This window comes from Paenibacillus sp. JJ-223 (genome assembly GCF_927798175.1).
GTDB classification, from domain to species: domain Bacteria; phylum Bacillota; class Bacilli; order Paenibacillales; family Paenibacillaceae; genus Paenibacillus; species Paenibacillus hubeiensis.
Map to the genome: position 1 here is coordinate 288,358 of NZ_CAKMMP010000006.1, position 57,671 is coordinate 346,028.

The following is a 57,671-nucleotide window of genomic DNA, read 5'->3' on the forward strand; positions in this document are numbered from 1 at the left end:
TGGGCAATGTCCAGTATATGTTCGCGGGTCTGTTCGCTTACACCCGGTTTATTGTTAAAGGCAAGAGACACAGCTGCTTTGGAAACGCCAGCAAGCCTCGCGATATCATCGATTTTCAACGTACAACCTCCTACCATGAAATGCATATGTTCAGTATACCACGATTTCATCTAAACTTTCAGTCCTTCAACTAAACTAAACTTAACTAAAATATATAAAAACAAAACTGAAAAAAACATTGACTGTTTATAAATTGAGTGCTAATATGCAATTGTAAAACGTATTCATTTTGCATTCGGAACTGAAATTATATTAATTTAAGTTAAATTACAATTAATAGTTTAGTTTATTAATCTAATGTTTTTTTGTTTGTTTAGTTCTGATCCATATTCATTTAGCTGATCTTCAATCGAAAGGAGCAGAAGAAATGACGATAACGGTTGCTGCAAACGGAAGAACGCTGGAGAAGCATGGCAAACCGATGTTTTACCTGGCGGATACGGTCTGGAGCGCGTTTACGAACGCTACGCTGGAAGAGTGGGAGGAATACCTGGATTATCGCAAAATGCAGGGATTCAACGTGCTGCAGATGAACGTGCTTCGTCAATGGGACGCCAGCGGATCGGATCTCAATTGGGAACCCTTTCATTTACAAGAAGATGGATCTTACGACTATGCGGCACTGAACGAGGCGTATTTCGCCCGTGCCGAACAAATGGTGCGCATGGCCGCGGAGAGAGGATTCACGCCTGCGCTTGTCCTGTTGTGGTGCAACTATGTGCCGGATACATGGGCTACGCCGCTGCAGAAAAATGCCAAGATGCCGATCGCAGCGGTTGAACCGTATGTCACCCATGTCGTGCAGCGTTTCTCGAAGTATGACCCGATCTATCTGGTGAGCGGCGACACGGATTTTCCTTCCGATGAGGCGAACGCGTATTATCTGGCCGCATTGGAAATCGTGAAACGCATTAGCCCGGCAAGCGTGACGACGCTCCACATTCAGGGAAGGCTGCGGGAGATTCCCGAATTGTTCACGGAGCATGAGGGACTTGACTTTTATATGTACCAATCGGGTCATAACTCGGAGTTCCAATACATGGCTCACGAAATTGCAGAGCATTTCTATAATAAAACTCCTGTTCGTCCTGTCATTAACGGCGAGCCGTGCTACGAGCAAATCAGTTACAGCCGCAACGTGTACGGACGTTATTCTGCCGCGGATGCACGCAAAGCTGCATGGCAAAGCTTGCTGGCTGGCGGAGGAGCCGGAGTGACGTACGGAGCGCATGGCATCTGGAGCTGGCACAAAAAAGGAAAATCGTTCGGCATCGTGGAGGGAGAAGGCTTCGACAGCCCTTACGATTGGAGATCGGCTCTGCGTTTTGAGGGAGCATGGGATTATTCCTTCATTAAGTACCTGTTCGAAAACTATGGCCTGGTAGGCTTGCAACCGCTGGACATCGTGCAGAACAAGACGCGCGAAATTCGTGCTGCTGGCAACGAAAATACCGTGGTGCTGTACGTGCCGGTGAACACGAAAGTAAAGCTCGACTTCCCGGTGGAAGAGTACGACTTCACGACGATCGATTTGGTGAACCGTCGTTTCGCCCAAACGGATGCCGTGCGCGAGAACGGATACGGCGTATTGCCGATGCATGCTTTCGAGCATGACGTCGTCATTGTGGGTACACGGAAGTAAGATGAGAAGTCCGAATCGAAGGACTTAAGCCCTGACAGGGATTGATTTTGTAAAAGAGGTGGAACGTATGTGGAAAATCGGTATCGTAGGTACGGGATACTGGTCGGAAAAACACATTAAGGCTTGGCAGTTCATTGCCGATGCCGAAATTGCGGGGATTTGCGACAGAAATGAAGCGACCTTGAATGACAAGGCGGATCGTTTCGATCTCTCCGCAAACATCCGTTATACGGATGTGGAAGCGATGCTGGAGCAGGCCGACATCGACGTGCTTGATATTATTACGCCGCCGGAAACACATCTGGAGCTGGTGAAGCTGGCAGCGGCGGCAGGCAAACATATCATGTGCCAGAAGCCGTTTGCCCGTTCAATCGAGGAAGCGCAGGAGATGGTACGCATTGCCGAGGAAGCTGGCGTGCGCCTGATGGTTACCGAGAACTGGCGCTGGCTGCAACCATTCCAGCTGATCAAACAATTGCTGGTGGATGGAGCGGCAGGGCAGTTGAATACGATCCGCTATATTCATACCGATTATTACTCGCCGCGCTTTGCGCCCGAGAACGAACTGCCTCAGCCATTCTTCAGGGATATGCCTCGTCTGCTGTTCTACGAGATGGGCGTTCACTGGTTCGATACTTGGCGGTTCCTGTTCGGCGAGCCGGAGCGCTTGTATGCCGAAACGAGAAAGGTCAGCAGCCACACGGTCGGCGAGGACAGCGGCATGGTGATGCTTGGATATTCCGATTATGTCGGCTTGATGGATATGAGCTGGGCGACGCGCCGCGAACTGAGCGAACCTCTGCCGGATCGGGTCCTGCCGGATCATAAAGAGCAGCTGATCATCGAAGGCGACATAGCAACGATCAAATTGTACAATACCGGTCGCTTGACCTTGATCGACAATGCCGGCGTGGAAACGGTGGTCGCCGAGCATACGGAATTGAACTATGAGGACAGCCATCGCAAACTTCAGTCCCATTTCATTGATTGCCTGAACACGGGCGAGGAATTCCAGACCAGCGGGGTGGATAATCTCCGGACCCTGCAGCTGGTGTTCGATACGTATGACAGTGCAGCCACCCATCAGGTGAAGCTGTATGAAGAGGCTTAAGCATGTCCATCAATGATCTAGTCATGATTGTCATTGCCTTTTTTCTGGTACTGGGAGCTGCGGACAAAGCGTTCGGGAACCGATGGGGACTCGGAAACGCGTTCACGGAAGGCATCATGGCGATGGGCACGTTGGCACTGGTTATGGTAGGGATCGTTTCATTGGCTCCCTTCCTGGCCAGCCTGCTGGTTCCGTTGATTTCTCCCCTGTATGAAGCCATCGGTGCCGACCCTGCCTCCTTTGCCAATACGATTTTGGCCGTCGATATGGGCGGTTATGCGCTGGCAGGACAGATGGCCCAGAGTGAGCAGGCGGCCCTGTTTTCGTGGGTGCTGCTGGGTACGATGTTTGGCCCGACACTGGTATTTACGATTCCGGTTGCGCTGGGCATTGTGGAGAAAAAGGACCATCCGTACTTTGCCAAAGGCATTCTGATTGGCATCAGCACCATTCCCATCGGCTGTTTGGCCGGCGGATTGACGGCCGGCATCGACATCATGATCATTTTGAAAAACCTGATCATTCCGGTGATGTTGTCCATATTCATTATGCTGGGTCTGCGCTTTTTCACCAATCAGACGGTAAGGTTGTTTAAAATATTTGGAAGCGGTATCACCTTGTTGTCCCTGATCGGGCTGGTGGCGATCGCCGTCAAAACGCTGACCGGTTGGGAGCTGGTTCCCGACATGGCGCCTTTTTCCGAAGGCATTATGACCGTAGGCACGATCGCGATCGTGCTCGCAGGCGCATTTCCGATGGTGGAGGTCATCAACCGGACCTGTAAAGCTCCATTGGAGCGGGCAGGCAAATGGTTTAATCTGGATGCTTCAACGACGGCCGGGCTTGTCGCCGCGCTTGCGCATAACATCCCGACGTTCCGCCTGGTCAAGGACATGAACCCGCGCGGCAAAGTCGTCAGCATCGCTTTTGCGGTCAGCGGCTCATTCGTTCTGGGGGGACACCTTGGATTTGTGGCGGGGATGAACAAAGAGATGGTCACCGCCATGATCGTTGGCAAGCTGGCCGGAGGCATCAGCGCCGCGATGGCTGCATCGTTTTCCATGAAAGCGAATCAAAAAATGGGAGTAAAAATCAGGTAACAACGTAAAATACACACCCGTTATTTGGTTGAATTGATATGAATTAACACATTATATGAAGGCACCTGCGCAAAAGGAGGATTTACCATGAACCATGGCAAAACGGCCAAGGAAATTCTGGACGCCGTCGGAGGCAATGATAACATCAATAACGTCGTTCACTGCGTGACCCGGCTCCGGTTTAACCTGAAAGATATGAAAAGCCCGAACAAGGAAGAGATCAAAAACATCGACGGCGTACTTACGGTGGTGGAGAGCGGCGGTCAGTTCCAGGTAGTCATCGGCAATGAAGTGCCGAAAGTGTATGAAGCACTCGTACAGCAAATGGGTGGCACCAATTCGATGGCGGCAAATGCCGATTCGGAAGCAGCGGGTGAGAAAAAAGGGTTATTCAGCCGTTTCGTGGACGTCATCTCCGGCGTATTTATGCCTGTCGTAGGGGTGTTGTCCGCAGCAGGTATTTTAAAAGGATTGCTGGCTCTGTTCGTTACGCTCGGTTGGTTGACGGAAGAGATGAGCACGTACAAAATCCTGTTTGCGACGGCGGACGCGTTGTTCTACTTCTTCCCGATTTTGCTCGGCTTCTCTGCAGGTAAAAAATTCGGAGGTAATCCGTTCATTTCGGCAACGATCGGTGCGGCTCTCGTTTATCCAACGATGACCGCTGCGTTTACGGACGGAACGGCCATGACGTTCCTGACGATCCCGGTTGTTCTGATCAACTATACGTCATCCGTCATTCCGATTATTATCGCCGCATACATTGCAGCTGTTTTCGAGAAATGGGTAACGAAAATTTCGCCCTCTTCCATTAAAATGTTCTTTGTCCCGCTGGCCACGCTGGCGATTGTTACGCCGGTGGTATTCCTGGCCGTAGGACCTGTAGCTACCTTGATTAGTGATTTCTTGGCCAAAGGGGCCATGTGGGTTTACGAAGTGAGCCCGGTTGTTGCAGGTCTGGTTCTTGCGGGGATCTGGCAAACGGTCATCATTTTTGGCTTGCACTGGGCATTCATTCCGATTCTGATCAACAACATCGTGACCAATGGATTTGACCCGATTAACGGCATGCTGTTCTGTACGACATTTGCACAAACGGGCGCGGCATTTGCGGTTGCGCTCAAAACCCGTGACAAACGCTTGAAACCGATCGCGATGTCTTCCACGATTGCCGGACTGATGGGGGTTACCGAACCGGCGATCTATGGGGTTACCCTCCCGACCAAAAAACCTTTCATCATGGCTTCCATCGCCAGTGCAATCGCGGGAGCCGTTGCGGGTGTCTTGGGCTCGACGGCTTATGGATTTGCGAGCGGCGGAGTGTTCGGTATTCCGTTGTTTATCAATCCAAAAGGCGTGGATAGCGGTTTTGTCGGCTTCCTGCTGTCGCTGGTCGTAGCATTTGTGGCCGCTTTCATTCTGACTTACCTCTTTGGTTACAAAAATGCTCCAGCAGCGGCATCCGCATCTGCATCGAGTGCATCGGCTGAAGGCTCCGACGGCAAATCGGAATCCACGACCGTTGCGCCTAGCAACACGGCTTCTGCAGTAAAAACGACGACAGGTACCAACGAAGTTAAAATCGTATACAGCCCGCTCGAAGGCAAACTCATTCCTTTGACTGAAGTCGGGGACGAGGCCTTCTCCAGCGGAGCCATGGGACTAGGTGCTGCAATTGTGCCTGCCAAAGGTGTCGCATACGCTCCGTTCGACGGCGTCATCGTGACCATGTTCAAAACAAAACATGCCATCGGCATTCTGTCCGAAGACGGCGTGGAGATTCTGATTCACGTGGGCATTAACACCGTCAGCCTGAAAGGTCAACATTTCACCTCGTTCGTGAAAGACGGCGACACGGTGCGCCGGGGCGACAAACTGGTCGAATTCGACCTGGATGCCATCGCCGCAGCCGGATTGGATACCACCACTTCCGTCATCGTCTCCAATACGGCGATGTTCACCGATATTCAGGCTCAATCTCAGGGCGACATTAAACCTGGCGATGCATTGATGACGGTGAAGTAACTTTGAGTTGAAAAGGGCACTGAGGTGCTCTAGCCAAGTCATTGAGTTTCTACATTATAATAGAATATCCAGCGATGAATTGAGCGAATGAAATCAGAGCGAATGATACCGGACGAGAATTGCCGGATGATTCGCTCTTTTGTTATGCGATGGTGAGAAATGCTGCTGCTGCCAATGCCGGTTGCTTGATGCTCATATTGGTGCTCAAATCTCACTTCGGTGTTCTATACGAATGCTGATGATGCCGGATGCTCATACCAGAGCTCAATGTTGCAGGTGCTCGATGTTCATGCCGCAGTGCCAACGATAATCCTGAGCTTCACCCGCTCGAGCGCTAACGAATCTTAAACACCTTATTATTTTGGAGGCTTAGGAATGCTAACGAACATTAGAAACCCTTAGGAACGTGAAAAGAGGAATGATGCCCCGAATCATTGAAATAACGTGCGTGAGATTCGTTAGAATTTGGTCAAGCGTAGATAGGGGGCAATAAGGCGTCTCAGGTTCGTTACAGACTTTATAAGTATGCACGGGGCATTACATACATGTGCCAGAGGGTCGCGAAAGAACGAGAAGTATTCGGTGCAGTGGAGGTTTTCGGCAGATTGTTCTTCCTCCGTGTCACTCGAGTCATCGCACGTGCGGTTATGCACACAAAAAGGAGTATCCCATGCCATTTTCATGACAATAAGGGATACTCCTCTTGTATGATCAGAGGGAGTTACCAGAGCCGGTCGGTTAAGGGCCGCCACTTAATGGACCCAGGCCGCAAAGACGGCTTATGCTGTAAATGAACCCGGTACACCCCGTTGTCAGGTCCGGATTACACGATACCTTGAGCGATCATGGCGTCAGCGACTTTGAGGAAGCCAGCGATGTTGGCACCGGCTACAAGGTTGCCTGGACAGCCGTAACGATCCGCAGCGTCTACGCAGCTTGCATAGATGTTGCGCATGATGTCATGCAGCTTTGCATCCACTTCTTCAAAGGACCAGGAGAGACGCATGCTGTTCTGCGACATTTCCAGCGCGGATACGGCAACGCCGCCTGCGTTGGCTGCTTTTGCAGGTCCGAACAGAACGCCTTCTTTCAGGAATACGTCGATGGCTGCCAGCGTGGAAGGCATGTTTGCGCCCTCGCCGATCGCTTTTACGCCACCTTTGACGAGCTGTTCTGCCGCTTGCTCATCAATCTCGTTTTGCGTTGCGCAAGGCAGTGCGATGTCGCAAGCAATGGACCAGATGCCTTCGCATCCTGGCGTATACGTTGCATGTGGATGAGCTTTGACGTATTCGCTGATCCGCAGGCGATCCACTTCTTTGAGCTGTTTAACCGTATCGAGGTTAATGCCTTCCGGATCATAGATGTAACCGCCCGAGTCGCTGCATGCCACAACTTTGGCGCCCAGCTCTTGCGCTTTTTCGATCGCATAGATCGATACGTTACCGGAACCGGAAACGACCACGGTGCTGTCTTTGAAGCTAAGGCCTTTGGATTGCAGCATTTCGTTGACGAAGTATACGCATCCGTATCCCGTTGCTTCTTTGCGTGCAAGGCTTCCGCCGTACAACAGGCCTTTGCCTGTCAGAACGCCGGCTTCATGAGCGCTGCGGATACGTTTGTATTGTCCGAACATGTATCCGATTTCTCTCGCGCCTACGCCGATATCGCCTGCAGGAACGTCGGCATCGGAGCCGATGTATTTGTACAGCTCGGTCATGAAGCTTTGGGTGAAGCGCATGACTTCCTGATCCGATTTTCCTTTTGGATCGAAGTCGGAGCCGCCTTTACCGCCGCCGATCGGCAGGCCGGTCAGTGCATTTTTGAAAATTTGCTCAAAGCCGAGGAACTTTACGATGCCGGCATATACCGACGGATGGAAGCGAAGGCCGCCTTTGTAAGGTCCGATAGCGCTGTTGAATTGCACGCGGAAACCGCGGTTAACCTGTACCTTGCCTTGGTCATCGACCCAAGGTACGCGGAAAGTGATGACGCGTTCCGGCTCAACGAGCTGCTCGAGCAGCGCCTGGTTCATATATTTTGGATGAGCTTCAATGACAGGAATAAGGGAGTCCAGAATCTCCTTGACGGCCTGGTGGAATTCCGGTTCATTCGGGTTACGGGCAATGACCGATTCATATACGGATTGAACATACTGGGCGGCAGTGGACTGGTTTGAAGCAGTAGTAATCGTAGACACTTTTTCGAAGCACTCCTTTGTGGTGTTAAAGTATACGAATCCCTCTTTGCATAAATCGCATAAAAGTTTGTAGTTAAATATACAGTAAAGATCATAAAAATACGAGATGAAAACCCATAAAATGTTTTTTATGACGCAATTAAAAACTTCTATGAAACTGTCATGCGATGTCAAGGATACATGTAAGGTATCTCATGATTGCAAATGACTTTATGTTGATAACTTGAAGTTAGACGAAATAGGCTGGATTAAAATATTCAATTTGGTAAGATGGTATTACGACCACGGATTCCGGGGTCATTAATGCTAAAAAGGAGGAAAAGCAGCATGAAAAATCAACACTCGGGCAGCAACGTGGAGAGAAAGGCGTGGATTGGAGGTGAGATCTATTATGAACCGTAGGTCTCAAGTGCAAAATTGCAGAGAGAAGCTGGTTGCGCAGCTGATTACGCTGGGGGAAGAGAAACGAGCGTTTCTTGACGCCTATTTTGACGTGCGCGAACCGGAACGTACCCACATGGAGCGGCTGTTGAAGGCGTATACGCAGTGCGTTGAGAAATTGTTGCAGGAGCCGGATGGCGAGCTGGATTCGATGGTTCTCATCGGCAGCAGCGTGGGCTTTGAGTACATCGATTTTCACACTTCGGACTCTTTCATGATTACGATGCCGGATGAAGCCGATCCGGACCAAGGGCGCATCTCCTTCTTGTCCCCGGTAGGCCACCAATTGCTGCTGGGGCGGAAAGGAGAAGTGAGGGCCGTCAGCACGCCATCGGGCTCCATGCGCATACGGATCACGCAGATCAGCATGTCTGACCCAGTGCCGGATACACCGGCGGCTGGAGGTGTCGACCATGCACTTTAAGGAAACGGACCTGCCGGGCATCGGCAGGAAATATTGGCTTCATACCCGCAGCGGCGAACATTTGGTCATCGTCGTGCATAACGACGAGCGGCGGGATCTCTTTCATATGGAAGCAGGGGACCATCCGGAGGAGCTGGGCGACATGCTTTCGCTCGTAACGTTGGATGATGATGAAGCACGCGCCGTCGCGGCCATTATTGGCGGCATGACCTACAAACCCCAGTTCCAGAACGAACGTGAAGTCATGCTTGAGGGGCTGCTCATCGAATGGCTGCGAATCGAGCCGCACTCGGCAAGCATAGGCAGAACGATCGGAGAACTGAATATCCGGCAGGCGACGGGTGCCGTCGTGCTCGCCGTAGTAGAGCGGAGCCGCACCAAACAATTTAATCCGGGGCCAGAGTATGTATTTGCGGCCGGAGCAACCGTCGTTGTTGCAGGAGAGAGGGATCAGATCAGGCAACTGAAGCAATTGCTCGCTACCGGAGGGCTGTAGCCCATGGATAAGCTCATATTCGAAGTGGGAATTGCCGTTGCGCTGATTACACTTACGGGGCTTATATCCGCACGATTGCGTTTTTCGGTCATTCCGTTCTATATTCTGATCGGCATGGCTGTCGGTCCGCATGCCCCCCAGTGGGGCATCGTGGATTTGCGTTTTATTGAAAGCTCAACCTTTATCGAATTTATGGGCAGGTTGGGCATACTGTTTTTGCTGTTTTATCTTGGGCTGGAATTTTCGGTGTCCCGGCTCATGAAGTCGGGCAAAGCCATTCTGACCGGGGGCATGTTCTATGTGGGCTTGAATTTTGCTTCAGGTCTGCTCCTGGGCTGGCTGGCGGATCTGCCGCTGAAAGAAACGCTGGTGGTATGCGGCATCATGACCAGTTCCTCTACCGCCATCGTGGCCAAGGTACTGGTCGATCTGAAGCGCACCGCAAATCCGGAAACGGAAATCATCATGGGCATGATCATGTTCGATGATCTGTTCATTGCCATTCATATTTCCATTTTGACAGGTCTTGTGCTTAGCGGAGCGACTTCGTTCTTAAGCGTGCTGCTGGTGTGTTTGTCGGCACTGCTGTTTATCGTGGTGTTCCTCGTCGTTGGACGGAAATGCATCAAGTACATCGACAAAGCGCTGAACATCAAATCATCGGAGCTGTTTCTGTTAACGGTCATGACCTTGCTGTTTCTCGTGGCTGGATTCTCCGAAACGCTGCATGTTGCCGAAGCCATCGGTGCGCTGATGATGGGGCTTGTGCTGGGTGAGTCCAGGCATGCTTCCCGGATCGAGCATCAGGTGATGCCGTTCAAAGATTTTTTCGGCGCGATTTTTTTCTTCGGGTTTGGCTTGACGATCGAACCTGCCTCGCTTGGGGGAGCGGTGGGCATGACGGTGCTCGCCGTTGTGCTGACCATCGTATGCAACTACGGTGCCGGCATGATTGCGGGCAGGCTGTCCGGCATGTCGCCCAAAGCTTCGCTGAACGTAGGATTTACGCTGGTGTCGCGGGGAGAGTTCTCGATCATCATGGCCAACATCGGCAAAGCGGGAGGCCTAATGGCCTCCATTCAGTCGTTTGCCGTGCTGTACGTGTTGATTCTCGCCGTGCTTGGCCCAATTCTGACGAAGGAGTCGCCAAGGGTTTACAAGCAATACGAGCGTTTTCGGAAAAGGGGCAGCAAGAAGCAAAGTGAGGAAGCTCGTGAGAAATCTCAGTAAAGAAGCAAAGTAAAGAAGCGTAGAAGGAAGCGTATTAGAAATAAGGTGGCAGATGAAATACCCTGAGTCTTGCTTGGATACGGGGAAGATGTGTACAGACCCCAAAGACAACGGAAAGACATCATATTGTTGGGAAAGTCGTGTCCTAGGCACGGCTTTTTCGCTTGTGGGGACATTATGACCGAACATTATTGGAATTTTTTATTTCATATATTCCACATGGGGATACTCCACAAATCCGAGGGGATGGGATATAATAGGAGAAATTTATTCCAATATACGCATGAGGTGATTTCAAATGTCGAACGAACTTTTGCAAGCCTTGCAGCTATTGAAACAGAAAAAATGGGTTGACCTGACCCATACCTTCGGTCCGGAATCACCGCATTTCTCCGCCTTTGATGCTGCGCGATTTGATACGTTGTTCAATCATGACCAGGGCTTTTTCGCGCAAAGCTTCACATTTCCTGGGCAATACGGCACACATCTGGACGCGCCAATCCATTTCGTTCGGGATACTCGATATCTGGAAGAGCTGGATTTGAAGGAGCTTGTGCTGCCGCTCGTTGTTATTGACCAATCCGAAGCGGTTGCGGCGAACCCCGATTTTACGCTGAATGTGGAGCACATTCTCGCATTCGAGGAGGAGCACGGGACGATCGAGCCGGGCAGTTTCGTGGCGCTGCGCACCGATTGGAGCAAACGCTGGCCAAGCCATGAGCAGTTCGACAACAAGGATGCCGAAGGCAACAGCCATGCACCGGGCTGGTCTGTCGGGGCATTGGAGTTTTTGTTCCAGGAGCGCCGCATTCAGGCGATCGGCCACGAAACGTTTGATACGGATGCGGCGGTCGATTACCAGAAAAACGGATCGCTGCTGGCAGAGTATTACGTGCTTGCTCAAGATACATACCAGGTGGAGCTGCTGAAGAATTTGGACCAAGTGCCTGCCAAGGGAGCCGTCATCTTTAATATCGTGCCCAAGGCCGAAAAGGCATCCGGCTTCCCGGTTCGCTCCTTCGCAATCTTGCCATAACTCCATTACATTAACACGGAATGAAGAACAGGAGGCCGCCCCCGGCCTCCTGTTTTGAATTTAACCTATGGAATGGTACCCGTTTTTGGCAAAGTTAAAGTTGAACAAGGCTATGACCGCAAAAGAAAAATTGCGAATCGTTGTTTTTCTTATTGAACAAATGTCGAAACGTTCTTTGGCATGGAATGCCTTACATATCGTTCGCGCTAATGTGCTTGCCTTTTCGATTATTTGGAATCGGTAAAATGGGAGTCGTTGAATCGTCGCAGTATTCTCTTCTCCGCTCTCTTGAATCCAAGCCATCGCTTTAAACGCCCTTGTTCCTTCCTGACCTTTAACGTTTCTTTCATGCCCAAAATAATCAGTTCGGACCTTCTTCTGTCCTCGCGGCTCGTTTCCCGCAGTTCCTTGATAAAATTTTCGTCCATGTTATGCCTCGCGTATGTACAGGATAGTATTTATATTATAGCGAACATATGTTCCGTTATCAAGTTTTTCCATGTTAATCTTTCTGCCCGGGGAAGTTTTCGTGAAATAGAGCACAGGAGGAGCGGGGTGCTTATGACACAATATTTTCGGGAAGTGCCGATATGTAATGAAGACCGATTGGATCAAACCATGTAAATGTGAAAAACAGCCTCTCCTGCGAGCCGACATGGCGTGCGGGAGAGGCTGTTTGATGTCCAAAGGATCAGACGGGGATTAGCCCGGGTTCTGCAGGGCCAGAGATGCGGCTTTGATCAAACCGCCCTGCATGAGGCTTACTTTGAAGCTTTGTATGCGGCCAGGAACTCTTTCACTTTTGCCGGGTCGGCCTTCAATTCGTTTCCGGTTTGAACGAGCGGGCTAACGGTGGAGTAAGCTTTGAGTTTGTTGTTTTTGTAAAATTGCAGAATGTCATCCTGGTTGATGGAATACAGGACCGCTTTTCTCAGATCGCTGCTTTTGGCTACATCGCGGTTGGCCGTGTTGAACAACAGGTAGCTCACGGCATTGCTTTGCATGCTTTGCAGCTTCAATTTGCTGTCGCCTTCGATAATGTCGTACTTCGTTTCAGGGACGCCGTAGTAAACGTGGATCTCGCCGCTGCGCAGGGCGGAAAGGGCGCTGTCCGCATCGGCGATGAAGCGAACGTTGACTTGAGAAATTTTAGGCGCATATTCAGAGCCGGGGCGATAGCCAGGATTTTTCAGGAACACGCCTTCGTAGTCGTTTTTGTAAGACAGGATGTAAGGACCGCTCGTGTACAGCGTATTGTTGTAAGCCGCGCCTTCGGTTACCGTATTTTGGTCTCCGTAAGGAATGTCCTTGTTCACATCAAACGATGCCACATCATACGTATTGATGCTCTCGACCTGTTTCTTGGACACGATGCCTGCCGATTGGTGAGCCAGGTAGTTCAATACTTGCGGGAAAGGTTCGGTGGTTGTTAATTTGACCACTTGATATTTTCCGGCTTTGTTGTCGGCCTTTGTTTTGTCGGATACCAGTTCGGAGATTTTGCTGTCCAATCCCTTCTCCAGTGCGTCTTTGACGGAGCCGCCGCCGCCGGATTGCTGCGTCGATTCGAGCGCGGCCAGATCGGTGACCAGTTCTACCGTTTTGATATGCTCATGCAGGCTGTATGTCCGGTGATCCGGCACGGAATCTTTATTTTTGGCGCGATCCAGGGAGAAGATGACATCGTCCGCGCCTACGCGTTCGCCGGTGTCCACCGCTTTTTTGTTTTCGATCTTCGCGAAGTTGATGTCGTCGCGCAGGATGAAATAGTATTCGGAATTGCCGTCCGCAATGCTGTAATTATGGGAAAGGGAGGCTTCCGGCGTGATTTGGTCATCGTCCGTCAAGTTCACCAGACGCACATACATGTTGGTGTTCAACTGGTTGATGGAACCGTCGTTGCCTTTGATCGGGTCAAGGGAAGTCAGGACGGACGCGCTTTGCGTCAGAATCAAAGGCTGTTTGGCGTTCAGAGAGCTGTCTTTGAACTCAATCGGTTCCCAGGCCATGGCCCGGGATTTGGATAAACGTACCGTATCCGCGTTCAGGACCTCTTGATTCAAGGCTTGGCTTTTCAACGAATTGTACAGCGGTACGATATAGGCTTGGTCCGTCACCAGACGCTGCTCCAATTGTTTATACGTTTCTTTGTATTGATCCGGCGTTTGGGTGGCGGCTTGGTCGATCAGTTTGTCGACTTCCTCGTCGGCCAGAATGCTGTAATCCCCGCCGGTTTTGAAAAGAGAACGAACCGCGTAATCCGGGTTGCCGGTTACCGTCGTCCAGCTGGACAAGGCGATGTCATAGTTTCCGGCGTCCTGCTGGGACTTGTAGCTGCCATAGTCGGGCTGCAGGTTCAACTTGACGTTGAAACCATTTTTGGTCAGCTGATCGCGAATGATGTTTACGTCGTTTTCGCTTGAGCTTTGGGCCAGCAATTCGATGTCAACCGGCGTTTGATCCGTCGTTTCCGCCGTATTGGAAGGCGTCTCCGTTGTTTGGGCATCCGATTTGGTTTTGACGCTGCAGCCGGAAATCACGATGACCAGCACGAGCAGCAGCGAGAATAGCGTACGTTTGTTTAATTTCATGTCATAACCTCCACGATAATGTCAGGATAAAAGAAAGATGATTCATGCCTATGCTTGATTCCGCAAATCGCAAATATCGAAACAAAGGATAATGCTCATTTTTGGCTAAGCGGGCCGTTTGGCTTTACGCCTTTTCCAGCTTTGGATCCAGGGCATCGCGCAATCCGTCACCCAGGAAATTGAATGAGAGCACCAGCAGAATGATGGCCAGTCCCGGATAGATCGCCAGGTACGAATGGGTTTCCAGATACGTGCTGCCCAATTTGAGAATGTTGCCCCATTCCGGAATGTGCGGCTCCACGCCGAGTCCGAGATAACTCAAGCTGCTGGTTGCGATGACGGCGCCGCCGATGGTCAGGGTCGATTTGACGATCATCGGGGCGAGCGAGTTCGGAATGATGTGTTTGAAAATTAGGGTACGGTTGTTATAACCGAGCGCACGAGCGGCTTCCACGAATTCAAACGTGGAGACGTACAGTACGCTGGCTCTCATCGTACGGGCATACGTTGGTATGGCCCCCAGACTGAGTGCGAGAATCAGGTTCACCGTATTGGCGCCGAAGGCGGCAATGATGGCGATCGCCAGCAGAATGCCCGGAATGGCATAAAGAATGTCGAGCAGCCGCATGATGATGTTATCCGTATGCCTGCCGTAGAATCCCGAGACAGCGCCCAATACGCCGCCGATCACGACGGGAATAAGCGTTGACAAGCAGCCCACGATGAGCGAGATTCTGGCTCCGAATACGATGCGGGAGAACAGGTCGCGCCCGAAATCGTCGGTCCCGAGCGGATAAGCCAGGGAAGGCGGCTGCAAGAGTGCCGAGTAGTCGTTTTCTACGGCCATGCCATAGTCGAAGGTATACAGGCTGCAGATCGACATCGCGAACAGGAAGACGATAAAGAACAGGCCGGACATTGCCGTGATATTGGAAGCGAGCCTGGTCCACAGGTCGTTCCAGAAGTTCGATTTCTGTTTTCCCTGCCGACGGATGCGGCTGATGATCGAAATGCCGAGCAGCAGCGCGAACAGATTGCCCGTGACGGTGATCAGGATCAGCAGAATACCCAGCCATGTCATCCAACGCGGAAGATGGCGTTGAACGGGATAACGGGATATGCAAATGAGCACGCCCAACTCGGCTGCAAGCAGCCCCAGCAGTGCTCCCATCGAAGGCAGGAATGTATCGGACACGTACGGTTTGAACACGTTCAATGCGGATACGCCGATCACGAATAGTTGGGTGAGCAGCATATACACCGCAAACGTATATTCGATGCTCTTCTGCTTCCGAATCAGATGGAATGCGGACGCAGCGATGAAAATGTTGCCGGACAACGCGGCCAGAAGCTGAACCCAGGCCAGTCCGCGAACGAGCGTGCCGACCTGTCCATGTTGGAGCAAATCGCCTCGAAGCTTCAGCGTCAGCAACGTCTGGACGAGCACGAAAAACAGATAAACCAACGCTGCCGTGAGCACAAAGGGCTTCATCTCCCCGAGGCTCCAGTCGTAACTGTTCAACAGCAGCAGCAAAGTCAACAATACGGTGGCGATCCAGGCGAAGCCTGCCTGACGGTATTCCTGCGAAGACTTCAGCCGGAAGCGAATGGACGATAGGGTAGAATCCGATTTTGTCATGATGCACCTGCTTTAATATTGTTTCATCTTGGAACGTACACGCGGATCAATGAAGGCATACAACAGATCAACGATGACGTTGATGATGGAAATCGTAATGGCAGTGTATACTACTCCGCCCATTATACTCGGAATATCAGGTATAAATTGTTTGTCGACGATGTAGCTGCCGAGTCCGCTAATATTGAACACTTTTTCCGTGACGGCCGCTCCGCCGAGCATGCCCCCAAATTGCAAGCCAACTACCGTGATAATCGGGATGAGCGCATTGCGAACGGCGTGTTTCAACATGACGGTGCGTTCGTTCAAACCTTTGGCTCGGGCTGTCATGACGTAATCCTCATGAATGACCTCCAGGGTGGAAGAACGTGTCATACGGGCCACCGCCGCCGTCAGTCCCGTTCCCAGCACAATCGTTGGCATGATGATGGATAGCCAATTTTGCGGATTGAAGGTAGGGGGCAGCCACTGCATTTTGATCGAAAAATTCAAAATAAAGATAAGGCCTTGCCAAAAGTTCGGAATGGACAACCCGATGAGTGCGATAAACATAAACGTATAATCGAACCATGAATTCGGCTTGATCGCCGAAATAATGCCGATCGGCAGAGCGATCACCAGTGCCAGCAGCAGCGAAATAGCCGCCAAGGTCAGCGTGATCGGGAATTTTCTGGCAATCGTTGCCGTGACGTCTTCGTTCCCGGTGAAGGATTTGCCCAAATCGAACAGCGCGATTCCCTTGATGTTGTTCCACAGTTGAGACAGGTAGGACTGATCCAGCCCATACACGCGATTAAAGTTCGCGATCTGTTCCGGCGTCGCTGTTTCGCCCAAGATGTTCGCCGCCGGGTTAAACGGGGACAGGTACAAAATGGTGAAGACAAGCGTAGCTACGCCGAAGATGACGAATACCGTCATCAAAATCCTTTCGAATATGTACTTGAGGTACGAATTCCCGTACAAGAACAACATGAGATACATCAGACATCCCGGAATGATCGAGAGCGCCAGAAACCAACGGTGGCTGATCAACGAGCGGTACGCATCCGCCAAAGTTAACCGCTGCCGTCCTTGCTCTTGAAGACGAATGGCGGTACGTTCCCGGAGTTCCTTGCGAAACGTTTCTTCCATCCACTCATCAGCCTGGCGTTTGAATTCCTGCTCGCTGACCTGCTGTTTGAAGAACAGGTGCTTGCGCCTGAGCTGATCTTCCACCCGGGAGCGCAACGAATCGCGATAGGATGGGTCGAGCAGATCCTGCTTTGCGGCCTGCTCGGCAGCGAGCCAGCCATCCTGCTTTCGTTCCTTAAGCCATACAAAAAGCACGATCAAATGGATCGGCAGACCTAGTATGAACAGAACATATCGGTACGAGGGGTGCTGCAGCATTTTGCCGTAAATGAAACCCAAGGTGTCCGCTAGCCGTGACGTTTTGCTGCCTTCTGCAACGTTCAAATGTAGTAATCCCCCTTTCGCTGAAGTTTAAATTGCATTATTCCGATGAATATAGTATATATTATTTCAGGGTTCAAACATTGTCAAGACGTGGAAATCGGTACATATGAGTGCAATCCATAAATTGAAAGAGAGCAGGTGACGGCATGCAGCCTTTATTGAAAATCAATGATCTTTCCGTCTCTTTTCATTCAGGTGAAGACGAGTTCCATGCGGTCCGAGGGGTGTCGTTCGAGGTGCGCAAGGGCGAGACGCTGGGCATCGTCGGAGAATCAGGCAGCGGCAAGAGCGTCACGGCGCGTTCGATCATGAGGCTGCTTCCGTCTCCGCCTTCGCAGATGAAGAGCGGGGAGATTTTGTTCAAAGGCACGGACCTGGCCCACAAAACGCAGAAGGAAATGGAAAGCATCCGCGGGCGCGACATCGGCATGATCTTTCAGGACCCGATGAGCTCGCTTAATCCGACCGTGAAGATCGGAAAACAAATCGCGGAAAGTCTGATCAAACACCAGCGTTTATCCAAACGGGAAGCGAAGAAACAAGCGATCGAGATGCTGAAATTGGTGGGCATTCCGCATAGCGAGGTACGATATAACCAATATCCGCATGAATTTTCCGGAGGCATGCGCCAGCGGGTGATGATCGCCATCGCTTTGGCTTGCCGCCCTGAGCTGTTGATTGCGGATGAACCGACAACGGCGCTCGACGTGACCATTCAGGCACAGATTCTGAATTTGATGAAAAATATGCAGGAGCAGCTCGGCACGTCGATCATTCTCATTACGCACGACTTGGGGGTTGTGGCGGGGATGTGCGACCGCGTCGTCGTTATGAAAAACGGTGAAATCGTGGAAACGGGCACGACGGCTGAAATTTTTGCCCATCCGAAGCATCCTTACACGATCAAGCTCCTGAATGCGCTGCCGCGGCTGGACGAAAAGAAAAAACCGAAGCCCGCTTCGCTTGTAGCGGGCCATGGAGAGGACGCAGCGCCGCTTCTTGAAGTCCAATCGCTTCGCCAGCATTTCAATCTCGGCAAGGGCAATACGCTGAAGGCCGTCAACGACATCAGCTTCCACATCCGGCAAGGGGAAACGTTAGGCGTGGTCGGGGAATCAGGCAGCGGCAAATCAACGACGGGCCGTGCCATTTTGCGGCTGCACGAACCTACAGGCGGCGAGGTATTGTTCAAGGGCGTGCCGATGAGCCGTCTTTCCAAGCAGGAAATGAAAAAGATGAGACGACATATGCAGATCATATTCCAGGATCCTTATGCATCGCTTAATCCCAAATTCAAAATTATGGACATTATCGGCGAGGCGCTGGATATTCATCAACTCGTCAGCAGTACGTCCGAACGGGAGAAACGGGTGGAAGAATTGCTGGAACTGGTGGGATTAGATCCGTCCCATGCGCATCGTTATCCGCATGAATTTTCGGGCGGGCAGCGCCAGCGCATCGGCGTCGCCCGGGCATTGGCCGTGGAGCCGGAGTTTATCGTGTGCGATGAACCCCTGTCCGCCCTCGACGTATCCATTCAGTCCCAAATCGTGCAACTGCTCCAGGAACTGCAGCAGCGCCTTGGCTTGACATATCTGTTCATTGCCCACGACCTGTCGATGGTCAAACATATCAGCGATCGCGTGGCCGTCATGTATCAAGGCAAAATCGTGGAGCTGGCGGAAAGCGAGGAATTATACTCCAACCCGCAGCATGCCTATACCAAAGCGCTGCTTTCGGCAATTCCGGTGCCCGATCCGGCCGTGGAGTCGAAGAAAAAACGCATTGCCGCAGAGGACAACGCCGGGGAAAACGGCGGAGATCGTTACAACCTGGAGCAATCCCGTTGGGTCGAAGTCACGGAAGGACATTGGGTAGCGATGTCGGGGTAAGTCGGCCGAGGGTAGTGGGGTGAATCTTGAACGTTATTGCAGCATAGCATTATGCATTCGCATTCGGAATGATCCTAAACAAACAGCCCCGGTCCCGATCGTTGCCGATCATGGACACGGGGCTGCTTCAAGCTTGCATGTGCGTTTGCTTCAAACGATTATTTGAATTGCACGGATTGTTTGATTTCATCAATGGTGGCTTTGCTCTTGTCATCCAAATACGTAAAGATGAAGTTGAACGCATAGCCTTCAAGAATGGTGCTGTAGTATTCCTGCGTAAGGGTGGTGCCATTGCCGGCATCCATCGTGATTTTCATCAGATCCATCTCTTTGCCGCCGATGGTTTCGGTAGTGATATCGTTGTATTCATACGGGAACTGGCTGTCCTGCATGAATTTTTTGGTGGCTTCGAGATAATCCTTGCCGTTGCGAATACCTTGCAGCAGGCTTACTTTCTCGGCAATGGCCATCGCGGACGGTCCAACTTCTTGACCACCGAGCGGCAATTCCGATGCCATCAACAGGTTCAACGTTTTTTGCATCGACAGCTCCATCTGTTTCTTCTTCGTTGCATCGTCGCCGGCAATCGCTTCGGAAGAAGCATTCGTCAGCTCGTTCATTCCGGCAGCGTCCTGGAACTCCCACGTTTCGGGAAATTTCAGGGATACGCCAAAGTAATCATTCGTATAAGATCCTTTTTCGGTCGTGCCCAGCTCGACGTTTTTGGTTTTGTCTTCGTCCGTGGAAGCTTCTGCGGATGTTTCTTTGCTTTCGCCTGCTTCGTTATCGGCTGTTTCGTTATCCGCTGCTTCTTTCTTTGCATCATCGGTGGCAGCATTGTCCGTCTTTGCGGCGTTTTCCGTTTGGACCTTTTCTTCTGCGCTGTTACTTTCCTTCGCCTTGTCGCCGCAAGCGGCAGCTACGAGCATAACCATGATCAGCATGGCAATCAAAGACATCTTTTTGGTTGTAAACATAATACCCTCCTGTAAAATAAATATGCCTGTTTTTTCCCTGTTAGGCGATTCCATGCAAAAAGTATAGCAACAAACGTTCCCGTATCACACCTATAGAAATCTATAGGTGGCTTACAGGCATGAAAGGCGGCTCGCCAGCGAAACGGCCTCCGTGCTCGATTGAACGCCCAATTTGTTGAAAATGACTTTTTTATGGTGGTTGACGGTGCATTCCTTGATTTTGAGCTTGAGGGCAATCGCCTTGACCGTCAGTCCCCGGGCGATCAACTTCAAAATGGTGCGCTGCCTTTCCGTGAATTCTATGCCCGTTTCGCCGACTCCCTCTTGCGCTGCCAGGTTTTCGTAACAGTTCTGCATTTGAGCCGGAATCAGCTTGGCGATGGCAATCAGTTCACCTTGCATGTGCGCATCGATGGTCGATACGTCCAAATATCCGGCATGCCCCGAGCCTATGGACAATGGTGTGGCGTAACAATGCCATTGTTGAAACAGAGGACTCTCATGCCTCTCTGGAGGCAAAAAGGTCGCTTGATTGAAGTCCATCGTTTCCGAAATGGCGTTAGTACCGCAGCTTTCGGCGGTAAATACCATGCCCTTGCGAATCGGTGATCGTAAAACCTCCTGTTCAAGGTCGCTGCTGTATTCCAGATCCAGCAATACACCCTCCGAATCGGTTAAGAGAAAGAGATGGGATGCGGTCAAGTTTGCTTTGATTGCCGAGAGGCTGTCCCGGAAGGCTTGAATCAGAACATGATTGATTTGAGTTACAACGTTGAGATGGTCGTGAGTTACATATTGTATGGCTGGCTTCGAAGAACTACCGGGGCATGCCCATCGTTTCCTCAAAGTTGCTGTGTTGGATGACATGTTTTCCTCCTTGCTGATTAACCGATCGTTTCGACGACGCGACCTTCCTGATCTTTGATTTCCGTCGGTTCGATGCGGAAAAGAATGCCCGGCAGCGAGGCGAGCTCGAATGTCCGTGCTTTGGGGCGCAATTGTTCGCATAGTTCCGCAACGGCCTGCTCATGAACCGTTATCGTTATCCGGCCCTCATCCTCATGGATCGAGGCATCCTCCCCGGCTTCGAAGGTTACGTTGAGGTCGGGACCGATAAGGGACAGAGGCGCTTTTTTTGAAATGCGGCTGTGCAATATTTTGCCGATCAAACCGGCCTGTTTGGCTCCGAGCTGCAGTTCTGCAGGAATATTCTTTTGCAGCATACGCTTCCGTCCGGCAGTCCAACCAAGCTGTTGAATGTACAAAAATGCCGTGCTTGATCCTTCCTCCGCAATGCCTTGCTGCACGGCTTTCGCCACCGAAGGGAGCTGTTCGTACGAGTTTCTTGCCAGATCCGTGATGTACTTCGGCACATACGCTTTACAGGCGGCAAGAAATCCACGCGTATTCCACGTTTGCATCGTTTCGAGTTCCGGTCCGGTGATGCCGATCATTTGCAGAAACTGCACTCGCCCATTGGGACTGGAGCATTCCTTGAGATCCTCGTCCTCCACGAAAGCCAGCGCTGTCAGCAGCGTATCGGATCCGAGACAGATCGGGCCGTTGGCATCCAGGTAATCCCCGGCATGAAAGACATTCCCGCTATTGAAGACGTAGCGTCCCATATTTTGCAGAAGATTGAGCGCCCAGGCAGGAGGTTCGGTGTCATTTTCATTTCTCAGCAGACGAAAGGTGAGTTCGAATCCATAGCCGCTCCATTCCTTGTTTTCCGATTCCTTCTCATAAAGCTCGGAAAAACCATAGGTCACGAAATGCCAATGAGGGACAGGCGCCTCGGCCTGATAGACGCTAATGCCATCCAGCGGATCAGGTCCGCCAAGCATGTAAGGGATGGCCGTGCCATAATGTTTGGGCTCCTGAGCTCCGTATACTTCGGTGCAGGCTGCTTCGATGGCGTCCCAACCGGATGTATTTATTTCTTCAGTCACTGCTGCTTCCTCCTTGACTCTCTATATCTCTATGAAAACACGTTAAAGAATAGTCTACTATTTGAGAGTTTTGTTTCAAGGAGCTTAAGAATGAAATCCGCAAATCGAACAGATGGGGTGGATGGCCCCAGAAAACAGGAAGGACACTTACATGAGTATGAAAGATATTTACCTTGCAGAGTGTAATTCAAAACCATTCAAAACATCAGGATGCATTCGCAGCGTTGTTTGAAGAACAGAGCCTGGGCCTTGGGAGAGAACGGCTGGAACAGGCGGCACGGCGGGGAATTCTGGACGACATAAACCAGTGCTGTTATGGGGCATGGGAGAGCGCACGCTGGATTGGGCCACGCAAAGCATCCCGAATTTTAGGGAGACGAAAGTCCTGAAAACGAACTAAACTAATTGGCGGGATATCGATGAGCCGAGAGCTGCCATGCTGCGATGCTCCGGTGACTCAGGTCCCAAAAAAAGTTTTGAACAAGTTCATGCTGAAGGACAAGTTGATTTCGAAAAGCAATTATGTTACGCTTACATCACAGCTAAAAACAACATATGATCCATAACATCGTGTGATGGGTTGTTACTGCGAAGACAGGCAAAACCTAAACTGATGGTGAAATGAACGCTCCTTTTATTAGGCGCTATTTTACCTTGAGTTTAGGTTTTTCTTGTTTTCCGGCAAAACCATCATGCATATCTATCCGAAAAGAGGTTGTTGCTCATGATTACAGCAAGAAAAGGATTTCCTGAAAATTTCCTCTGGGGAGGCGCAACGGCGGCGAACCAATTGGAGGGTGCTTTTGATAAAGACGGCAAAGGATTGTCCACGGCAGACATGATCGCCCACGTGCCGAAAGAGAAACGCACAGGCGGGCACGCCATGGAAATTTCCTCTTCCCGGATCGAAGAGATCCTGGCGGGCAAAATCGAAGAACGTTTCCCGAAACGCTTCGGCATCGATTTCTACCATCGTTTCAAAGAAGATATCGCATTGTTTGCGGAAATGGGCTTCAAAGTGTTCCGTATGTCGATCCATTGGGCGCGCATTTTCCCGAACGGTTATGATGCGGAACCGAACGAAGCGGGTCTGAAATTTTACGATGAAGTGTTCGATGAGTTGTTGAAGCATGGCATCGAGCCGCTCGTTACGCTGTCTCACTATGAAACTCCGCTCGGTTTGACCCTAAAATACAACGGTTGGGCTGGCCGTGAAGTCATCGGACATTACGTAAGATACGCTGAAACGGTGTTCAAACGCTACAAAGACAAAGTCAAATACTGGCTGACGTTCAACGAAATCAACGTGATGCTCTTCAGCCCGTATACTGGCGGGGGCATCTTGATCGATAAAGTGGATAATAAGCTGCAAACGACGTATCAAGCACTGCACCACCAATTTGTAGCAAGTGCAACCGTAACGAAATTGGCGCATGAGATCATTCCTGACGTAAAAGTGGGCTGCATGCTGGCTCGCATGGAAACTTATGCAAACACATGTAATCCGGTTGACGTGCGTTTGGCGCAATTCGAGAACCAAATCAACCTGTTCTTCACGGATATGCATGCTCGCGGCAAATATCCGAACTACATGGCGCGTTATTTCGAAGAAAACAACATTGTGATCGACATCCAGCCAGGCGACGAAGAAATCATGGAGAACAACACCGTGGATTTCATCTCCTTCAGCTATTATATGTCCGTGACCAAATCGGCGTCGGCGACCGAAGCGGAAACATCCGGCAACTTGACCGGAGGCGTGAAAAATCCTTATTTGGAAGCGTCCGACTGGGGATGGGAAATCGACCCGATCGGTCTGCGCATAACGCTCAACAACTTCTGGGATCGTTATCAGAAGCCGCTATTTATCGTTGAAAACGGACTCGGGGCATACGATAAAGTGGAAGAGGACGGTTCCATCCATGACTCTTACCGCATCGACTACCTCAAAAAGCACATCGAACAAATGAAGGAAGCCGTTAAAGACGGCGTTGAACTCATGGGCTTTACGGCATGGGGACCTATCGACCTCGTGAGCATGTCCACGTCCGAAATGTCTAAACGTTACGGTTTCATTTACGTTGATCTGGACGATGAAGGAAATGGTACGCTGGCCCGTTCGAAAAAGGATTCTTTTGACTGGTACAAAAACGTCATTGCAAGCAATGGCGAGCAGCTGTAATTGCAAAAAAACTTTTCCTATACTATAGATGGATTGTAACCGCATAGTGGCGGGCAAAACCCAATGCGAAAACAGGTCGTTTATGGAGCCATGCTCCGAAAGCCTGCTTTTGGCTGGCGTTTTGCCCGTTTTTTGCGTTTCGACAGGGAGCTGCTTCGACCTGGGGGGAGCGTATCGACAGCCGAGATGAAAAGAGGTCCATAGTACCAATGGCGCAACCCTGAAAAAGCAATAATCTGACTCATTCGGTTTTCTGGGGTGGGTTGAAGAGCATCTCCACGCATACATTTCCGCATCATTAACCGCTTTCACAAAAACCTTGTCAGATTCATTAATGTATGGTAGTATGGGCCTAAGGCTAATGAATACTGGATTGTTACTGTTCAATCAGGCAAAACCAGAAGCAGGGACATCTTATTGCCCTGCCGGGGTTTTGCCTTTTACTACTTTGACGGTGCAAGGTGATGTGAAGAAATGAAAATCGAGAAGGTGCTGAACAACAACGTAGTTACCGTGGTCGATCCCGCAGGCAACGAGCTTGTTGTCATGGGACGTGGAATTGCGTTCAAAAAGCATACAGGTGAATCGATTGACGAAAGTCTGGTCGAAAAAATATTCTCGTTGGAAAGCAAGGAAGTATCCCAGAAACTGAAAACGCTTCTGTCCGATATTCCTGTCGAATATGTCGAGTGCTCGGACGAGATTATCCGCTATGCGGAAACGGTGCTTGGCGAGAAATTGCATGAGAGCATTTACATTTCGCTGACCGACCATATTCATTTCGCCATTGATCGCCATCGTCAGGGTATGCAGCTTCGCAACGCATTGTTTTGGGAGATCAAGCGCATGTACCGCAAGGAATATGCGATCGGGCTTAAGGCACTTCAGATTATTGAGGAAACGTTAGGTGTGTTGCTGCCTGAAGACGAGTGTGCATTTATCGCCATGCATCTGGTAAATGCCCAAATGAACGGCGAGATGCGCGAAACGATCAGCATTACGAATATCGTGAAAGATATTCTTAACATTGTCAGACGGAGCTTTGTCGTGGAACTGGATGAGGACTCTCTGAGCTATTATCGCTTCTTGACCCATCTGAAGTTCTTCGCCCAGCGCGTGCTGCAAGGCACGTCGATCGAAGACAAGGTGGAAGACAATCCGCTTCATGATCTGGTCAGCAAGCAATACCCCGAGGCGCATGCCTGTGCGGTGAAGATCAGCGATTATACGCGCAAAATCTATGGCCGGGTCCTTTCCAAGGAAGAAGTGCTGTACTTGACGATTCATATTGAACGGGTCGTCCGCAATGAACAAACAATCGAATAACATTGGGATTGTTACTAACCAAAAAAGGCAAAACCTAAACGTTGAATAATGATAAGCCGGGCGGCTCTCTCATTGTCCAGTGTTTAGGTTTTTTTTACACCTTTCATTACACATCAAAGGAGCAATACGCAATGGATAAACAACAATTGTCCAAAGAGATCCTGAAACTGGTTGGCGGCGAAGAAAATATTGACCAAGTCACGCACTGTATGACCAGATTGAGATTCAACTTGAACGACAACAAAAAAGCGGACAAAGCGACGCTGAAAAATACACCGGGCGTTATGGGCGTAATGGAAAACGGCGGACAGTTCCAGGTCATCATCGGGAACGACGTACCCGTCGTATACAACGCGCTTGTGAGTAATATGAGCAAGGCTCCGACAGGAGAAGGAGCTTCGACCGGAACAAAAAAGAAAAGAAATCCCGTAAGTGCTTTGTTTGATTTCATCGCGGGGATGTTCACGCCGATCCTGCCGGCCATCACGGGCGCGGGTATGATCAAAGGGATCGTGGCGATCCTGGTAGCCCTTGGCTGGATGAGCGATTCCAGCTCCACGTATATCATCTTGTCTGCGATCGGTGATGGCGCATTCTACTTCCTGCCCATCATTCTGGCAGTCAGCGCAGCCAAAAAATTGGGCAGCAACATGTTTATCGGCGCGGCTCTGGGCGCGGGCATCATGCACCCGACGATTACGGCATTGCTTGCTAACGGAGATTCGTCTTTCGCAGGTATTAAAGTCGTCGCCGCAACGTACTCGTCCACGGTGATTCCGATCGTTATTGCGATCTGGATTGCATCCTACGTGGAAAAAGCGGTTGACCGCATCACGCATGCTTCGCTGAAATTGATCGTTGTACCTACGGTAACGCTGTTGATCATGGTTCCACTCACGTTGATTGCCATTGGGCCGCTGGGTTCCATTATTGGTAACGGGTTGTCTGGCGGTATTTCATGGCTGTTCGATAACATGTCTATCGTTGCCAGCATTCTGATTGGCGGAACGATGTCGCTGCTCATTATTACAGGGATGCACTATGCCCTTACGCCGATCGTTATCGGCTCCATTACAAGCCTGGGTTATGACTTTATCATACCGCTGATGTTTGTAGCCAACTGGGCTCAAGCCGGCGGTGCGCTCGGTGTCGGATTCCGCGCCAAAAACCTGCAATCCAAATCGTTGGCCTTCTCTACAGGGTTGACGGCGATTATGGGGATCACCGAACCTGCCATGTATGGCGTAAACATGAAATATAAAAAGCCGTTTATTGCTGCTCTGCTTGGAGGAGCGATCGGCGGTGCATTTATGGGGATTTTCCATGTCAAAGCTTACGTCATTACAGGTCTGGTCGGTTTGCCGGGCGTTGCTGCCTTCATTAGTCCGGCGATCAGCACATTGATCTTGGCCATTGTCGGCGGTCTGATTGCGATGGCGGCCGCAGCGCTGATTACGTACATTTTGGGAATCAAAGAAGAAGACGCTCCGGCGGCTGCACCTGCTGCACCGGTTGCGGACAACAGCACTTCTTCCGCACCTGCAGCTGTCGTCGAAGCTCCAAGCACGGTTAAAGCTGCACAAATCTTCAGCCCGATGGATGGGGAAGTCAAATCGCTTAGCGAGGTGCCTGACCCTGCATTTTCCGAAGAAATCATGGGTAAAGGTTTTGCGATCCAGCCTGCTGGCAGTCGTGCTGTATCGCCGGTCAATGGTACCGTATTCTCCCTTTCAAAGAGCGGACATGCCATCGGTCTTGTCAGTGACGAAGGGGCAGAGATGCTGATCCATATCGGAATCGATACAGTGAAATTGAAAGGGCAATTTTTCACGCCAAAAGTACAAGCTGGCGCGAAGGTGACCGTTGGCGACGTGTTGATGGAGTTTGACCGCGAAGAGATCGAAAAAGCGGGATATAACACGATTACACCGGTGATCATCACCAACATGCACCAATACTCCACCATTGAATCGGCTGGACGCACAACGATCAAAGAAAAAGAGTTGATCTACACGGCCAAAGCATAAACGACCTAAGGCAACAGCGGTACTTCCGGATTTACCGGGAAGTGCCGCTGTTGCTGTTTTCGACGAGAATGACGGAAGCATCCAACGGAAGGGGCGGATTCCAGCAGGTCAAACATTTGGATTTCACTTTTTTTTCGGCATATAAATGGGCATTTGCCCGGTTCCTCTACACGGGTGCCTACATACTATGCATTAGCCTAATGAACTGGAGTGATTTTGCATGGCAATGTTTCCCCCTTTTGGACCCGGAGGACCGGGCGGACCTGGTGTAGGACCTGGAGGAATTTTTGGACCCGGAGGTCCTGGTGGAGGCCCCGGCGGATTTGGACCTGGTGGTCCTGGAGGATTTGGACCAGGCGGTCCCGGCGGTCCTTCAACGCCACCGTTTTTCCCTGGCGGTGGTGGTGGCGGACCGCAAGGCGTGCAGGCTCCTACCTCGCCGCCGCCTTCGTTTACTCCCCAGCAGCCTGTTTCGGCGTTCGCGGTAGATCCGGGAGCTATATCCGGGTGCTTGTTCCGTTATACGTACATTTGGCCGACTCGCGGTCCCGGTTTCTGGATGTACCCCATATTCGTCGGCAGAAACTCGGTAGCCGGCTTCCGCTGGACCGGTTTCTTCTGGATGTACACTGGCATAGATCTGCAGCAGATCGGCTCGTTTACCTGTTTCTAACCCGGAATGCCAAAACACCCTGCATACGACTTCAACGTATGCAGGGTGTTCATGCTCGCTGGTTTTCGCATTTGCTCCGAATCCAACAAATGCAATCAGCTGACTTGATTTTCGTTAAGATCAAGGGTGGCGACATGCCGCGTGTTACTCACTTGACGATGATTCGGCCTTGGCCGGCAAGCATGCGCATCTCTTTATAGAAACGTTCGCTGTTGCCTTCGGTCATATCGAGCTGCACGCCGTAATGCCACTTGCCGTCAATTTGCTGGCCCCAACGGATCAGGCCTTCCAAATGGATGGGATCCTCGGACAAAGTCATATCCATTCCGATTCGGATGTTGTTGCTCTCGACGTGCAGAGCGAGCGGGAACGACAATTGGCATCCGGAACGGCTAATATCGCATAATTCGGCTTGAATCGGTTTATGCGGCGCAGATACACCGTTTATGCTGAGAATATAGATGTCAAAGTCGAGTGGTTCTTTTAAAGTATAACGAAACGGTTCTCTTCTAAGGTTGATCGACATGGCTTCCTCCACCAGATTCAAAAAAAGTAAGTATAGGATATATCGTCAATTTTATCAAGGAAATGAAGAGATGCGGCATGATCCGTGAAAATAGAATGCGGGTAATCCGGGGCAAGCGGGGAATAGCTCCATAGTTCCTTTAACCGAAGCGGGTGGCTTGATATAATAAACGATAGATAATTAATGGAAGGAATGCATCCGGATTTAACAGGATGTTGGAAGAGTCAGGCATACATAGGGCTCCTTTTTGGGAGATGTTGAATCTGGGGAGGCAGGATTGGATGAATGAACAATTGACGCGCATCCGCGAGAAATGGAGTCTTTTAAGAGTGCTTGATGCTGAGCTTGAATTGTTCGGGGCGGATCATCACGAATATGAAATGCTGCCTGTCATGACTCAGGAGCAGATCACAGCATTTGAACGGAAGTGGGACATCCGGCTGCCTGACGGGTACAGGGAGTTTCTTTCGACGATTGGCGCTGGCGGAGCAGGGCCGTTCTATGGCCTGGAGAAGCCGGAGGATGGCGTGTATGCGGTATTGGATTACCCGGACGAGCTGAATGCGATCTCAGATCCTTTTCTGTTCACGGAAGCATGGAACTGGGATTATGACTGGTATGATGATAGCAAGGACGAAGACGAATGGGCCGCGTTGGAGCACGAATATTATGATCCGAAGTGGTCTGCGGGCATGCTGCGAATCAGCAATTTCGGCTGCGGGGTGTCGATCAATCTGATCGTCAAAGGCGAGTCTTACGGCGAGATCTGGACGGATGACCGCGGCAACAGCAATGGCATTTATCCTGACCATTATTTCGGCAATGCGGAGCGGCTTGGATTTTTGGACTGGTATGAGCTATGGCTGGACCGCTCGCTAAAAGAAATGACAGAAGACGAAAATGTGGCTGTTGAAGAGCCGTAATGAGCTGTGATAGGGTCAGTTAAAACGATCCATTGATTGTGGATGCGACACTAGGCATACGGTTAAAACTCGGAGATAGGGGGGGACTTGCCCATGACACGGCAACCAAAGAAGCAAATACCTGTACTTCTATACCGTTACGAGGGACCCGGCAGGAATATCGGTTATACCCTCTCCCCATTGTATATGGATGAACAGGCTCAGTCCCAGGTGGTAGAAGAAGAAATGTTGTTTATCTACGCGGAAGATTTTGTGCCGATTCTGGAGGTGTTGGAACGATATTTTCCGCTGGAGGACATGCATCGCGGAGAGATGATGGAAAGCTTCGACCATTGTTTCGATAATCCGATAAGCAAAGCAGTATGGCTCAGCGTGCTGGACGAACTGAACCTGCAAACGTTCGAGGAACCGGATTTGCGATCGTTCATGGACCGATTCGTGGCATGGGCCTCGAAAGCGCTTGAGACGGCGGACGGGATCGATGTGGAAGGCAATTTGTAGAATCGAGCATCGTCCCAAGGCATGCTCCGCACTAACTTCAACTTCCATCCATAGTTGCAATTTTCCAATCTCCGCTACCTGCGTCTTCTAATAAAGAGTAAGTCATGGTTCCCTGCTCCATTTCTTCATTTTTTATGTTTCTGTCGAAAGTCACCACAACTTGGATACGCTTGGCATCTTCATCGAAAGAGATCTCATGTAGTTCTTTAAATTCGTATTTGACACCTTCTTCATACTTATAATTGAACCAATCCATATTAAATGTAATGGAATCCGCATCAAGCATGTTTTCTTTAAACTTTTTTTCATCGTGATTCACGATTGCTTCCATGTTGTTGTTAATCATGTTAGATAGGTCATCTGTGAAGAAATCCTCGACATGCTCGGATAAGTTAAACGAGATCCCTTCTTTGAAATTAGAGAGCTCAGGCTTTTGTTGATTAAACTCTTTCGAATAGAGAAGAGTTTTGCTACCAACTTTGTCGGCTGTTGAAGCAGCAGTAGGGTTCTCTGTTTGCATGTTATTAGAAGTAGTCACTTTGTTACCCTGAAGGCTGTCACTCTGTTGACCACATCCTGTTGAAACAGCGATAGAAAAAACAGCAATCGCACAAATAATGCTTCTTTGAAATCTCATGAAAATCAGCTCCAGAAATAAGTTGAATAAACATTGAACTTTAGAAAGGAACAGGCCAATTCTCAGATAGCTTGTTCCTTTTCGCTATGGGTAGAAGTGATTTTTGGCAGAATATTGATTTTTGCGAATCACATTCCGATATTAGGTATGTAGCGCTGCTTTCATCTTTGTGAAGTAACGATAGACGATTAAGAAATACGGACTGATTCGGGAGAAGCAGGGAACGTGCGAATCGGCCTAGGTCAACCGATGTAAGGGAAAGCGTCCTACAATCGCAGTTTCAATTTTACCAGAAGGACGGGGTTTGAATGAATCGTTTTGATGAAATCATCTTGAAAAGAAACAAAATAATCGCCATCATCCTATGGATCGTCCTGGTTCTGGGAGCCTCGCTCGCCTTTATGGAACCGAAACTTATCGTTTCCAGCGTTGTCGTGATTCTGTTCACGGCATGGATCACCTATGCGAACGCCAAGAAAAAACATATCCATCTGATTCCCTGGCTGGTTACCGTTCTTATATCGTTAAGCGGCGTATTTGCCGGATGGGGAAGCAATGATCCCTTGGTCAGCATTCTGATCTCGTCCATTCTGTTGATCTATCCGGATAACAAAAAATTTGCGGTCGGTTTTGTGGTTGCCCTTGCAGGCAACATTCTTCAACTGCTGATCGTTCCGACGGCTACGGCAGATCAATGGACCGGTAATGCCATTAACGCGGGCCTGCTTGCCGTAACGGGAGCTATTCTGTTTATGGTGTCTCACTTGAATCAAAGATTATTTCTGAAAAGCGAGCAGCGCTGGGCTGAAATGCAGCAATCCCGGGAGCGGGTGGAGGAAATGCTGGAGCATGTCAAAAGCGCCGTATCGGGTCTGTCGACCTTTACGGAGCAGTTGAAACGCAAGGTCGAAGAAACAGGCTCCATCACCAATGAGGTGACCATCGGTTTCACCGAAGTGGCGAGAGGCGTCGAATTCCAGGCCAGCAGCGTGGCGGAAATTTCCGAATCGCTTGCCGTCTCCGATCAGCACATTCGCGAGGTTGCGTCCAACTCGAACAAAATGAAAGAACTGTCTTCCAGCATGGCTGAAAGCACCGAGAACGGAACGGCCAACATGGACCAGCTCAACCTGAAAATGCTTGAATTATACGATGCGATCAACACGACGGCCGATGACATGAAGAAGTTCAATGATGAGAGCGAATCCATCGGCTTGATGCTGGACAGCATTTTGGACATTGCAAGCCAGACCAATCTGCTTGCGCTCAATGCGGCCATCGAAGCGGCACGCGCGGGCGAGCATGGCAGGGGGTTCGCCGTTGTATCCGAAGAGGTGCGCAAGCTGGCAGAGCATTCCGGGCAATCTGCGTCTGATATTGCAGGCATTCTGTCCAGGCTGAGGGAACAGACGCAGGCACTCACGGATCGATTCGAAAATCTCCGCCTTACTTTGAAAGAGGGGAAAGAGAATGCAAGACTGACGGAAGAGGCATTCCGCACCATCAGCCAAAATTCCCGATTGGTGCTGAGCCAAGCCGCGGATATCGAGGGCAGCTCCGAAACGATGAAGGCATCCTCCACCAGAGTGGTCAATGAGGTGTCGGAAATTTCCAGCGTTACCGAGCAGTCCAGCGCGGCGGCGGCACAAATTTTGGCCGGCATGGAGGAGCAGCGTATGTTGACTCAGCGGATGGTCGCCAGCTTCGGCGAGCTGGAACAGTTGATACACGGACTGAACAATTTGGTAACCGATCAGGAAGAATCGCAGGATACAGCTCAATAAGAACTGGCTGGGCGGAGTAAAGTTACGGGCACGAAGCGTACAAACTTCAGAACCTTTTAAATCTATACAAGGACAAAACCGGCCGGGGCCGGTTCTCAGGCTGTCGAGAAAGTCTCGATAGCCTGAAGCCTTGATAAAGGCTTGTTTTCTATTTTGCTGTTACCAAGTGCTAGCAACAGAACAAGACTACAAGGCAGTACCAACCACTTCTTTTTTGTATTCAACTTCTTTCATCCTCCCTAAAGGCCTAAACCTTTTTTTCGCGGCCATTCCCAACGCGTTCAAGACTGTATGTGTATTTCATGAGCCACATATGCATGTATCGCTGTCTCTCTCGAACTCGTACTAAGAGAAATATCATGATAACGTTGAGAGAATGCCCGTCGTGCCCAGCTCCTAAACTGTCGAATGGATCGCCGGGCAGTTCGTGCAGAGCGATGATGTCCCCCGGCGAAGGATAAAATTCAGGAAAGAAATCGAATGAAATGCCCTAAATCTACCTCCTTGTGAACGCAATGAACATTAGAAGCATTTGTGCACGTATATGAAATCCCACTATAATGGGAGAATGAAGAATTTGTCAAAAATGCTGGAGAGATCGCCCTTCTTTCCTACACCAGGAGGTAAACGAATAGATGAACTGGCAGGAAATCAGCAAATCGAAAAACGCTGAACAGGTTCGAGAAGCCGTGACAATGTTGGACGTGAATGAAACGGATGAACGAGGACGGACACCGCTCATGCTGCTGCTGACGCACCGCATGCCGATCGAAGGCATTCGCTACGTGTTACAGCAAAATCCGGACCTGGAAGTCGCGGATAAACTAGGGGACACGGCGCTTAAAAAGGCGGTCAAGTTCAAACAGGAGGAGGCGATCCGGCTGCTGATCGAGCATGGGGCGAGATTGGATTCGCCGATGGGGATCGCGGGAACGGCATGGTATGCCTCCCGAAACCATCCGAAAATCGCGGACCTGCTGCTCGAGACGCCGGGAGCGGTTAGGCTAACCTTGACGGATGAAGAACAGGAGCGGGTCGATGAGATTCTGTACGAGGAATCCATGGATGAGGTCATCGCGCGAATTCGTCAGCGTGATTCGGACGTACTGCTGCATGCGGTTGTGGACGGGTACAACTGGGACGACGGACCGGAACCTATGGTTGCCGTGTTTGAGCACCCCGCATGCGCGGAAATAACGATGCTTGACATGTATGAGCTCATGGAAGCCGAATATTGGCTGGATATGGACGAAGAAGAGGCTGATAGCCACATGGATGGTGCGACTTATCGCAGGCTGGCCCTGTTGATTAAAGAGAAATGCTTGCTATGAGCCGGAAGATTCGCGAGACTGATGGAATGTGAAACCTTGGCCTTAACGGTCAGGGATACAATGATTGCGGAAATGCGAGGAGCAACCAAGATGGAACGAGACATAACTAACGGGAGTGGAGTCAAAGGGGGAAGTGTCCTCCATGAAGCAGCAGAGCGAACGGGCGGCAGGGGAGGAAGCGGCCTCGGCGTACGCGTGCACATTTATGATCGGACCGACGTCGGTCACATGGATTGGCCTGATACGGATGATGGCCGATATGCGAGAGCATATCTGGAGCCGCTTATGCTGGAGGGCACGAAGCATTACATGGCAAACGTTGAGACGACGCTAATGCTCGTCCGGATCGATGACCTTATTCTTCCTTTGACCGTAAACGATGCGCAATACGAAAATGCTTATGTTTGCTCCCCGTACACGCATTATGTGCGTTATGCGAAACAGGAATTGTCGCTGCTTCAACGTCCGCTGCTCGAAAAAGGGTTGTCCGGGCTGCTGAATCTGGTCGGCTGGGGGATGCGCCGTTCGAAATTCAACAAGGTCGTGCACGTCAACAACTGGCTGTTGTCCACGAATCTGTTTCCTGCCATGACGGGCGAGCAGGCGGTCGCCGTGATGCATGCGGTACGGGAACGCTTCCCGGACCATGCCGTCGTTTTTCGCTCCTTATGCCCCGGCTTGCATCCCGAAATTACGGCCGCTCTCGGCGAGGCCGGCTGCAAAATGATTCCGAGCAGGCAGATTTATCTGTACCGGGCGAATGACCCGGCATTCGGCAATTCGAAGTCGCGTTGGCTGCTGAAGCGCGATTACGACCTGCTGGCCAAAAACGGATATACCCTTGTCTCCGAAGCGGAGATGACGGATGCGGACATTCCGCGAATTGCCGAGCTGTACCGACTGCTTTACCTTGAAAAGTATTCGTACGACAATCCCCAGTTCGGCGAGCCGTTCATCGCGCTGGCGAAAGCCTCTGGCACGCTGACGCTTTACGGTTTGCGAAAAGAGGGGCGGCTCGACGCGGTCATGGGTTATTTCTGCCGCAACGGCATGATGACAACCCCGTTGTTCGGCTATGACACGGCGCTGCCGCAGTCCGTCGGCCTGTACCGGATGCTGTCGGCCTGCCTGATCGGGCAAGCCAAGGAGAACGGCTGCCTGCTTCATGAGAGCGCAGGTGCAGCACAGTTCAAACGCAATCGCGGCGCAGTGGCCGATTTCGAATATTCAGCCGTGTACGACCGACATCTGCCGCTCGCAAGGCGTTGGTGCTGGTCGCTGCTGGACAGGCTGCTGAACCGGGTAGGCGTGCCGATCATGCGCAAAATGAAGCTGTAAGCCGCGCAGGCGGTTGTTGGGATCTTCTTAGGAATGCTCGGCAAGCTGAACTTCGAAGCCGTCCGGATCGACAATGTAAATAAACCGCAAATGGGGGTTGGGTTCGATGGGTCCGCGTGCGACCGGGACGCCCAGCTCTTTCAGCCTGGCTATGGTTTGCTCCAGCGACGATACCTCGTAGCCAATAGAAATGCCTGCTTCCGGCTTCAGAATGGTCCCGCTGTTTTCGATCAGCTCCAGCTTCGTTTCGTTCTCCGTGCCAAGCATGGCGATTTGCCGTCCCCGGCTTTCGAACCTGCGGTGAACAGGCAGGCCAAGCACGCCGTGATAAAAAGCAAGCGATGCCTCCAAATCCCGCACCCGCAGGGTAATCCAGTTTAGTCCAATCAACATGGGGAATTCTCTCCTTTTTGTCATGAAAATTCAGGATGTTATGCCCATTATACGACAAGCTGGAACGTGGTCCTACCATGGAAACGAAAGAGGGGCCATCACGAGGCGAAGCTGCTGCAGCGAATTCACTTCGACAGACAACAAAAGACTGCCGAAGGAATTCGGCAGCCCATAAAGTTTGCAGGCAGAGTGCTGCATATTGCTGGCAGTGCTCTTTATTGTGTGAACATTAAATGCGATCAGCGTTTACTGGATCAAATCCACGGCACCTTGCGGTACGAAAGCGTCAACGCCGTTATACACGATCACGCCTTCCAGTGCCGTCTTTTTGCCATTGACCAGGGCGACGTTTTTGTAAATTTGCAGTTCCAGCTTGGTGCTGCCTTTAGTCACGAGGATCTTCGGATTTTTGGCATCCTTCAGGTCCAGCTTGTAGGTCGCGCCTTTGGCCGTAAAGGCTTGTTTCGCAGGCACAAACAATTGTTTGCTGGTGCTTTCCAGATCCAGTCCGAGCACGCGTGCCATGTATTTGGCCACATCGGTATTGTCGATGACGCCGAATGGACGGTCATTGTTCGGTGCGTACGTATAGAGAACGACGTCTCCGCCCGTATGTCCGCCTGTCGTCCAGCCGATGCCGGAACGTTTGCTGATCATTGGACCGACGACATAGTTCAGGCTGCCCGGCTTCGCCGCTTTGATGGCGGCCACTTCTTCGGTCGTCAGATCCGTGATGCCGAAATATTGTTTCATGACGGCTTTGATGTTGGTGCGTTTGGCATTGAGCTTGGATTCCAAGCCCTCGCCGGTCAGTTTGGCTTTTTTCAGCGGGCCGATAAACGTGGACAATGGCTCTTCATCGTACGTGCCCGTTGTAGCCGCATTACCGATGGTCAGACCGCCGTTCGCATGGTCGGTTACCGCAACGACCGCCGTTTCGCCGTCGGCTTTCGCAAAGTCGAGCGCTACTTTCACGGCATCGTCGAATGCCAGTACGTCGCTGATGACGCCGATCGGATCATTGGCATGGGAAGCCCAGTCGACTTTGCTGCCTTCGACCATCAGGAAGAAACCGTCCTCGTCCTTGGAAAGAACGTCGATGGCTTTGGACGTCATTTCGGCCAAGCTTGGCTGTTTCGCAGGATCACGATCCATGTCGTACGACATGCCCGCTGGAGCGAACATACCCCAAAGCTTGTTCGAATTGGAAGCTTTCATCGCCTCAGGCGTCGTAACGTAATCGTATCCCAGCGCTTTGATGGAAGATACCAGGTTTTCGCCGTCTTTCCGTCCGTCGGGTACCAGGTAGCTGCTTCCGCCGCCAAGCACGACGTCGATGCCGTTAAACACTTGTTGCTTGCTGAGTGCATCGTAATTTTTACGATCCGGGTAATGTGCCGAGAAATCGGCTGGCGTGGCATGCATGATTTCCGAAGTAGCGATGATGCCGGTTGCTTTGCCTGCCAGTTTGGATGCTTCCAGCACGGAAGCGATCGGTTTTTTGGCATCGCCGGCAGCGATTGCCTTTTGCCCCGGCATGGTCGCTTTATCCGGCAGGACGCCAACATATCCGGTATGGGATTTGTGGCCTGTCGCAAATGCCGTACCTGCCGGCGCGGAATCCGCAATTGCCGCGTCTGCAGAATAGGTGCGCACGAGACCGCTTGCCATGGAATCGAGCGTCAGGGCAGAGCCTTTGTACCAACGGGCCAGCGTGGTCGCTTCATGCGCCATGCCGTCCGGGATCAGGATGATTACGTTTTTGATCGGGGAAGAAGACGATGTCGCTGCAGTGTTTTCTTCAGCCCAGGCAGCGCTGGCGCTTCCCATGCTTGCCGCAACGATCGTGGTCATCGCGAGCAGCATTTTAGCCGCACGGGCATTCAACCGGTTTAACATGAATACAGCCTCCTAAATATGGTGTGTGTTTGTATGTACTGAACCTAGTGTACAGGCGAAATAATAAATGGACGTTTTCCCTAAGTTAACCAAGTGTAAATTTTACGATTAGTGGAGCGAATATATCGGCTTGATGATCGGATACGTGCAATTCGTCAAAAATGCAATGCTGAAATAAAACATAAAAGGGGCTGATCATGCCTGACAATCCTTGCCGGTCATGATCAGCCCCTTTTGGTTTTTTGACGCAGCCTGCAGAGAAAAATGCTTTTTCGTTATCTTACGGCGTCATTGCGTTGTTGAACTGTTCCTCCAATGCGTCCCAATGCGGAGTCCGGACCCCTGTCTGCTTCTTCCAGCGACGAAATACGCGGCTTAAAGCCGCAATTTCATCTACTGATCCGTCAACCAGCTGGCTGGCGGGCAGCATATGGAATATTTTCATGACCAGCCGCATGAGGCCAGGGTACTTGCGGACCAGCGAAGCTTGTGCGGCGGGGATCAGCGGATAACCGAGGGATTCGAGGACCTGAAATCCTTCGTTCATCGCTGCGATCATCTTGCGCAGCATCTGGCTATCGCGGGCGATGTTTTTCATCTGATAGCTATGGATCACGATAACGAAGTTCATCGCCACGATCAGTATGATATGATTCTTTAACCAAGCGTCGATATTTTCCTCATAGATAAGCTTGTACTTTGTTTTCGAAAATGCTTGATCAAGAGCCGACCGGAAAGGGATTTCCCCGTCGAGCCCGCCGATAACCATCTGCCCGGGGCCTATGCGAATACAGTCTACACGACCGTTTTCGCGACGTCCTGCCGTCGTTTGGAATCCGAAAGCGATGTTTTTGGGTATAGGACTGTGTTCGTGTACGTAGGTTTGCATCTCATCTGCATCCACATTGTTTCCGACGAGGACGATATTTTCACTTTTGTTGGCGGCCAGAATCGGCAGAATCGAGGCGAAGTCCGTATATTTCATGACCACAAAGATAAGATCGAAATGATGGTCCGGCTCCAAGCTCCGGATGACGCGGACCCGATCCACCGTTGTTTTGCGCTGGAAATAGTGGCGGATCACCAGGCCGTCTTTCTCCAGCTCTTCTGCCCGTTTTCCTCGAGCCAGCAGGCTAACCTCGTTGCCTCCTCGTGCAAGAACATGTGCCAAATAGCTGCCTAGAACACCTGCTCCATAAACCAATACGTTCATAAATGAACCTCCTTATATCGAATAAACAATTGTTGAATAAATGACGTTTGTTGACTAAAATAAACATATCATCCGACAAAACAGCGGATCAATCGCCGATCTCTTGCATTCTGTTGAGAATTCAACAAAACGGGTCTTAGTTGTCTAATAAAAATAGAGAGGTACGCATATGGACAGACGTATTCAAAGGACGAGACAAGCCATCATGGAAGCTTTTATCGGGTTGGTGGAGGAACTCGGCTTCGAGAAAATCACGATTCAAGCGATTGCGGACCGAGCGAACGTAAACCGGGGAACCATCTATTTGCATTTTGCGGATAAATACGCCCTGTTGGACGAATGCGTCGAAACGTACTTGCAGTTACTGTACGACAGCTGCATGCCGGACGGGGAGCCTGACCGCGACCAGTCGCGTGCTCTGCTGCTGCGTACGTTCGAATTTCTGGAGCGGCATGCCGCCATCTATTCCACGCTGATGACGAGCAAGGGCGTTCCGGCTTTTCGCAAGAAAATGATCTCATTGATGGAGCAGGGCATTCTGGAGCATGTTCAGCGCGTACAAGTTCATACGAACGTGAAAAAGGACGTTCTCATCCAGTTTTTAAGCCTATCAGTCGCCGGCTTGGTGGAATGGTGGGTTGTGCAATCCATGCCCTACACGCCGGCGGAAATGACGGATCAGTTGATGATCATTCTGGAACATAATTTGCTATCATTGGGCCAATTTCAAGGGAAGGATTCACCTTTTTACAATAAGTAGTTATGAACAATCCAATTGGGGATGAGGAGGGGCGCGAATGTACCGAATCGGCATCGTCGGGCCGCAGCCGTCGATTGAGCGGACAATGAATGCCTTGCAGGGGCAGGAGCTGGGAACAAGCTATGAGCTGTATCCCTACGAGCATGCGCGGGAAACTGCAGACATTATCGAAAAATACCGTGGACATGTTCATGGGTGGGTATTCACGGGGCCCATTCCTTATCTGGCGGCCCAGGCCGTTCTGCGGGAACAGGAACACGCCATTTATTGCCCGCCTACGGGCGCAAGTCTGTACAAAGCCATACTGCAGGCTATATACGCTTCGGAAGAAGCCATCCAGGACATTTCCATCGATATGACGGAAAATGAGGGCTGGGGGCTGATGGACAGCCTGCACGAGCTTGACTTTCCCGAGGAACGATTACGCAAATACGTCTTTTCGACCGATTACGATGTGGAGGAAATGATCGCATTCCATGTCGGGCATTTCGAGCGGGGAACCGTCAAAGCGGCGATTACCTGCTTGTATGCCGTCTATGAGGGTTTGCTTAAACGGGGGATCCCCGTGTTTAAAATCAACTCTACCAAGCTGGAAACGGTGCAGGCGGTACGCATGCTGGTGGAACGGATCCGCAGCTCTGCTTTCAAGGAAAGCCAAATCGGCGTGCTGATGGTTGAGGTGGATCGCCTGCATGAGGCGGGTGAACATGGAGCGGAGCGATACCAACTGCAATACATGGAATTGAAAATCCGCAGCCTGCTCCTGCACCATTGCGAGCAAATCGATGGTTCCCTGCATCAGGACGGAACGGGCAGATACCTGATGTACGGCTCCCGGGGCGGCATGGCCCGCAGCATGGATTCGCTGCACTCCACCTTGCATCAGCTTGAACTGGATACGGATTTGCCTTGTTATGCAGGCATCGGCTTCGGCGAAACGGCCTTCGATGCGGAGCGTCATGCCCGCAAGGCGATTCAGTACGCAAAGGATGATGAAGCCGGACGGATCATCGTTTATGAAACGGACGGAACGATCGTGGAAGCGGCCGGCGAGGAACAGGAGCTGGCGTACGAAACGTTTTCCAACGACGCGGAACTGTTGGAGAAGCTGAACAAGGCCGGCGTCAGCATTCGCACCTTCCAGAAGATCAAAGTATATGTCCGAAGGATGGGCAAGGAAGAATTTACGGCCAGCGACTTGGCTTCCGGACTGTCCATGACCATTAGACACGTGCAGCGCATCATGGGCAGCCTGACCGCTTTTTCCTTGGCGGAAATTACCGGAAACGAACTGAACACCCGCCGTGGAAGGCCAAGCAATCGGTACCGGCTAACGTGTTAGATATAAGGACATCCATATCAAGATGAATCCATACCAATGATCAAGAACCTAAGCGATGATGCCATCTAAGTTGTCATGTCCGCCAGTGGAGGACAGGAGCAAAGGAGGACGGCACATCGTTTTTTTTATTTTGTGTCAAAATACGTAACACAGGTATTGAGTTTTTCTCGGCATTAATTATATAATGTCCTAAATTAATTGCGACATTTTCGTTAAATGTGCGTTATTGTTCTGCAAAAGGGGACAAGGATCGTTCCTGCGGACAGGTTCAGTCATCCGGGTGCAGTTCCATCTCAGTCAGGGGGTAAAATGCATGGTCAAAGCGGAAAGACATGAGAACACAGGGCTTTTTGGTTGGGTCGAGAGAGTCGGGAACAAACTTCCCAATCCGTTTATCTTGTTTATTTATCTGATCGCCGCACTTATGGTTGCCACACTGATTTTATCGTTTTTTAATGCAACGGCCCACAATCCGATCGACGGAGAGAAGGTGCAGGTCAAAAATCTGCTCAGCGCGGAAGGGATTCAGTGGCTGCTGCCGAATGTGGTTAAAAACTTTGCCGATTTCAAACCTCTGGCTTCGATTCTGTCCCTTGTACTGGGGATCGGTCTTGCCGAGAAAGTAGGGCTTCTGGAAGCGGTCATGCGCAAAATGGCTGTTCGCGTGCCTGCACGTTATGCAAGCTACCTCGTCATTTTCATCGCGTTCTTCAGCCACGTGTCGTCGGATGCGGCGCTGGTAATCATGCCCCCGCTGGGAGCGCTCATCTTTTTGGCCGTAGGCAGGCACCCCGTAGCGGGATTGATCGCCGCGATTGCGGGAGTCGGGGCCGGATTCACCGCGAATATGCTGATCGTGACCACGGACGTGCTTTTGTCAGGTATCAGCACCGAAATAGCCGCTTCCGTCGACCCGAACGTTGGCGTAACGGTGTTGGACAACTGGTATTTCATGTCCGTTTCGGTCATTGTGCTTACGCTGGTCGCCGGATTCATGACGGATAAGTTCCTGGAGCCAAGACTGGGAAAATATGAAGGGGAGCGAATCTATAAGCTCGAAGCGCCTACGCCGGAAGAAAATCGCGCTTTGCGCGCCGCAGGGATTGCGGCACTGATCTTTATCGCCGTCGTGGCATTGTTGGTCGTTCCGTCCAATGGCATTCTGCGCAATCCGGAGACGGGCGGCGTGATGGGGTCGCCGTTCCTTTCAGGGATTGTTCCTGTCATTTTGCTTTTCTTCTTTACCGTAGCGCTGACTTACGGCATTAAATTAAAAGTGATCCAAAACCAGAATGATCTGCCGAAACTGCTGGTCGAACCGATCAAAACGATGGCCGGGTTCATCGTCATGGTATTCCCGCTCGCCCAATTCGTCGCCATGTTCAACTGGAGCAACATGGGCAAGTTTCTGGCATTGACGATTACCGATCTGCTGGAGAAGCTCGGCGTTAACGGGATTCCGGTCGTTATCGGACTCATCTTCCTGTCCGCGCTGCTGACCATGTTCATTGCGAGCGGATCGGCGATCTGGTCGATTCTGGCACCGGTGTTCATTCCGATGATGATGCTGCTCGGCTTCCATCCGGCATTCACGCAAGTCATTTTCCGCGTATCCGATTCGGTCATCATTCCGCTCGCGCCCGTATCGCCTTTCGTGCCGCTCTTCGTCGGTTTCCTGCAGGAGTATCGCAAGGACGCGAAGATGGGGACGTATTATTCCTTGATTTTGCCGTATTCGATCGTATTCTTCGCAGCTTGGGTCATCATGGTCGTTCTATGGTACGTATTCAACCTGCCGCTGGGTCCGGGAGTATATCCGAGACTGTAACCAGTCAGGAGATCAAACAAGAAAGGGGTAAAACCAAATGATGGACATTATTACGCTTCGCCGGGATTTGCACCAACATCCCGAACTGGGCTTCACCGAATTTCGCACGGCCACCAAAGTGGTGCAGCTATTGACGGAATGGGGGTATCAGGTCATCTATGGCAAAGATGCGATTGACGATGTATCGAGACGGGGCCTTCCCAAACCGGAGGTGCTTGAAGACGCGTACCAGCGTGCTCTAAGTGAAGGAGCGGAGCCGTCGATCGTTCAGCATATGCGCGGCGGCTTCACCGCGGTCGTGGCGGAACTGGAGGGTGTACACGCAGGACCGACCACCGCGTTCCGCTTTGACATGGACGCCCTGCCGATCCGCGAAAGCGCCTCGGAACAGCATGTTCCGCAAGCGGGGGGGTTCCGCTCGCGGCATGAAGGCCTGATGCATGCCTGCGCGCATGACGGCCATACGGCGATCGGCCTTGCCTTGGCCGAACGGCTGCGCGACAGGCAGTTCGCAGGCAAAGTCCGCTTGTTGTTCCAACCTGCCGAGGAAGGGGTGCGCGGCGCTTACGCCATGGTCGAAAAAGGCATGCTGGAACAGGTGGACCGCCTGTTCTGCATGCACCTCGGCACCGATGTGCCGTCCGGCGAATTCCGCGGCGCGTCCGGCGGCTTCCTGGCAACGACCAAGCTGGAGGCGCGATTCACCGGCGTGTCTTCCCATGCGGGAGCTTCCCCGGAAGAGGGCCGAAATGCGCTGCTTGGCGCAGCGACGGCCTTGCTGAACATTCATGCGCTGCCGCGTTTCAGCTCGGCGGATACCCGCATCAATGTCGGCATTTTGGAGGGCGGAACGGGAGCGAACATCATTCCCGAACAGGCGCGCATGGTCATCGAGACCCGCTCGACGAGCGATGAGACGAATCGCGAGCTGGAACGGCGCGTGCGCAACATCATCGAGAGCAGCGCGACCATGCATGAGCTGGAAGCAACGGTGGAGGTGATCGGCGGCGCCATTCCGATTCATTGCGATCTGGAGCTGGCCGAGCTGGCGGCGAAGGAAGCGGAGAGCATCGAAGGATTCCGCCGTGCCGTCGTCCTTGAAGACAGCGCTGCCCTGGGCAGCGAAGATGCAAGTTACATGATCCGACGTGTGCAGGAGCAAGGCGGCAAGGGAACGTATATGATCGTTGGCAGCGACCTGCCGGCACCGCATCATCATCCTTCTTTCGATATCGACGAGCGTGTTCTCATGCCGGCGGTCGAGCTGCTGGAGCGATTGGCGAGGTCTGCCGAAAGCGGAAACGGAAATCAGTAATGTACAGGCCGTCTATGCCGGAGAATATTCTCCGGACAGGGCGGCTTCCTGCTGGCCATTTTTTTGGGCGAAATATGAAATATGGTATTGATATCGCTTACATTGTGTGCTAACATCACGATAACAACAGGATTGTAACCGCTTATATTCGGGCAATACCTGTAGGTTACCGGCTTCCAATGATGAAGCATAACAGCTTCCAATGGGGATCGGGACACCGTATTCGAAACTTCATTCACCTCATACCCAAGGGTTGTAACTGATTGCAGGCAAAACCTGGATTGAGGGCAGATCACGGCGCAAGATGCGACGATTTGCCTTTGATTCGGGTTTTTTTAGTATCGTTTGCCTGGAGGTGAAATCAAAGCACCCATCGCAGCCGAAATTCGCAGGAAAGGAGAAGGGGCATCAGGCTTACAAGGGCAGATAGAGAGATCACAGACGAACCTTGGAATGCTTCATAGGGACAGCCGTTTTTGACTTAAGCAATGGTGACAGCACATCACACATGATCCGACAGCGAGGAGATTTTGCACATGAGAAAAATGAAAAAAATGAAACGCACGATGGCCATCGCCAGCATTTTGGGATTATGCGTATCCGGTTTGCCTGCCTATGCGGCCGAAACTTCCGGAGCGGCTTCCGCTTCGTCCGCGGCCATCGACAAACTGATCCAATCCCAGCTGATCCGTGGCAACGGACAGGGGGTTACCGCAGCGTATTTGAATAAAAAAGCAACCCGCATTCAGGCCGCGGTCATGTACTTGCGTTTATCCGGATTGGAGAAGGAGGCGCTCTCGTATCAAGGCACGGATACATACGAAGATGCGCAGCTTGCGGGCAAAGTGTTGCAGCCGGTCGTCGGATATCTCAAACTTCATCCCTATTTGCAGCAAGGAGCAACGGACAACCGATTTGAGCCGTCTGCGCCGATTACGGCAGAAGGGTATGCGTTCATGCTGCTGAAAGCGCTTGGATACGAAGAAGGCACGGATTACGAAACAGGCGGTGCGGCCGCGTTTGCTGTCGGCAAAGGTATTGCGGCGCTGGGGCAAGCCGGCGAGTTGACCAACCGCCAGTTGGCGGAGGCCACCGCGCAGGCGCTGCAGGCCCAGCTCAAAAATGGCAGCGGCACCTTGGAACAAAGCTGGAAAAACAGCGCCGAACCCAAGGCGTTTACGCCGCAAACGCTGCAGCAGACCAAGTATGGCCCGATCGACGGCGTGGCATACGAGCAATACGGCACCCTCGGCTGGTTGGGCGTTCCTTACGCAGCACCGCCGGTAGGCGAATTGCGCTGGAAAGCACCGGTTGATCCGGAGGCATGGACGGAAACGAGATCGGCGAAGGAGTTTGCGGAGAAAAGCCTGCAGCTGTCCGGTACCAAGACGGTGGGCAGCGAGGATTCGCTGTATCTGAACATCTGGCGTCCGAATACAACGAGCTCCAAGCTTCCGGTCATGGTATTCGTGCATGGGGGCGGCAATATGACCGGGTCCACCAAGGAGTTCCAGGGCGAGCAATTGGCCCGCAAAACGAACAGCATCATCATTTCGGTGGAGTACCGCCTCGGTGCGCTCGGATTTTTCAAAAACGCTGCGCTGGAGACCGGTGACGCCCTCGACGATTCGGGCAACTTCGGTCTGCTGGATACCCTTCAAGCCTTGAAATGGGTCCAGGAAAATATTAAAAACTTCGGCGGCGACGCGGATAACGTTACGCTCGCCGGACAGTCGGCAGGCGCGCGCGACGTGCTCGCGGCCATGATTTCGCCGCTGGGCGAGGGGCTGTTCCAGAAGGTCGCGGCATTCAGCGGCGGTTTGACGACGGCAGCGCCGGAAGAAGGGGAGAAGAAGTCCGGCGACGTGCTGGAGAAGCTGCTCGTGGATGAAGGCAAGGCGGCGACTGCCGAAGAGGCGAAAGCGTGGATCGCCAAGCAGTCCAAGGAAGAACTGGCTGCTTATCTGCGCGGCTTGCCTGCGGATAAGCTGGTGAGCGCATTCGGCGGCACGGCCATCCGCATGGAGCCGTTCCCGCATCTGTTCCGTGACGGGACGGTGATTCCGAAGCAGGGCTTCGACGCGATCGGCAGCGGGGATTATGCCAAAGTGCCCGTCCTGCTGGGCAGCCTGGAAACCGAGTTTTCCGGCTTTGCCTTCGGCGATCCGAACTTCTCCCCGGCGATCAATGACGGCACGTTGTTTACGGACAAAACGAAAGCCGAGCAGTATGCCGCAGCGCTCAAATACGGCAGCGAAGCCTATGCGGGCTTCAACGCGGAGCGCGTAGCCGAACGGTTGACCAAGGTTTCCGGGCAACCGTCCGTATACGCATACCGCTTTGCATGGGGCACGCAGCCTGGCGTCATTTCCGACAAGCTCCGAACGCTGCTCGGCGCGCCGCACGGAGCGGACATGGACTTCTACACCGGCCGCGCAGACGGCATTGCGTCCTACTTCCCGGAAGGTTACTTCACGGACGCCAACAAGCCGGGCCGCGAAGCGTTGTCCGATGCGATGGCGGCGTACCTGAAACAATTCCTGTACACGGGTCATCCAGGCAATGGCGGCAGCAATGAGCTCGCGGCATGGACGCCGTGGGCGAAGGATGCGACGGCACCAATCATGCGTTTTGATGCAAACAACGAAGAGACCGAAATCGGCATGTCCTCCCAATACAATCTGGACAAAGCAGCCGTCCGTGCCAAAATGAAAAAGGAATTGTCAGAGGAAACGTTCAAGCTGCTCGACGAAAAAGTGTTCAACGGTCGTTTCTTCTGGGAATGAACGCAGGGGGCATTACATTTACGAACGAAAGAGTCTGATCAACAAGGACATTTCGAAATAGCTAGGGAGCTGCCCCTGAGCAGCTTCCTCACAAAGAAGAAGGAGCGAATCTCCCTTTGACAATGATGTCACGGGAATTCGCTCCTTCTTTGGTTACTCATGTGTTGTTATGTCGATGAGATAACAGACTATGGCCAATCCAGCCGTTTATTTACTTTTTCTCGTAAAAGCTGATCGTTCCCGTGCTTTCGTCCGCGCTGACGAACAGACTGCGGCCATTCACGCGATGAATGCCTTCAGGGGATTCGCCCGCCGCCCGGATCAGTCCGAGATAATCCGGGTTCGCAGGGTCTGCCAGATCGAAGAAAAGGATTGCATCGGCACGTTCGGAAGCAACGGCGGCATAGGTACGGCCGTCCACCGTGGATACGGTCAGGTTTTCCACCTCGCTGCCTTTGTTCGGACTGCGATCATCCGGGTACAGGCCTGCTTTGGCCGTGGCTTCATCGATCAGGTTTTGGCTGTCATAGACGCGTTTTCCTTGCAGATCCCATACGCTGATGCCGCGTCCGCCCGCCTTCACGCCGTCATCGAATTCGTTTTTGCCCAGATCTCCTTCATTGGCGGTAAGGATATACATTCCGTCTGGCGTAAACGCGACGCCGTCCGGTTCATACCGTGCAGTGAGGCTGTCCGTAAATTGTACGATGCCGTCATCCTTCAGGTCTGCCGCGTGAGACGTCGTGCCGAGAGCAAAAATGGTGCTCAGCGTTTTGGTTTGCAGATCAACGATGGCCACGGCATTGTTTTCTTGCAGGGTGATGGCCGCGGTTTTGCTGTCAGGGCTAATCGCAACGTATTCGGGCTGCGGATCATGCGGATAGGCTGCGCCTTTCACATCTTCCAGGGATACGGGCACATTCGTGACTTTGCCTTCCAGCGGATTGCCCCCAGCAAACGAAACGATCATGATGCTGCCAGGCCGTTTGGCGTTGGCGTAATCGATTTCGTCTGTGGCTTTGTTGATCTCCTCGTCTTCGATGGCGATGACGGCATGTTGTCCGTCCGGCGAAAGCGCGATGGAATCCGGACCGATGCCGAGCTCGTACGTTTTGACGGTACGATAGCTGTCAAGGTCAACAACGGCCAAAATGCCTTTGTTCGCTTCGGTGTCCGTATCGCCGGTTCGAACGACCGCCAGTCCGTATTTGCCGTCTTTGGATACCGTAACGCTCGTCACTTCGGCCTTTGGCGAGAGGTCATGGAAACTCACGGTTTGCAGTACGCTCACTTGACCCAGATCCGAGATGTCCAATACGGAGATGCTGCCTTCATCCGCTTCGGTTACCAGCAAACGCTGTCCATCAGGGGTGGAAGCTGCGATTTCGGCTTTGCCGCTCGGCATTTGAAACGATGCTGCGAGTTCGAAGCCGGTGTTGTTTTGGGCCGCGATCACCTGCTTCTGGATCTGCTTCAATGTATTTGGAGAAACGTAAGTGGTTCCGTTTTGAAGATACGCCTTGCTGTCCAGAGCCAATGTTGAACCATTGATGGTGATGGCGTCCGAGCCGACCGGGAGCTGTGCGCGGACGCCGTCCATCTGGATCTCGACGCTGCGGCTGCTGCTGTCCCAGGTAACGGCACCCTGCATGTTCTGAATGGCCGTACGCAAAATGACATGATCGCTAGTGGCTTCAGACGTGCCGGATGCATGAGTGTGTGGTGCATAAGCTGCCGTGCCCGCAGCCAGAATGGCGGACATGGACATCATGGCCAGCCAAGGCGTCTTCTTTTTCAAATGGACCGATCCCCTTTAACGTTTGTGTGGAAATATGATAGTGATGTTTATCATGTTAACGAAGAAACGTTAAAGGCAGGTAAAATGAAAGGGCGTGTTGTGTTAAATCAGTGAAAGTTAATTCTTTTTCTCGTCGATCGCTTGCATCAGCTTGTAAATTTGTCGCGTCGTATTGACGTTTCGGACCGTAATGAATTTGTAGAGCTTGGAGCCGACGAGTTTGTTCATGCCGCTTTTGGCGGCATCTTCCCTGCTGACGGAATATAATACGGCTCCCGAAACGTAGATCAGCGTCCCGATTCCGGGTTTGATGGGCAGCTTGTCCAACACCGAAACATCATTGATTTCGTCCCAGAGGAACAGAACGTCGCTTTTGCTCTGGTCACCGTTGCTCCAGTCCTCCGGAAGTGCCTTGATGACCACTTCGACTTCATGGATGTTCCGCACGATGACCGGGATTTGCAAGCCAAAATCATCCGCAATCGCTTGTTCAAGCTGGCGGGAGATTTCGGCATGGGCGTTGGCTCGTTCGCGGTGATCAACAAAGATGATGTTACCGGAGTTGATGTAGGTCACCACGTCGGTGAAGCCTGATTTTTCAAACGTCTCTTTCAGTTGTTTCATGTTGATTTTGTTGTTTCCTCCGACATTAATGCCCCGAAGCAATGCAACATAGATCATAAATGGTTCCTCCTCTGCGACAATGAATGGACCGGTATGCCTTTTATCTTAGATTCTACATGCACAGTATACCAAATGGGGGGATTTCCCGAGAAAACAGAACAAGCAGCACGATTCCGGCCGGCATGCTGCAGCCGCTTTTTGAATGAATGCCATCCATCGTTATTCGCAATGACGAACTAAATTTCCATTGGTAACGTTTACATTTGTGCAGAAATGTGTTACAGTCTTATTCATACGAAGGATTGTGACTGCTAGCGCAGGCAAAACCTGATTATCACGTGCACGGACTCTGTCCGCATGCATTGATACTCGGGTTTTTTTGTTTTTTTTGGCCGATTTTAAAAGAAAAACTGTAAGAAAAATCCTTCGGCACCACACATCGGGTCGAACGCAGAAAGGGAGAAAAGGATGAAGAAACCAATGTGGCTCAGGACGTTGATCACATGCTGCATCTGCACGTTGGTCATTAGTGGATGCGCCTCCAAAACGCCGCAGGCGGGCAATGAGACACCGAGCCCGTCAGCGCAGCAAGAGCAAAATGAAGACAAGGGAACAACGGATCAAACGACGGCAGCTAAAGCGAGAACGGTCATTACGACCGACGGCGAAGTCGATGATATGAACTCGGTCATTCGCTTCCTGCTGTACTCCAATGAAATGGACCTGGCAGGCATCGTGCTGACCAGCTCGGTGTACCACTACGCCGGAGATCCGGATGCGGGAATCAAGCCATTCCGCTGGACGGGCACGCAGTGGGTGTACGACATGATTGATGCTTATGGCGAAATCTACCCCAACCTGATCAAACATGCGGACGGTTATCCTAAACCGGAAGATCTGCGCGCCATGACGAAAATCGGGAACATCTCCAATAAAGGCGAAATGGAAAAAGAGACCGAAGGCTCCGAATTTCTGAAAACATTGTTCCTCGACGATGATCAGCGTGATCTGTACGTGCAAACGTGGGGTGGGACCAATACGACGGCCCGTGCGCTCAAATCGATTGAGGATCAATATAAAGGCACGGACGAGTGGGATGACATCCGCAAAAAAGTCAGCGACAAACTGGTGCTCTACATCATTCTTGACCAGGATGACAGTTATAACGATTACATCGCCAAAAGCTGGCCGGACATCCGCATCCTGAACGATCAATCGAACTTCTGGCACTTCGCTTATGCATGGAAAATGCATGCCGAGGAAGTCAATGGCAAGCTGCACGGCGACTGGATGAAAGAAAACCTGTTGACCGGGCATGGCAAGCTGTTGGACATGTATGCAACGATGGCCGACGGCAAAATGATCGAAGGCGAGCTGCCTGAAGAGCAGCGCGGAGATCCGGAGTATATCAAGAAGAACCCGCAGTATGCAAAATACGACTTTATTTCCGAAGGGGACTCCCCGTCCTTCTTCTATTTGATCGATAACGGCCTGCGCAGCATGGAAAATCCCTCTTACGGCGGTTGGGGCGGCCGCTTCGGCGTCGTGAATGACAAGCTGTTCCGCAACAACGTGCTGGATTACGATCCGTACACCAAACGTTACGAAGCGGAATATTCCCTGATGAGATGGTTTGACGACATTCAGGATGACTTTGCCGCACGTGCCGATTGGGCCGCTGCAGACACGTTCGAAGGTGCAAACCATAATCCGGCGCTGACCGTCAAGGAAGGCATCGACTTGAAAGCAAGCCCTGGCGAACAGGTGACGCTGCATGCGGAAGGTACGGACCCGGATGGGAACCAACTTACGTATACATGGTGGAGATACGCCGAAGCCGATACGTATCAGGATTCCCCGGTGGAGAACAAGGTCGTGGAAGAGAAAGTCGGAGACCTGCTGCTGGGCTTGCATCGCGAGGTCGGCAAAGACGAGAAAATCGACACGATCGAGTTGCAAGGCAGCGACACCGACACGGTTACCTTTACCGTGCCCCAAGATGCCAAGGCAGGCGATACGATCCATATCGTAGCCGAGGTTCAGGATAACGGCAAACATCAGTTGAAACGGTACCAACGCGTCATTCTGACGGTTAAATAATAATCGTTAGTTGGCAGCGCAAACGACAAAGAAGCCTTTCCCTAGGGAGAAGGCTCTTTGTCGTTCAGGAAGAAATGCTCCGCTGGATGCCGGTCCAGAACACGTTCCAGGCGATGGCGAGTGCCTGTTCGAAAGATTGCCGCGTTTCGTACACGAGCTGAACGTCAAGGCCGTCCATCAGCGTGACAAAAGCGACGGTCGCTTCCTCGGGACTCAGGCGAATGTCAGGGTGCTGCACGAACACGCCAGCAAGTTCTTCCTTGAGCGTGCCCAGATAGGTCCGGTACTGAGCCAGCACGAAGTCATGGACTTCCAAGGGCGTAATGAAAGACAGAATGTACATAAAAGCCACGTTGGGATGCGTGAGGAAACGATTTTTATGCTCCTGCAAAAACGAGTGCAGCTGCTGTTCCAGGGTCTGCCCTGCAGATTGAGCGAAAAACTCGCGCACGAACTGCTGCTCTTCCTGTACCACTTCCTCGTAAATTTCCACAAGCAGTGCTTTTTTGGATGCAAAATGGTAGGAAAGGGATTGTTTGCGAATCCCGGTTTCCTCGGCAATCTGGGCCATTTTGGTGCCCTCGTACCCGAAGCGGATAAAATGTTGTATGGCAATATCCTTGATTCGTTGTTTGCTCAAATGTCTGCCTCCAGTGAATGATGGGTCGTTTGGCGCCGTCTTCGGGCGTACATGATGTACAGCAAGATGTACACCACGAAGATGCCTATGGCTATATCATACACCAACGTATAAGAAAATGCAGATGCCAACATACCCAGTACGAGCGAGCCGCCGCCGATGCCGAGATCGAAAAAGTTGAAAAACGATGCCATGGCATTTTCATGCTCATGCTCTTCCACCAAATTTACGCACCACGTCTGGATCGCGGGGAAAATGGCTCCAAACCCGAAGCCGTACAACGCGCCGGCGACGAGGAAGTGCACGTCATTTTGCGCGAGGGTCAGCACCGACAAGCCTGCGATGGCGAGGATGGCCGATGGCACGAGCACAGAGCCGGGCCCCAGCCGGTCAAACATTTTGCCGGAAAACAGCCGGACGACAAAGCTGGCGATGGCGATGACGAAGAAAAACCAGGCGACCTGCGTAAAGCCTTTTTCTTCAGCGAACAACGCGACAAACGACATGATCGAACCTGCCGCAATACCGACCAGCATGATGAGAATAGAGGGGAACAGCACCTTTTTTTCGATGAGTTTGACGGCTGTATGAGGCGTCTCCGACGTTTGAGAATCATTTTGCTGCACCGGTTTTCGGGATACAAACACGGTCATGAGCAGCGCCAGCAGCAAAATGCACATGCCGCCCATAAACAGGCTTTGGTAGTTGAATTGCAGCAGCAGGCTCGTTCCGATCAAGGGGCCGACGGAAATGGCCACCGTCTCGCCGACGCCGAAGTAACCCATGCCTTCACCCCGGCGCTGCTTGGGAATGTTCTCGGTGGCAATGGTTGCGAAGTATGTTGTCGCGAGTCCGAAGCCAAAGCCATGAATGACCCGGAGCAGCAAAATCATGCCTATGCCTGACGCGAGGTAGTATGAACCGGTAACCAGTGCGCAGATGGCGATGCCTGCGATGAGCAGCATTTTTTTATTCCATTTGGTTGCCAGGATTGCGGTGAAAGGGCGAACCAGAATTGCCGAAAACATGAAGATGCCTGTGACGAGTCCGATCTGCGATGCGTCACCACCCAGGCTTGATACGAACAGCGGCAAGGTGGGGAGCAGCATTTCGAAGGCCATGAACAGCAGGGCGTTGGCCAGCATGATGAAAATGAACGATTTTCCCCATAATCGTGGATTCGTTTTGTTATGAGTCAGGGTAACCATGTTTAATCCTCCGTCTTTTTTATTGTTGCCGCGCGGCATGATTTATTGATATTACCTGACGATGGTCAGATTGTAAAGGGTGCGAACAGACTTTTTGTTTTTTCTTACGGGGGGAACGGAAAGATGGACAGGGTTTGAATGGGGAAAAAGGCCGTGATATGCTCATAGTCGGAATGGTAAAAAAGGGAAAGAACGAATGGCGGCCCAAGATGCATGCTGCGTTTTCTTGGTGCATGCCAAATGTGCAGGAGAAGGAGGGACGAGCATGTGGAGTGATGTATTTGAACATGAGTGGTCCAGGCAGACGGGAGCATCGAAGACGGAACTCGAGCAATTTTTGGGACAGTGGAATGCCCGGCTGAACGAAGAGGAGGTCGGAGAGATTCGGGCAGGGCGGGAGAAGCTTTTGTCGAGCATGCCCGCGCTGCATGTCCATGGAGGACGGCCTGATCCGGCGGATTGGTCGTTCCCCGAGAGGATGCTGCCGGAAAGTTATATCGAACTGCTGCTGTTCTCCAATGGCGGCGAGTTTCAGAACGGGGAGCGTTACTTTCAGCTTTTTGGCACGGCGGATTTCAGGGAAATGAACCTGGCATACGAACTGCCGGAGTATATGCCGGGTGCCGTATCCTTTGCCTTGGACGGAAACGGCAATCACTACATGTTCGATATGCGGTCAGCGGCGGTTAAGGGGGAATACCCCATTTTGATGGCCCATTCGGGCAATTTGAGTTACGAAGATGGCGTGCAGGTTGCGACCTCGCTGCCTGAGCTGTGCCGCAGCAAACAGGCGATTGACCTGTGACTTATATTGTACATGAACGTCATCAACGCAAGTTTTGACGCATGAAAGGAGTTTTATGATGGATGCATTGAATGCGGATCAGCTATATGATCGGGAGCATCACGCCTGGGAGGAATTGCGGGAGCTGCTGGACAGCGGCGAGAATACATGGAACTACGTCCCTGCACGGCGCGAAGCGGCAGAAGAAACGCTTGTGCGGCTGCAAGTCAGCACCCGTTCTTATTTGGGTACCGTAGCGTATGAGACGGGGGGAATGCGATTCGACCATGGCTGGATCACGTTGCTTGGTTCCGGAGGCGAAGGCAGCTACGGCAGCCTGACATTCTGGAACGGATTGGACGAGCAGTCTACCGTTCCGGCGTTACCGGGCGTGTTGGTGGTGGCTTATGATGCGGCAGGCGGATTTTTTGCGCTCGATACGGGCAGGTTCGGACGCACCGGTCATATCTATTATTTTGCGCCGGACACGATGGAATGGGAATCGACGGAGCTGGCCTATTCAGGGTTCATCCATTGGCTGGCCAACGGAAATTTGCAGCAGTTTTACGAGACGTTTCGTTGGAATGACTGGCAGGATACGATGGGGCAGCTCCGGCCAGGCGAAGTATTTGCCTATTATCCGCCGCTTTGGTCGAAAGAGGGTGGAGGCGAGAATAGCACCAAAGCTCCTGTTTCCGTCACGGAGGCATGGAAAACCGCTTTGTCCGCGAAACCGTCTCCGTGATTATTATTTAATATGAAAATGGGAAAAGGCCCGCTGTTGAAGCGGACCTTTTTTGCTATATGCGGCATGACCGGTGTTGATACATTCGATTTTCTGGATCGCGCCTTATAGGGAGGTGTCAGTTTGCAGCTGCGGATGCTGCTGAATTACTGCGCGTAGAGCGAGCGTAGAGAAGCACCAGCGTGAGCGAAATCAGGCAAACGAGCAGCAGGCAGCCGTACACGTAAGGATAGGCTTCTTTCACCGGGACCCCCGGAAAGCTGTGCAGCAGCAGCCCGCAGACGGCCACGGAGAGAGAGCCGCCGAAAAACTGGATCAATTGCAGAAGACCCATGCCGGCACCGATCCGGGTTTTGGGCAGCACCCGTGAAGCCTCATTGTTCATTGAGGCGATGGAGGCCGACAATGCAGGGGAGAAAAACAAGTAACCCACGGTGATGATCAAGGCCGAATATTTCAACCCGAATACGTATAAAAGCAATACACTGGCAAGCAATATATGGCCGATGATCAGGAAGCGCATGTTTCCGAAACGATCAATCCAGCGGCCGACAAACCGCGCCAGGAATGTCGCAACGATCGCTCCTGGAGCAATCAGCAGACCAATCGCCAGCGATGAGCGTCCGAACAGGTCGGCAAGCACAAGCGGCATCAGGAACAGATTACCCAGATTGACGATCAGCACGCAAAAGCCGATGATCAGCAGACGCGAATAACCTTTGGTCGCAAACACCTCACGATTGATGAACGAGCCGTTTGCTTTGCGGATATAAGCAATATGCACGGCGAGCGAAATCAGGCCGATGAGCAGCCAGATCAACGACTGCTGCGTCACGGCCACAAGCACCGTCGTGGCGTTCACTACGGTAAGTGCTGCACCGGTGATATCGAACGATTTTTCGGCCCGAATCGTTTCTCGCGGCAAAAAACGCAGCAAAAACGGCAAGGCCACGAGTACCAGCACGGTAATCGCAAACAGTCCGTTCCAGCCCAAGTATTCACTGACAAGTCCGCCGACGATCGGGCCCAGTCCGAAGGCCATGGCACTCCCGGACGAGATCATCGCGATGGCGGCGCCCCTGCGCTCCACTGGAACATAACGGCTCGCGATGACCAAACCCAGTCCGGCCATGACTCCGGCTCCTGCCGATTGCAGGATGCGCGTGATCAATAACAGGGTGAAATTGTGGGCGAACAGTCCCAGGACGGATGAACAACCGAGGATGATCAGTCCAACCGTAACCAGTTTGCGTACAGGTACATGGTCGGAGAGTCGGCTGAAAATAACGGTAGAGAGCGCATAGCCGATAGAATAACTCGAAATAACCCACGACCCAAGATCCGAGGTGATGTGCAAATCCTGAATGATCACGGGCAGGGAAACGTTAAACATGGTAGTGTTCATGACCACGATGAAGAGGCAGCATGTCCATAGCGGCATGACGATTTTGTCTTTCATTGGATCCTTCCTGTCTGTTTTTCTATAGTATGTTCGCAAAGGCAGCCTATGAATCAAACGAACCTGCAGGCTGCCGCGATTCTAATAATTCATTGTAACCTTGAAATTTATATATGGCAATAATGTCATAATTAAAATGCAGGCTGATAAAGATGGTTCATAATCATGTTTGGCATGGACGCTGTCCCGGACAGGTATATACGATGGAGGGGCGGTATATTTACGAAATGGAAGTATTACATAAAGGAGAAATGAAAATGAGTCACGATTTGTTGATGTCGCATTCGGTTTTTCCGACAACCGATATCAAACGTACTGCAGCATTTTATGTGCAAAAACTCGGTTTCCGGGCCTATGAATATTTGCATACAGAGGAGCCGCATATTTGCTTGTACCGGGATGCTACCGAGGTCATTTTGACCATGTCAAACGGGCAAAGGGTGATTCCGAACAGGGAGTTATATGGCTATGGGTATGACGCTTATTTTATCACCCGTAATCAGGAAGCTCTGCAGCATGAATTCAAACAAGCCGATGTCCGCATTGTTCGGGAGTTGAGGCAAACCGATTATGCGAACCGCGATTTTGTCGTCGAGGACATTGACGGCAGATGGATTGCCTTTGGCATAAAGCTGCTCGATAAATGATCGTTGGAACGAAAAAAAGCGCCGCAGTAGCGCTTAATCGTTGTGGATGCAAGGTGCTCGCTCGTTGTGCTGTTAAGAGCCATCTGCGATAAATTGGATGACCTTCCCGTCCAAAAAAACAACCTGCGTATTCGCATCTGTTATGTTGGTTTGGACCTGATACGGGCCGTTCTCCAGCATATTGTCGATGACGCGATGCACCGAAATATCCGCTTGTTTAGCGTAGCCCTGCTTCTTCAAAGCTTGCTCGTATTGATGCATCAGCGCAGCTTCCAAGCGATCCTGGGACAGATCGATTCCGATCGAAGCGTTCTCGAACTTGCCTGTCTCATCGTTTACCCACAGCGACGTCATTCCGGTTCCATCGCCTTCGAACTCGAGAAACCATTGGTTCGAATTCGGAACATGCTCTGCTCTCTTTAATGGCAGCGCCATGCCAAGATCGGTCATCACCTCACGGATGGTGTCTTCAACCTGGCCGCGAACGGCGGGATCAACCGCCTCAAGAAGAGGCGCATTCGCTTGTTCCATTTCGGCGAGCTCTCTCATCAAGGCAGGGTTTGCCTCTTCAGCTCTGGCGTTGGTGAGCGACACGGAAACTAACAGCAGAATAA

Annotated in this window: 47 protein-coding genes (2 of these 47 only partly in view); 27 read left to right on the forward strand and 20 right to left on the reverse strand. The window is 51.6% G+C overall.

Annotation, left to right across the window (positions count from 1 at the left end):
- Window positions 1-119 carry the start of a LacI family DNA-binding transcriptional regulator gene (locus L6H98_RS13370; protein WP_236415717.1) on the reverse strand. The gene continues 925 nt to the left of window position 1, outside the view, so only the first 119 of its 1,044 coding nucleotides appear in the window; its start codon is at window positions 117-119; the stop codon falls past the left edge of the window.
- Between the two features lie 308 nt (window positions 120-427).
- Between L6H98_RS13370 and L6H98_RS13375 the strand changes: the two genes are divergently transcribed.
- The 4 genes from L6H98_RS13375 (at window position 428) to L6H98_RS13390 (ending at window position 5,938) form a co-directional block, all read left to right on the forward strand.
- Window positions 428-1,702, forward strand: coding sequence for a DUF4038 domain-containing protein (locus L6H98_RS13375; protein ID WP_236415719.1), 1,275 nt, complete (start codon window positions 428-430; stop codon window positions 1,700-1,702).
- A 67-nt stretch (window positions 1,703-1,769) separates the two neighbouring features.
- Complete coding sequence (locus tag L6H98_RS13380; RefSeq protein ID WP_236415721.1) at window positions 1,770-2,813, forward strand: Gfo/Idh/MocA family oxidoreductase; 1,044 nt, start codon at window positions 1,770-1,772, stop codon at window positions 2,811-2,813.
- A gap of 2 nt (window positions 2,814-2,815) precedes the next feature.
- Window positions 2,816-3,913 (forward strand): ethanolamine utilization protein EutH, encoded by a 1,098-nt coding sequence (eutH, locus tag L6H98_RS13385; RefSeq protein ID WP_236415723.1) that lies wholly within the window; start codon window positions 2,816-2,818, stop codon window positions 3,911-3,913.
- A gap of 87 nt (window positions 3,914-4,000) precedes the next feature.
- Window positions 4,001-5,938 carry a beta-glucoside-specific PTS transporter subunit IIABC gene (locus L6H98_RS13390; RefSeq protein WP_236415725.1) on the forward strand — a complete coding sequence of 646 codons (1,938 nt, stop codon included), beginning with the start codon at window positions 4,001-4,003 and terminating at the stop codon, window positions 5,936-5,938.
- Window positions 5,939-6,761: 823 nt separating this feature from the next.
- Here L6H98_RS13390 and gdhA read toward each other — a convergent pair.
- Complete coding sequence (gene gdhA / locus L6H98_RS13395) at window positions 6,762-8,138, reverse strand: NADP-specific glutamate dehydrogenase (protein ID WP_236415727.1); 1,377 nt, start codon at window positions 8,136-8,138, stop codon at window positions 6,762-6,764.
- A gap of 391 nt (window positions 8,139-8,529) precedes the next feature.
- On the opposite strand from gdhA, the gene L6H98_RS13400 reads away from it, so the two are divergent.
- The 4 genes from L6H98_RS13400 to L6H98_RS13415 all read left to right on the forward strand — a co-directional run bounded on the left by L6H98_RS13400 (window position 8,530) and on the right by L6H98_RS13415 (window position 11,765).
- On the forward strand, window positions 8,530-9,003 hold the full coding sequence (locus L6H98_RS13400; protein ID WP_236415729.1) for a GreA/GreB family elongation factor: 474 nt from the start codon (window positions 8,530-8,532) through the stop codon (window positions 9,001-9,003).
- Complete coding sequence (locus L6H98_RS13405; protein WP_236415730.1) at window positions 8,993-9,499, forward strand: cation:proton antiporter regulatory subunit; 507 nt, start codon at window positions 8,993-8,995, stop codon at window positions 9,497-9,499. Before L6H98_RS13400 ends, L6H98_RS13405 begins: the two co-directional genes overlap by 11 nt.
- A gap of 3 nt (window positions 9,500-9,502) precedes the next feature.
- Window positions 9,503-10,729: a cation:proton antiporter gene (locus L6H98_RS13410; RefSeq protein ID WP_236415731.1), complete on the forward strand. Its 1,227-nt coding sequence runs from the start codon at window positions 9,503-9,505 to the stop codon at window positions 10,727-10,729.
- A 298-nt stretch (window positions 10,730-11,027) separates the two neighbouring features.
- Window positions 11,028-11,765 carry a cyclase family protein gene (locus tag L6H98_RS13415; RefSeq protein ID WP_236415732.1) on the forward strand — a complete coding sequence of 246 codons (738 nt, stop codon included), beginning with the start codon at window positions 11,028-11,030 and terminating at the stop codon, window positions 11,763-11,765.
- Window positions 11,766-11,992: 227 nt separating this feature from the next.
- On the opposite strand, the gene L6H98_RS13420 is transcribed toward L6H98_RS13415, so the two are convergent.
- The 4 genes from L6H98_RS13420 to L6H98_RS13435 form a co-directional block, all read right to left on the reverse strand.
- Entirely contained in the window at window positions 11,993-12,193 is a 201-nt protein-coding gene (locus L6H98_RS13420; RefSeq protein WP_236415735.1) for a hypothetical protein, read from the reverse strand.
- A gap of 333 nt (window positions 12,194-12,526) precedes the next feature.
- Window positions 12,527-14,356, reverse strand: coding sequence for an ABC transporter substrate-binding protein (locus L6H98_RS13425; protein ID WP_236415736.1), 1,830 nt, complete (start codon window positions 14,354-14,356; stop codon window positions 12,527-12,529).
- 124 nt (window positions 14,357-14,480) lie between these two features.
- Window positions 14,481-15,995: an ABC transporter permease gene (locus tag L6H98_RS13430; RefSeq protein WP_236415737.1), complete on the reverse strand. Its 1,515-nt coding sequence runs from the start codon at window positions 15,993-15,995 to the stop codon at window positions 14,481-14,483.
- 12 nt (window positions 15,996-16,007) lie between these two features.
- Complete coding sequence (locus tag L6H98_RS13435) at window positions 16,008-17,450, reverse strand: ABC transporter permease (RefSeq protein WP_236415738.1); 1,443 nt, start codon at window positions 17,448-17,450, stop codon at window positions 16,008-16,010.
- 146 nt (window positions 17,451-17,596) lie between these two features.
- On the opposite strand from L6H98_RS13435, the gene L6H98_RS13440 reads away from it, so the two are divergent.
- Complete coding sequence (locus tag L6H98_RS13440; protein ID WP_236415739.1) at window positions 17,597-19,342, forward strand: ABC transporter ATP-binding protein; 1,746 nt, start codon at window positions 17,597-17,599, stop codon at window positions 19,340-19,342.
- A 158-nt stretch (window positions 19,343-19,500) separates the two neighbouring features.
- On the opposite strand, the gene L6H98_RS13445 is transcribed toward L6H98_RS13440, so the two are convergent.
- From L6H98_RS13445 to L6H98_RS13455, 3 genes are all read right to left on the reverse strand, one after another.
- On the reverse strand, window positions 19,501-20,319 hold the full coding sequence (locus L6H98_RS13445; protein WP_236415740.1) for a hypothetical protein: 819 nt from the start codon (window positions 20,317-20,319) through the stop codon (window positions 19,501-19,503).
- Window positions 20,320-20,430: 111 nt separating this feature from the next.
- Complete coding sequence (locus L6H98_RS13450; RefSeq protein ID WP_236415741.1) at window positions 20,431-21,186, reverse strand: LuxR C-terminal-related transcriptional regulator; 756 nt, start codon at window positions 21,184-21,186, stop codon at window positions 20,431-20,433.
- A gap of 17 nt (window positions 21,187-21,203) precedes the next feature.
- Window positions 21,204-22,268, reverse strand: a complete 1,065-nt coding sequence (locus L6H98_RS13455) for a suppressor of fused domain protein (RefSeq protein WP_236415742.1) — start codon at window positions 22,266-22,268, stop codon at window positions 21,204-21,206.
- A gap of 724 nt (window positions 22,269-22,992) precedes the next feature.
- Between L6H98_RS13455 and L6H98_RS13460 the strand changes: the two genes are divergently transcribed.
- The 4 genes from L6H98_RS13460 (at window position 22,993) to L6H98_RS13475 (ending at window position 28,476) form a co-directional block, all read left to right on the forward strand.
- Window positions 22,993-24,450, forward strand: coding sequence for a glycoside hydrolase family 1 protein (locus L6H98_RS13460; protein WP_236415744.1), 1,458 nt, complete (start codon window positions 22,993-22,995; stop codon window positions 24,448-24,450).
- A gap of 474 nt (window positions 24,451-24,924) precedes the next feature.
- Complete coding sequence (gene licT / locus L6H98_RS13465; RefSeq protein ID WP_236415745.1) at window positions 24,925-25,776, forward strand: BglG family transcription antiterminator LicT; 852 nt, start codon at window positions 24,925-24,927, stop codon at window positions 25,774-25,776.
- A 131-nt stretch (window positions 25,777-25,907) separates the two neighbouring features.
- The gene (locus L6H98_RS13470; protein ID WP_236415746.1) at window positions 25,908-27,803 is read left to right on the forward strand and encodes a beta-glucoside-specific PTS transporter subunit IIABC; all 1,896 of its coding nucleotides are present in this window, start codon (window positions 25,908-25,910) and stop codon (window positions 27,801-27,803) included.
- Window positions 27,804-28,023: 220 nt separating this feature from the next.
- Complete coding sequence (locus tag L6H98_RS13475) at window positions 28,024-28,476, forward strand: collagen-like protein (protein ID WP_236415747.1); 453 nt, start codon at window positions 28,024-28,026, stop codon at window positions 28,474-28,476.
- Between the two features lie 148 nt (window positions 28,477-28,624).
- On the opposite strand, the gene L6H98_RS13480 is transcribed toward L6H98_RS13475, so the two are convergent.
- Window positions 28,625-29,002, reverse strand: coding sequence for a PilZ domain-containing protein (locus L6H98_RS13480; protein WP_236415748.1), 378 nt, complete (start codon window positions 29,000-29,002; stop codon window positions 28,625-28,627).
- A gap of 281 nt (window positions 29,003-29,283) precedes the next feature.
- Here L6H98_RS13480 and L6H98_RS13485 point away from each other — a divergent pair, with 281 nt between their 5' ends.
- Together L6H98_RS13485 and L6H98_RS13490 are read left to right on the forward strand one after the other, a co-directional pair.
- On the forward strand, window positions 29,284-29,925 hold the full coding sequence (locus tag L6H98_RS13485; protein ID WP_236415749.1) for an SMI1/KNR4 family protein: 642 nt from the start codon (window positions 29,284-29,286) through the stop codon (window positions 29,923-29,925).
- Window positions 29,926-30,018: 93 nt separating this feature from the next.
- Window positions 30,019-30,426, forward strand: a complete 408-nt coding sequence (locus tag L6H98_RS13490) for a hypothetical protein (RefSeq protein ID WP_236415750.1) — start codon at window positions 30,019-30,021, stop codon at window positions 30,424-30,426.
- A gap of 37 nt (window positions 30,427-30,463) precedes the next feature.
- On the opposite strand, the gene L6H98_RS13495 is transcribed toward L6H98_RS13490, so the two are convergent.
- Entirely contained in the window at window positions 30,464-31,063 is a 600-nt protein-coding gene (locus L6H98_RS13495) for a hypothetical protein (protein WP_236415751.1), read from the reverse strand.
- Between the two features lie 308 nt (window positions 31,064-31,371).
- Here L6H98_RS13495 and L6H98_RS13500 point away from each other — a divergent pair, with 308 nt between their 5' ends.
- The 3 genes from L6H98_RS13500 to L6H98_RS13510 all read left to right on the forward strand — a co-directional run bounded on the left by L6H98_RS13500 (window position 31,372) and on the right by L6H98_RS13510 (window position 35,516).
- Complete coding sequence (locus L6H98_RS13500) at window positions 31,372-32,847, forward strand: methyl-accepting chemotaxis protein (RefSeq protein ID WP_236415753.1); 1,476 nt, start codon at window positions 31,372-31,374, stop codon at window positions 32,845-32,847.
- Window positions 32,848-33,482: 635 nt separating this feature from the next.
- On the forward strand, window positions 33,483-34,178 hold the full coding sequence (locus L6H98_RS13505) for a DUF4274 domain-containing protein (RefSeq protein WP_236415754.1): 696 nt from the start codon (window positions 33,483-33,485) through the stop codon (window positions 34,176-34,178).
- A gap of 90 nt (window positions 34,179-34,268) precedes the next feature.
- Window positions 34,269-35,516 carry a GNAT family N-acetyltransferase gene (locus L6H98_RS13510; RefSeq protein ID WP_236415755.1) on the forward strand — a complete coding sequence of 416 codons (1,248 nt, stop codon included), beginning with the start codon at window positions 34,269-34,271 and terminating at the stop codon, window positions 35,514-35,516.
- A gap of 27 nt (window positions 35,517-35,543) precedes the next feature.
- Here L6H98_RS13510 and L6H98_RS13515 read toward each other — a convergent pair whose 3' ends face one another.
- The 3 genes from L6H98_RS13515 to L6H98_RS13525 form a co-directional block, all read right to left on the reverse strand.
- Window positions 35,544-35,909 (reverse strand): VOC family protein, encoded by a 366-nt coding sequence (locus L6H98_RS13515; RefSeq protein ID WP_236415756.1) that lies wholly within the window; start codon window positions 35,907-35,909, stop codon window positions 35,544-35,546.
- Window positions 35,910-36,155: 246 nt separating this feature from the next.
- On the reverse strand, window positions 36,156-37,808 hold the full coding sequence (locus L6H98_RS13520; RefSeq protein ID WP_236415757.1) for an alkaline phosphatase: 1,653 nt from the start codon (window positions 37,806-37,808) through the stop codon (window positions 36,156-36,158).
- Between the two features lie 280 nt (window positions 37,809-38,088).
- The gene (locus L6H98_RS13525) at window positions 38,089-39,021 is read right to left on the reverse strand and encodes a 2-dehydropantoate 2-reductase N-terminal domain-containing protein (protein WP_236415758.1); all 933 of its coding nucleotides are present in this window, start codon (window positions 39,019-39,021) and stop codon (window positions 38,089-38,091) included.
- Between the two features lie 169 nt (window positions 39,022-39,190).
- On the opposite strand from L6H98_RS13525, the gene L6H98_RS13530 reads away from it, so the two are divergent.
- The 5 genes from L6H98_RS13530 to L6H98_RS13550 all read left to right on the forward strand — a co-directional run bounded on the left by L6H98_RS13530 (window position 39,191) and on the right by L6H98_RS13550 (window position 47,052).
- The gene (locus L6H98_RS13530) at window positions 39,191-39,781 is read left to right on the forward strand and encodes a TetR/AcrR family transcriptional regulator (RefSeq protein WP_236415759.1); all 591 of its coding nucleotides are present in this window, start codon (window positions 39,191-39,193) and stop codon (window positions 39,779-39,781) included.
- Between the two features lie 37 nt (window positions 39,782-39,818).
- Window positions 39,819-41,123 (forward strand): hypothetical protein, encoded by a 1,305-nt coding sequence (locus tag L6H98_RS13535; RefSeq protein WP_236415761.1) that lies wholly within the window; start codon window positions 39,819-39,821, stop codon window positions 41,121-41,123.
- Between the two features lie 313 nt (window positions 41,124-41,436).
- Window positions 41,437-42,951, forward strand: coding sequence for an AbgT family transporter (locus tag L6H98_RS13540; protein ID WP_236415762.1), 1,515 nt, complete (start codon window positions 41,437-41,439; stop codon window positions 42,949-42,951).
- Between the two features lie 37 nt (window positions 42,952-42,988).
- Window positions 42,989-44,266: an amidohydrolase gene (locus L6H98_RS13545; RefSeq protein ID WP_236415763.1), complete on the forward strand. Its 1,278-nt coding sequence runs from the start codon at window positions 42,989-42,991 to the stop codon at window positions 44,264-44,266.
- A gap of 536 nt (window positions 44,267-44,802) precedes the next feature.
- Window positions 44,803-47,052: a carboxylesterase family protein gene (locus L6H98_RS13550; RefSeq protein WP_236415764.1), complete on the forward strand. Its 2,250-nt coding sequence runs from the start codon at window positions 44,803-44,805 to the stop codon at window positions 47,050-47,052.
- 211 nt (window positions 47,053-47,263) lie between these two features.
- On the opposite strand, the gene L6H98_RS13555 is transcribed toward L6H98_RS13550, so the two are convergent.
- Together L6H98_RS13555 and L6H98_RS13560 are read right to left on the reverse strand one after the other, a co-directional pair.
- Window positions 47,264-48,850, reverse strand: a complete 1,587-nt coding sequence (locus L6H98_RS13555; RefSeq protein WP_236415765.1) for a stalk domain-containing protein — start codon at window positions 48,848-48,850, stop codon at window positions 47,264-47,266.
- Between the two features lie 117 nt (window positions 48,851-48,967).
- Entirely contained in the window at window positions 48,968-49,531 is a 564-nt protein-coding gene (locus tag L6H98_RS13560) for a DUF1697 domain-containing protein (RefSeq protein WP_236415766.1), read from the reverse strand.
- A gap of 411 nt (window positions 49,532-49,942) precedes the next feature.
- Between L6H98_RS13560 and L6H98_RS13565 the strand changes: the two genes are divergently transcribed.
- The gene (locus tag L6H98_RS13565; protein ID WP_236415767.1) at window positions 49,943-51,574 is read left to right on the forward strand and encodes a DUF1593 domain-containing protein; all 1,632 of its coding nucleotides are present in this window, start codon (window positions 49,943-49,945) and stop codon (window positions 51,572-51,574) included.
- Between the two features lie 64 nt (window positions 51,575-51,638).
- Here L6H98_RS13565 and L6H98_RS13570 read toward each other — a convergent pair whose 3' ends face one another.
- Both L6H98_RS13570 and L6H98_RS13575 read right to left on the reverse strand, forming a co-directional pair.
- Window positions 51,639-52,214, reverse strand: a complete 576-nt coding sequence (locus L6H98_RS13570; protein WP_236415768.1) for a TetR/AcrR family transcriptional regulator — start codon at window positions 52,212-52,214, stop codon at window positions 51,639-51,641.
- The gene (locus tag L6H98_RS13575; RefSeq protein ID WP_236415769.1) at window positions 52,211-53,422 is read right to left on the reverse strand and encodes an MFS transporter; all 1,212 of its coding nucleotides are present in this window, start codon (window positions 53,420-53,422) and stop codon (window positions 52,211-52,213) included. The genes L6H98_RS13570 and L6H98_RS13575 overlap by 4 nt, the downstream gene beginning before the upstream one ends.
- 265 nt (window positions 53,423-53,687) lie before the next feature.
- Here L6H98_RS13575 and L6H98_RS13580 point away from each other — a divergent pair, with 265 nt between their 5' ends.
- Both L6H98_RS13580 and L6H98_RS13585 read left to right on the forward strand, forming a co-directional pair.
- A complete protein-coding gene (locus L6H98_RS13580) occupies window positions 53,688-54,227 on the forward strand; it encodes an SMI1/KNR4 family protein (RefSeq protein ID WP_236415770.1) in 540 nt (179 codons plus the stop codon).
- A 58-nt stretch (window positions 54,228-54,285) separates the two neighbouring features.
- Complete coding sequence (locus tag L6H98_RS13585) at window positions 54,286-54,951, forward strand: DUF2625 family protein (protein WP_236415844.1); 666 nt, start codon at window positions 54,286-54,288, stop codon at window positions 54,949-54,951.
- A 118-nt stretch (window positions 54,952-55,069) separates the two neighbouring features.
- Here L6H98_RS13585 and L6H98_RS13590 read toward each other — a convergent pair whose 3' ends face one another.
- On the reverse strand, window positions 55,070-56,410 hold the full coding sequence (locus L6H98_RS13590) for an MFS transporter (RefSeq protein WP_236415771.1): 1,341 nt from the start codon (window positions 56,408-56,410) through the stop codon (window positions 55,070-55,072).
- A gap of 257 nt (window positions 56,411-56,667) precedes the next feature.
- On the opposite strand from L6H98_RS13590, the gene L6H98_RS13595 reads away from it, so the two are divergent.
- Window positions 56,668-57,057: a VOC family protein gene (locus L6H98_RS13595; protein WP_236415772.1), complete on the forward strand. Its 390-nt coding sequence runs from the start codon at window positions 56,668-56,670 to the stop codon at window positions 57,055-57,057.
- 72 nt (window positions 57,058-57,129) lie between these two features.
- Here the strand turns inward: L6H98_RS13595 and L6H98_RS13600 are convergent, their stop codons facing one another.
- Window positions 57,130-57,671, reverse strand: partial view of a M56 family metallopeptidase gene (locus tag L6H98_RS13600; protein ID WP_236415773.1) — the final stretch only. The gene runs 1,012 nt beyond the window's last position; the window shows 542 of its 1,554 coding nt (coding positions 1,013-1,554); the start codon falls outside the window, past its right edge — the gene reads right to left on this strand; the stop codon is at window positions 57,130-57,132.

Coding starts and splice junctions, on each gene's coding strand:
- L6H98_RS13375 (WP_236415719.1), top strand. CDS start 428: ATGACGATAACGGTTGCTGCAAACGGAAGAACGCTGGAGAAGCATGGC.
- L6H98_RS13380 (WP_236415721.1), top strand. CDS start 1,770: ATGTGGAAAATCGGTATCGTAGGTACGGGATACTGGTCGGAAAAACAC.
- eutH (WP_236415723.1), top strand. CDS start 2,816: ATGTCCATCAATGATCTAGTCATGATTGTCATTGCCTTTTTTCTGGTA.
- L6H98_RS13390 (WP_236415725.1), top strand. CDS start 4,001: ATGAACCATGGCAAAACGGCCAAGGAAATTCTGGACGCCGTCGGAGGC.
- L6H98_RS13400 (WP_236415729.1), top strand. CDS start 8,530: ATGAACCGTAGGTCTCAAGTGCAAAATTGCAGAGAGAAGCTGGTTGCG.
- L6H98_RS13405 (WP_236415730.1), top strand. CDS start 8,993: ATGCACTTTAAGGAAACGGACCTGCCGGGCATCGGCAGGAAATATTGG.
- L6H98_RS13410 (WP_236415731.1), top strand. CDS start 9,503: ATGGATAAGCTCATATTCGAAGTGGGAATTGCCGTTGCGCTGATTACA.
- L6H98_RS13415 (WP_236415732.1), top strand. CDS start 11,028: ATGTCGAACGAACTTTTGCAAGCCTTGCAGCTATTGAAACAGAAAAAA.
- L6H98_RS13420 (WP_236415735.1), bottom strand. CDS start 12,193: ATGGACGAAAATTTTATCAAGGAACTGCGGGAAACGAGCCGCGAGGAC.
- L6H98_RS13425 (WP_236415736.1), bottom strand. CDS start 14,356: ATGAAATTAAACAAACGTACGCTATTCTCGCTGCTGCTCGTGCTGGTC.
- L6H98_RS13430 (WP_236415737.1), bottom strand. CDS start 15,995: ATGACAAAATCGGATTCTACCCTATCGTCCATTCGCTTCCGGCTGAAG.
- L6H98_RS13440 (WP_236415739.1), top strand. CDS start 17,597: ATGCAGCCTTTATTGAAAATCAATGATCTTTCCGTCTCTTTTCATTCA.
- L6H98_RS13445 (WP_236415740.1), bottom strand. CDS start 20,319: ATGTTTACAACCAAAAAGATGTCTTTGATTGCCATGCTGATCATGGTT.
- L6H98_RS13450 (WP_236415741.1), bottom strand. CDS start 21,186: ATGTCATCCAACACAGCAACTTTGAGGAAACGATGGGCATGCCCCGGT.
- L6H98_RS13460 (WP_236415744.1), top strand. CDS start 22,993: ATGATTACAGCAAGAAAAGGATTTCCTGAAAATTTCCTCTGGGGAGGC.
- licT (WP_236415745.1), top strand. CDS start 24,925: ATGAAAATCGAGAAGGTGCTGAACAACAACGTAGTTACCGTGGTCGAT.
- L6H98_RS13470 (WP_236415746.1), top strand. CDS start 25,908: ATGGATAAACAACAATTGTCCAAAGAGATCCTGAAACTGGTTGGCGGC.
- L6H98_RS13475 (WP_236415747.1), top strand. CDS start 28,024: ATGGCAATGTTTCCCCCTTTTGGACCCGGAGGACCGGGCGGACCTGGT.
- L6H98_RS13480 (WP_236415748.1), bottom strand. CDS start 29,002: ATGTCGATCAACCTTAGAAGAGAACCGTTTCGTTATACTTTAAAAGAA.
- L6H98_RS13485 (WP_236415749.1), top strand. CDS start 29,284: ATGAATGAACAATTGACGCGCATCCGCGAGAAATGGAGTCTTTTAAGA.
- L6H98_RS13490 (WP_236415750.1), top strand. CDS start 30,019: ATGACACGGCAACCAAAGAAGCAAATACCTGTACTTCTATACCGTTAC.
- L6H98_RS13495 (WP_236415751.1), bottom strand. CDS start 31,063: ATGAGATTTCAAAGAAGCATTATTTGTGCGATTGCTGTTTTTTCTATC.
- L6H98_RS13500 (WP_236415753.1), top strand. CDS start 31,372: ATGAATCGTTTTGATGAAATCATCTTGAAAAGAAACAAAATAATCGCC.
- L6H98_RS13505 (WP_236415754.1), top strand. CDS start 33,483: ATGAACTGGCAGGAAATCAGCAAATCGAAAAACGCTGAACAGGTTCGA.
- L6H98_RS13510 (WP_236415755.1), top strand. CDS start 34,269: ATGGAACGAGACATAACTAACGGGAGTGGAGTCAAAGGGGGAAGTGTC.
- L6H98_RS13515 (WP_236415756.1), bottom strand. CDS start 35,909: ATGTTGATTGGACTAAACTGGATTACCCTGCGGGTGCGGGATTTGGAG.
- L6H98_RS13520 (WP_236415757.1), bottom strand. CDS start 37,808: ATGTTAAACCGGTTGAATGCCCGTGCGGCTAAAATGCTGCTCGCGATG.
- L6H98_RS13525 (WP_236415758.1), bottom strand. CDS start 39,021: ATGAACGTATTGGTTTATGGAGCAGGTGTTCTAGGCAGCTATTTGGCA.
- L6H98_RS13530 (WP_236415759.1), top strand. CDS start 39,191: ATGGACAGACGTATTCAAAGGACGAGACAAGCCATCATGGAAGCTTTT.
- L6H98_RS13535 (WP_236415761.1), top strand. CDS start 39,819: ATGTACCGAATCGGCATCGTCGGGCCGCAGCCGTCGATTGAGCGGACA.
- L6H98_RS13540 (WP_236415762.1), top strand. CDS start 41,437: ATGGTCAAAGCGGAAAGACATGAGAACACAGGGCTTTTTGGTTGGGTC.
- L6H98_RS13545 (WP_236415763.1), top strand. CDS start 42,989: ATGATGGACATTATTACGCTTCGCCGGGATTTGCACCAACATCCCGAA.
- L6H98_RS13550 (WP_236415764.1), top strand. CDS start 44,803: ATGAGAAAAATGAAAAAAATGAAACGCACGATGGCCATCGCCAGCATT.
- L6H98_RS13560 (WP_236415766.1), bottom strand. CDS start 49,531: ATGATCTATGTTGCATTGCTTCGGGGCATTAATGTCGGAGGAAACAAC.
- L6H98_RS13565 (WP_236415767.1), top strand. CDS start 49,943: ATGAAGAAACCAATGTGGCTCAGGACGTTGATCACATGCTGCATCTGC.
- L6H98_RS13575 (WP_236415769.1), bottom strand. CDS start 53,422: ATGGTTACCCTGACTCATAACAAAACGAATCCACGATTATGGGGAAAA.
- L6H98_RS13580 (WP_236415770.1), top strand. CDS start 53,688: ATGTGGAGTGATGTATTTGAACATGAGTGGTCCAGGCAGACGGGAGCA.
- L6H98_RS13585 (WP_236415844.1), top strand. CDS start 54,286: ATGGATGCATTGAATGCGGATCAGCTATATGATCGGGAGCATCACGCC.
- L6H98_RS13590 (WP_236415771.1), bottom strand. CDS start 56,410: ATGAAAGACAAAATCGTCATGCCGCTATGGACATGCTGCCTCTTCATC.
- L6H98_RS13595 (WP_236415772.1), top strand. CDS start 56,668: ATGAGTCACGATTTGTTGATGTCGCATTCGGTTTTTCCGACAACCGAT.